Here is a 57431-nt window from a genome sequence, read left to right on the forward strand (position 1 = left end):
TGCGCATAGGCGTGTGCAGTCTCCTGCACCATGCGCTCCTCGTCCGTCAGCTGCTCCACCAGCCGGAACGGATCGGCCCAGTCGAAGATCTCGCGGGTATGCTGCATGGTCGTTCCTCCTCGTTCGCCTGCCGGCGCGACTATCCTTCGGGCATAGACCCGCAGTCTGGAAGGGTCAACTCGCCGGACGATTTCAACGTCGATCTAACGCTTGGCCCAAGGCGGAATGAACCTGACATCGTCGCCAGCCACCGCCTCGCGCAGGAAGTCGATCACCGCCCGAACCCTCGGCGACTGGCGAAGATCACGATGGCATGTGATCCAGTAGTGCCGCCTGAGATCGACCTCGTCGGGAAGCACCCGTTCGAGTTCGGGATAGCGGCTGGCGAAGAAATAGGGAAGCACACACAGTCCAAGCCCGTTTCTGGTCGCCGTCAGCTGCGCAAAGATGCTGGAACTCTGGAACTGCGGCTTGATGCGCGGATGCACGTCGCCAAGATAGTCGAGGCCGGGCGCAAAGATCATCTCCTCGATGTAGCTGATGAAGGGATGCTCCAGCAGATCGTCGCGGCAGGTAATCGGCGCGCTCCTTTGCAGATAGTCCCGCGAGCCGTAGAGCTGAAGATGGTAGTCGGTGAGCTTGTCGGAGAAATAAGGTCCGCCCTTCGGCTCATCGAGCACGACGGTGATGTCGGCCTCCTTGCGCGACAGCGACATGATCTGCTGGATCGTCACCAGCTCGAGCGACAGGTTCGGATGGCGCGCGACGAACTTCGGCAGCACGCGCGCAAAGAAGAAGTTCGAGAAACCCTCCGGTGCGCTGAGCCGCACCACACCGCGCTGCGTCATTGCGCCGTCGATCAGGTCGGCGCGCAGCCGTTCGGTCTCCTGCTCCATCTTCTCGGCGGTCTCGACGAAGCGCGCACCCATCGCCGTCATCACGTAGCCTCGCGGGTTGCGCTCGAAGAGCTTGACCTTGAGCGCGAATTCCAGCCGATCGATGCGGCGTGAGACGGTCGCGTGACTGGTGCGCAATTGCCGCGCGGCAGTCGACAGCTGGCCGGTTCGGGCCACCGCCAGAAAGAACTGCAGGTCATCCCAGGTGAATTGCGGTGAATTGTTCATGCTGCCCCCGTCGGCCGTGGCATTGGCCGCTGATATTGGTCTTTCGTCTAATGCGCCGCAGCCCGCGCCGCCCTAAGTTCCAACAAAAGCGCCCTAACGATCTGCATTCATTGGGTCGGTGGCGCGGTAAAGCAATAGTTCTGTTCAAAAATGAACAGATACTGTTTGGAATTGGTTGTAAAGCGGCCTTGCCTGATCGGTGCAATTCCATGATCGTAAGGCACGCGCCGGCGGCTTTTGAGGAGAGCGGCTGGCCAAATCTGAACAGAACGGCATTCTGGTCAATCTCTGGGAGGAGAGAAATATGCGAAAGAGTCTCATTGCGTGCCTGGCATTTCTGCTTGCAAGCAGTACCGCGGTACTCGCCGATGGTGCATCCGACGGCAAGGTAAAGATCGGGATCCTGAACGACCAGTCCGGCGTCTACGCCGACTTCGGCGGCAAGTCCTCCGTTGAAGCAGCCAAAATGGCGGTCGAGGATTTCGGCGGTAAAGTGCTCGGCGTGCCCGTCGAGATCGTTGATGCCGACCACCAGAACAAGCCCGATATCGCGTCCAACATTGCCCGCCAGTGGTACGACACCGAGCAGGTCGACGCGATCATGGAATTGACCACGTCGTCGGTCGCGCTCGCAGTTCAGGCGATTGCGAAGGAGAAGAAGAAGATCGACATCGTCACCGGCGCGGCCACGACCGATCTGACCGGCAAGGCTTGCTCGCCCTACGGTTTCCACTGGGCCTATGACACACACGCTCTTGCCGTCGGCACCGGTGGCGCGCTCGTCAAGCAGGGCGGCGACAGCTGGTTCTTCCTCACCGCCGACTACGCTTTCGGCTATTCGCTGGAACAGCAGACGAGTGACTTCGTCAAGGCAAACGGCGGCAAGGTGGTCGGCTCCGTCCGCCATCCGCTGTCGAACCAGGATTTCTCCTCGTTCCTGCTGCAAGCTCAGTCCTCGGGCGCCAAGGTCATCGGCCTTGCCAATGCCGGTCTCGATACCTCCAACGCGATCAAACAGGCCGCCGAGTTCGGCATCACCCAGGGTGGGCAGCACCTGGCCGCTCTGCTCTTCACCTTGGCTGAAGTTCACGGCCTCGGCCTGGACGCGGCGCAGGGCCTGACCCTGACGGAGGGCTACTACTGGAACCTCGATGACAAGAGCCGCGAATTCGGCAAGAAGTTTTTTGCCCGCACCGGCAAGATGCCGAACATGATCCACGCGGGCACCTATTCCGCCGTCCTCCAGTATCTCAAGGCCATCGACAAGGCGGGCACCGATGACACCGACGCCGTTGCCAAGCAACTGCACGAGTTGCCGGTTGACGATGTCTTTGGTCGCGGCGGCACTGTCGGCCCGAACGGTCGCATGATCCACGATATGTACCTGCTGCAGGTCAAGAAGCCGGCCGACAGCAAGGAGCCATGGGACTACTTCAACGTTCTCGCAACAATTCCTGGCAAGGAAGCCTATATCGATCCCGCCAAAAGCGGTTGCACCGTGACGAATTGAACCCATGGCGGTTTCCGCACATCAATCGAGCGCAACACCGCGGGTGGTTCTTTCCGCCCGCGGCCTGCGCCGCGACTTCGGCGGCTTTAGTGCCGTCAAAAATGTCGATCTCGATGTCCACGACGCGAGCGTCCATGCGCTGATCGGCCCCAATGGCGCTGGCAAGACGACCGTCTTCAACCTGCTGACGAAGTTCCTGCAGCCGACATCAGGCACCATCACACTGATGGGCACGGACATCACCAAAACGGCACCGGACAAGGTGGCGCGTATGGGACTGGTGCGATCGTTCCAGATCTCCGCGGTCTTCCCGCATCTGAGCGTGCTCGACAATGTGCGCGTGGCGCTGCAACGGCCCAACAACCTGTCGACACAGTTCTGGCGCCCGCTGTCTGCGCTCGACGCGTTGAACGACCGCGCCGAACAGTTGCTGGCGAGGGTCGGCCTCTCCAAGGAGCGCGACGCGATCGCGGCGGATCTTTCCTATGGCCGCAAACGCGTCCTTGAGATCGCGACGACGCTTGCACTTGATCCGAGGGTGCTTTTGCTCGACGAGCCGATGGCGGGCATGGGCCACGAGGATGTCGGCGTGGTATCGGCACTCATCCGCGATGTGGCGCGCGACCGCGCCGTCCTCATGGTCGAACACAATCTGTCTGTCGTCGCCAACATCTGCCAGCACGTGACAGTGCTGCAAAGAGGAGAAATTCTCGCCGAGGGCGACTATGCAACGGTCAGTTCCGATGCGCGGGTGCGCCAGGCCTATATGGGCACGGAGGAGGGCTAATGGCGGCACTGCTGGAGGCTGAGGGGCTCAATGCCTGGTACGGCGAAAGCCACATCCTGCACGGCGTCGACATGCGGGTCGGCGAGGGTGAGACGGTGACCATCCTTGGGCGCAACGGCGTCGGAAAGACGACGACGCTGCGCACCATCACCGGCATCGTACGCGCCCGCAGGGGCAAGCTGACCTTCGCCGGCGTAGACATGATGCAAGTGCCCCTACACAAAACGGCGCATCGGGGCCTCGGCTTCGTGCCGGAGGAAAGGGGCATATTCTCGACGTTGACAGTGTCCGAAAATCTGCTGCTGCCGCCCGTGGTGGCCTCGGGTGGCATGGCGGTCGACGAGATCTACGAGCTGTTCCCGAACCTCTACGAGCGGCGCAACAGTCCGGGCACGAAACTGTCGGGCGGCGAGCAGCAGATGCTTTCGATCGCGCGCATCCTGCGCACCGGCGTTCGCATGCTGTTGCTCGACGAGCCGACCGAGGGCCTGGCGCCGGTTATCGTCCAGCGCATCGGCGAGGTGCTGAAGCAATTGAAGGAGCGCGGCATGACCATCCTGCTCGTCGAACAGAATTTCCGCTTCGCTAGCAAGATCGCCGATCGCTTCTATCTTATGGACCACGGACAGATGGTGTCGGAATTCCCGGTGGGTGAGCTGCCGGAGCGAATGGATACACTGCATAAGGTTCTGGGAGTGTGATCTGATGACGATGATCTTCGGCATTCCCCTGCAGGCGTTCATGGGTCAGTTGCTGATCGGGCTGATCAACGGTTCTTTCTATGCCCTTTTGAGCCTCGGTCTTGCCATCATCTTCGGCCTGCTGCGTGTCATCAACTTCGCACACGGCGCGCAATATATGCTCGGCGCCTTTGCCGCCTATCTTCTGCTTGCTTATGGCGGCATCGGCTATTGGCCGTCGCTGATCCTGGCACCGGTCATCGTTGGACTGGCGGGTGCGGTGATCGAGCGCTTGTTCCTTCGACGGCTCTATGACCTCGATCCGCTCTATGGCTTGCTTTTCACCTTCGGCCTTGCCCTGGCTGTCGAGGGGACATTCCGTTACCTCTATGGCTCATCGGGACAGCCTTACGCGCAGCCCCCCGTTTTGGCCGGCGCAGTCAACCTCGGCTTCATGTTCCTGCCGATCTATCGCGGCTGGGTCGTCGTCGTGTCGCTGGTAGTGTGCCTTGGCACCTGGCTTTTGATCGAGAAAACGAAGCTCGGCGCTTATCTCAGAGCCGCCACCGAGAATGCGACGCTCGTTCAGGCATTCGGTGTCAACGTGCCGGTTCTGCTGACATTGACCTACGCTCTTGGGGCGGGGCTTGCCGCCTTTGCCGGGGTCTTGGCCGCACCCATCTATCAGGTGTCGCCGCTGATGGGATCCAGCATGATCATCGTCGTTTTCGCCGTCGTCGTGGTCGGTGGGATGGGCTCGATCATGGGTGCGATCATTACGGGCTATGTACTCGGCATTGCCGAAGGCCTGACCAAGGTCTTCTATCCGGAGGCGTCCAACATCGTGATCTTCGTCATCATGGCAATCGTTCTTCTCATCAGGCCCGCGGGCCTCTTCGGCCGGGATGCATGACGATGACAGAGATCACCGAAACCATCAGGACGGAAAAGAGCCGGACCGCCCTTTCGGTGCAGACGGCCTTCCTGATCATCGGGCTGCTGCTCCTCTTGTTGGCACCGTTCTTCTTCTATCCGATCTTCCTGATGAAGCTCCTGTGCTTCGCTCTGTTTGCCTGCGCCTTCAACCTCCTGCTCGGCTACACCGGGCTCCTGTCGTTCGGCCACGCGACCTTCTTCGGCGGCGCGGCCTATTTTACGGCTCATGCCGTGAAGGAGTGGGGATTTTCGCCTGAGCTCGGCATTCTCGTCGGCGTCGCGGGTGCCGCGGTCCTCGGTCTCGTCATGGGGTTCTTCGCAATCCGTCGACAAGGCATCTATTTCGCGATGATTACGCTCGCCCTGTCGCAGATGTTCTTCTTCTTCTGCCTGCAGTCGGAGTTCACCCATGGCGAGGACGGAATCCAGTCCGTCCCACGCGGCCAGCTGTTCGGTCTCCTCGATCTCAACAGCTCCACCAACATGTATTACTTCGTGCTGGCCGTCTTCGTCGTCGGTATCCTCATCATCTGGCGCTTCATCAACTCGCCGTTCGGAATGATCCTGAAATCGATCCGCGAGAACGAGCAGCGGGCAATATCGCTCGGATATTCCGTCGCCCGCTACAAGCTTGGCGCCTTCGTGATGTCGGCGGCGCTTGCAGGGCTGGCGGGCGCGGTGAAGTCGCTGGTCTTCCAGTTCGCGACCCTGACCGATGTCGCCTGGCAGATGTCGGGTGAGGTGATCCTGATGACGCTGCTCGGCGGCATCGGCACGCTGATCGGCCCGCTGTTTGGCGCAGGCCTGGTGGTCACGCTGGAAAACTACCTGGCGACATCGGAATTCCCGGTGACGATCATCACGGGTGTCGTGTTCATGATTTGCGTGCTGATCTTCCGCCGCGGCATCATCGGTGAATTCTATGCGTCGCGCCTCGGTCGGAAGCTCGGCTTCGTCTACCGCCGCTAACCTGCGGGGTGGCAATTACATGGATCGCTTCGACTACATCATCATCGGTGCCGGCAGCGCCGGCTGCGTGCTCGCCAACCGGCTGTCCGAGGATCGCAACACACGCGTTCTTTTGCTGGAGGCCGGCGGCAGCGACAATTACCACTGGATCCACATTCCTGTCGGCTATCTCTACTGCATCAACAACCCGCGCACGGACTGGTGTTTCACGACCGCGCCACAAGATGGACTGAATGGACGAGTGCTCAACTATCCGCGTGGCAAGGTGCTCGGTGGCTGCTCCTCGATCAACGGCATGATCTACATGCGCGGCCAGGCACGCGACTATGATCTCTGGCGACAGATGGGATGCGCCGGCTGGAGTTGGGACGATGTGTTGCCGTTTTTCCGCAAATCGGAAGACCACTATCGCGGCGAGAGTGAACTGCACGGTGCGGGCGGGGAGTGGCGCGTCGAGAAAGCCCGCGTCCGCTGGGCCGTGCTCGACGCCTTTCAGGCCGCCGCCAAGGAGGCTGGCATTCCGCAGAGCCCGGATTTCAATACCGGCAACAACGAGGGATCAGGCTATTTCGACGTCAACCAGCGATCCGGCATTCGCTGGAACACCGCCAAAGCCTTTCTGCGTCCGGCGATACGGCGTGGCAACCTGACCGTTTTGACAAAGGCCCAGGTATCAAAGCTGGTGATCGAGGAGGGCGCAGTCAGCGGTGTTGACTATAACTATGGTGGCAGCACCAAACGTGCCTACGCGGCAAGGGAGACGATCCTTGCGGCGGGCGCGATTGGGTCCCCGCACATTCTGGAACTGTCGGGAGTTGGCCGCGGTGAGGTGCTCAAAAATGCGGGCATAGACGTCGTCAAGGAGGTGAGGAGCATTGGCGAAAACCTGCAAGATCACCTGCAACTGCGCCTGGCTTACAAGGTGACCGGCGTTCCAACCCTCAACGAGAAGGCGACGAGGCTGATCGGCAAGGCGGCGATCGGTCTGGAGTACCTTGTCAGGCGCTCTGGCCCGATGGCCATGGCACCAAGCCAGCTCGGCGTCTTCACCCGCTCCGGCCCCGATAAGGAAACACCCGATCTGCAGTATCACGTGCAGCCGGTGTCGCTCGACAAGTTCGGCGATCCGGTCCATCCGTTCCCGGCGATCACTGCAAGCGTCTGCAATCTGAGGCCGGAGAGCCGCGGCTCGGTACACGTGACGAGCCCGGATTTTGCCGCCCAGCCGACAATCAGTCCCAATTATCTCTCGACCGAACGCGATCGCGACATAGCTATCCGTTCGATACGCCTGACACGGAGGATCGTCGCGCAGCCTTCATTCGCGCGGTTCCACCCGGAGGAATTCAAACCTGGCCCGAACTACCACACGGACGCAGAACTGGCGCAGGCCGCCGGCGACATCGGCACGACGATCTTTCATCCCGTCGGAACTTGCCGGATGGGCGCCGATCGCGAAAGCGTCGTCGATCCGCGCCTGAGGTTCAGGGGGCTGGCGAAGTTTCGGATCGCAGACGCCTCGGTGATGCCGACGATTACGTCGGGCAACACGAATTCGCCGACGATCATGATCGCCGAAAAGGCGGCGGCAATGATCCTGGAAGACAACAGATAGGAGAACGGCATGGCAACGATCGCTTTCATCGGCCTTGGCAACATGGGTGGGCCGATGGCCGCCAACCTCGTCAAGGCGGGCCATGAGGTCACCGGCTTCGACCTGGCCGCGCCTGTCCTGCAAGCCGCGGAAGAACACGGCGTGAAGGCGGCAAGCCACATCAGTCAGGCGGTTTCGGGCGCCGAGATCGTTGTGACGATGTTGCCACAGGGTAAGCATGTGCTCAGTGCATGGACGGATATCCTTCGCTCGATCCCCGTCGGTACGCTTATCATCGATAGCTCCACGATCGACGTCGACAGCGCTCGCAAGGCCCATGAGATGGCAGTCAGCGCCGGGTGCCTTTCTCTCGATGCGCCCGTTTCCGGAGGCACAGGTGGTGCGGCAGCGGGCACGCTGACCTTTATGGCCGGAGGTTCTGCCGAGGCTTTCGCAAAGGCAAAGCCGATCCTGGAAGCGATGGGCAAGAAGATCGTCCATTGCGGGGAGGCAGGCGCCGGGCAGGCGGCCAAGATCTGCAACAACATGATCCTCGGCATCTCGATGATCGGTGTCTGCGAGGCCTTCGCGCTCGGTGAAAAACTCGGCCTTTCGCATCAGGCATTGTTCGATGTCGCCTCGACCTCGTCGGGGCAATGCTGGTCGATCAGCACCTATTGCCCGGTCCCGGGCCCCGTCCCGACCTCACCGGCGAACAACGACTATAAGCCGGGTTTTGCCGCGGCGCTGATGCTGAAGGACCTGCGCCTGTCACAAGAGGCGGCGCTATCGACCGGTGCTTCCACACCGCTCGGCGCCGAAGCGTCGCAGCTCTATGCTCTTTTCGAGAAGCAGGGGAATGGCGGACGCGATTTCTCCGCAATCATCGAAATGCTGCGGGGCAAGACGGAATAGCCGCTGCCTCGGCTTGACACTCCGGTCGATATACGCGACGGCCCCACCTGCTGCAGCAAGGCAGCGATGGGTGACGGGAATTCCGACTATGCAGCCACAATCTACCGCGACGGGCCTCAAGAACCTCGTGTTGATGGGCGTCGTCCTGATGCTGCTCGGAGACTTTCTCTTCGCCCTCAACGACGCGATGGGTAAGTGGCTGGTGACGAGCTTTTCGGTCGGGCAGGTGCTGCTCATCCGCTCGCTCGGATGCTTCATCATCCTTGGGCCGCTGATCGCGAGGCAAGGCCCTGCCCAGCTTTTCAGGGTAGAGCAGAAGGGGTTGCAGTTTCTGCGCGTGCTTTTGGCCACGCTCGATGTCGGCCTGTTCTATGCCGCCGTCGCCTATCTGCCGCTCGCCGATGTCATGACTTTCTACATGGCGGGGCCGATCTATGTCGCCGCGCTCTCGCACTTCTTCCTCAACGAGCGGATCGGCTGGCGCCGTTGGCTCGCAGTCTTTGTCGGCTTCTGCGGCGTGGTGATCGCGCTACGTCCATCCTCGGCGATGCTGTCGCTACCCTCGCTTTTCGGCATTGTCGGCAGCCTTTCGTTTTCGATGGCGCTGGTGCTGAACCGATATCTCCGCAATACCAGCGACACCACGCTGGTAACCTGGCAGATGATCGCCGCCCTCATCGTCGGTGCGGTGCTTTCGATCGGCGCCTGGCAGCCCACTTCGCCGGTCGAACTCGGCGGCATGCTGGCCCTCGGTGTCGTTGCCTCCTGCGCCCACCTCCTGATCACGCGTTCGCTAAAGCTCGCCCCGGCGTCGCTGCTGGCACCGTTGCAATATAGTTTGCTGATCTGGGCGATCGCGCTCGGATATCTGTTCTTCGGCGATGTTCCGGATCTCTATGTGATCACGGGAGGCACGATCATCGTTGTCGCCGGTCTGTTCATCTTTCATCGCAAGAACCTGCTCGAAACAGTGCCGCCGGAAGCTGTTGCCCCCGACGGCCACTGATTTGCAGTTTGCGTCGGTCGCTAGGCGGCGGCCGGTTTGATGACGCCGCGGCGAATCTGGTCGGCTTCGATGGATTCGAAGAGCGCCCGGAAGTTGCCCTCGCCGAAACCTTCGTCGCCTTTGCGCTGGATGAATTCGAAGAAGATCGGGCCGATCACGGTCTTCGAGAAGATCTGCAGCAGGATCTTTGTCGTGCCGCCATCGAGTACGCCTTCGCCGTCAATCAGGATGCCGTGCTTGCGCATCCGATGTAGCGGTTCGTCATGGCCTGCAACGCGTTCGACGGACATGTCGTAGTAGGTTTCGGGCGGGCCGGGCATGAAGCGTAGGCCATTCTCGGCAAGGTTGTCGGTGGCCTCGTAGATGGCATTGGTGCCGACAGCGATGTGCTGGATGCCTTCCCCCCTGTACTTCCTCAAATACTCCTCGATCTGGCTGGTCTCGTCCTTCGATTCATTCAACGGAATGCGAATCTTGCCGCAGGGCGAGGTGATCGCACGGCTCATCAGGCCGGTGATGCGGCCGTCGATATTGAAGAAGTGGATCTGCTTGAAATTGAAGAGTTCGCGGTAGAAATCCCACCATTTGTCCATGTTGCCGCGATAGACATTATGGGTCAGGTGGTCGAGATAGAAGAAACCGACACCGTCGGGGCGCGGATCACGTTCTCCGAGCCAATCGAACTCCAGATCATAAGCCGAGCCTTTCTTCCCGTGGCGCTCGACAAAATAGAGAAGCGACCCACCGATACCGACGATCGCCGGCACATCGAGGGTCTTGTCGTTGCCCTCGTAAGGTGTCGCACCCTTGGCAACGGCATGATCGAAGGCATGCCTGGCATCGACGACGCGCCACGCCATCGACGGCGCGCAAGGGCCGTGATCGTCGACGAAGCGCATGGCGTGGCTATCCGGTTCGGCATTGACGATGTAGTTGATGTCGCCCTGGCGCCAGACGGTGATGTCCTTGCTCTTGTGCTTTGCGACCGGCCGATAGCCCATACGGGTGAACAGTTCGGCCAGTTTCTCGGGCTGCGGGTGCGCGAACTCGACGAATTCGAATCCATCCGTTCCGGCGGGATTGTCCGCGGTGATTTTTGACGGCGGTGCGTCGTGTGGATACGGGCCCATTTGCTCCTCCTGCGGCAGTAGCCATTTGATGCAAATTATGGGCTTTCTTTCGTGCAATGTACTTGCATTGTGAGTGCAATTTGCAAAATATGCGCACGAAACATGCACAAGAGCGGCGGATTATACAATGTCTGAGCAGCTGGATGGATTTGACCTCAAAATCCTCGCCGAGCTTCAGAACGACGGACGGTTGACCAATATGGAACTGTCCGAACGCATCGCCCTGTCGGCTTCCCAATGCTCGCGGCGACGAACGCGATTGGAAGCCGAAGGCTTCATTCGCGGCTATCAGGCAAACCTCGATCCGGACAAGCTCGGGCTCAACCTGCTCGTCGTCATTTCGGTCACGCTGGCGACCCACAATCGCGACAACGCCCGGCGGTTCGCGCAATTGGTGAACGGTCTTCCCGAGGTTCTCGAAGCCTATGCGCTGACTGGCGAGATGGACTATCACCTGAAGATCGCGACCCGCGGGCTCTCGGGTCTTTCACGCTTCGTCAACGAGGTGCTGCTGCCGCATGAATCCGTCCAGCATGTGAAAACCTCGATCGTGCTCGACACGTTAAAGAACTTCCAAGGCTATCCCCTCGGCGGAGCGTAGCGTAGCTCACCTGGATCTACGGTGCAGCCCGGCAGAGGTCTCGATTGCCGAAAGCGCAAGTTCGAGGTGCCGGATGGCCTCCTCGCCAAGCGTCATTCGCACCGTCTCCTGATACTTGCGGGCCAGCAGGGTAATCTTTCGATAGTGTTGCTGCCCTTGCGACGTGAGCGCGATCTGCTCGAAACGTCTGTCGGTTTCGCTCGGAATGCGTTTTAGCCAATGCCGCTCCTCGAGTGCGCGGACGGCACGACTGACCTTGGTCTTATGCATGTGCGAATGTGCACCGATTTCCGTCGCCGTCATCACGCCGACACTGCCGAGTGCGGCCAGCGTGCGCCATTCAGGCCGCGTCAGATCGAACTCCAACTTGTATTGGCGCGCAAACGAAAGACTTATCAGTTCCGACGCGCGGTTGAGTCGGTAGGGAATGAAACCGTCGAGCTCGAATTCACCCGCCATGGCCGCTCCTTGATAGTTACAAAATCGACGGTTACGTTTGTAACTATATGAGTGGAGGAGATGCAAGCATGGACACGACCGACGCACCGCGATCCCGTGCACAGGCTGGAACGAGCGAGCTGGACTACATGCCCGGCTTCGGCAACGATTTCGAGACCGAGGCGTTGCCAGGCGCTTTGCCCCAGGGCCAGAACAGCCCGCAGAAATGCAACTACGGTCTTTATGCTGAACAGCTTTCCGGCTCGCCATTTACTGCGCCTCGAGGAACAAATGAGCGCTCCTGGCTCTATCGGATCAGGCCGAGCGTGCGTCACACGCGGCGCTTCGATAATGAACGCTATCCGTTCTGGAAGTCCGCGCCCTGCCTTGATGACCACGCGTTGCCGCTTGGCCAGCTCAGGTGGGATCCTATCCCGATCCCCGCCGGGCACACCGATTTTCTTGCTGGCATCAGGACGATGACGGCAGCCGGCGACATCATGACCCAGGTCGGCATGGCCGCACATGCCTACGCTTTCAAGGACGACATGATCGACGACTATGCGTTCAATGCCGATGGCGAGCTCCTCATCGTTCCGCAGGTCGGGACAATCCAGGTCTTCACGGAGATGGGCATCATGGAGGTCGAGCCAACCGAAATCTGCCTCATCCCCCGTGGAATGATGTTCAAGGTGACCACTCTCGGACAGGGATCGGAGTGGCGGGGCTACATCTGCGAAAACTACGGTGCGAAGTTCACCATGCCGGATCGCGGTCCAATCGGTGCCAACTGCCTGGCGAATGCCCGGGATTTCAAGACGCCCGTCGCCGCCTTCGAGGACAAGGAGGCGGCGTGCCGCGTCCATGTGAAATGGTGCGGCAAGTTCTACGTGACGGAGATCGGACATTCGCCGCTGGACGTCGTTGCCTGGCATGGCAACTACACGCCGTTCAAATATGATCTGAAGACCTTCTCGCCGGTAGGAGCCATTCTCTTCGACCACCCGGACCCCTCGATCTTCACTGTGCTTACGGCGCCCAGCGGCGAAGAGGGAACCGCAAATGTCGATTTTGTGATCTTCCCGCCGCGTTGGATGGTGGCCGAGCATACGTTCCGACCACCCTGGTATCATCGCAACATCATGAGTGAGTTCATGGGCCTGATCCATGGGCAATACGATGCCAAGGAAAAGGGTTTCGTGCCGGGTGGCATGAGCCTGCACAACATGATGCTGCCGCATGGTCCTGACGCCTCTGGATACGAAAAGGCCTCAAACAGCCAACTGAAACCGGTCAAGCTCGATCACACGATGGCCTTTATGTTCGAAACCCGTTTTCCACAGCAATTAACCCGATATGCAGCGGAACTGGAGACCCTCCAGGATGACTACATCGATTGCTGGGAGGGGCTCGAGCGGCGCTTCGACGGAACCCCCGGCATCAAGCCATGAATCACGGACTGATCCCATGAAGCTTGCCACACTCAAGGATGGCTCCCGCGACGGCCGGCTGATCATCGTCACACGTGACCTGAGGCGCTATAGTGACGCGGGCGAGGTCGCCCGCACGATGCAGGCTGCACTTGATGACTGGATGACGGCCGCGCCCCAGCTGGCCCAACTGGCAGAACGGCTGGAGGAGGGCACCGCGCCATCCGAAGCCTTTGATGCGAGGCACGTGCACTCACCGTTGCCGCGCGCCTATCAATGGGCCGACGGATCGGCCTACGTCAATCATGTCGAACTGGTCAGAAAAGCACGCAATGCAGCCATGCCGTCGACATTCTGGACCGACCCGCTGATGTACCAGGGCGGCTCTGACAGTTTTCTCGGCCCTTGCGATCCGATCGTTGCCTGCGATGAAGGCCACGGCATCGACATGGAGGGCGAGGTTGCGGTGATCGTCGACGACGTCCCGATGGGGGCTGCGCCCGATCAGGCACTCAGCGCAATCCGGCTCGTCATGCTCGCCAACGACGTTTCGCTGCGCCACCTCATCCCGGATGAACTCGCCAAGGGATTCGGTTTCTTTCAATCAAAACCCGCATCGGCCTTTTCGCCAGTCGCAGTGACGCCGGATGAACTCGGCGACACCTGGAAGGACGGAAAGGTCCACCTTCCTCTTCTCGTCAGCGTCAACGGGAGACTTTTCGGTCGCGCCAATGCCGGCATTGATATGACGTTCGACTTCGCAAAACTGGTCTCGCATGCCGCCAGGACACGTGCGCTGTCGGCGGGCTCGATCATCGGCTCGGGCACCGTTTCCAACAAGAAGGACGGTGGGCCCGGTATGTCGATTTCCGAAGGTGGTGATGGATATTCCTGCATCGCCGAGATCCGGATGATCGAGACCATCCGCCTTGGTCGGCCGGCCACGCCCTTTCTGAAATTCGGTGATACCGTTCGTATCGAAATGACCGACATGAGCGGCGCATCGATCTTCGGTGCGATCGAGCAAACGGTGCAGCGTCAAACTCTGGAGCAGCAACCATGACAGAGATCGTCCTTTACGACTACTGGCGCTCCTCGGCCTGCTACCGGGTTCGGATCGCACTCGAACTCCTGGGGCTTGCCTACCGGACCGTACCGATCGATCTGCTTGCCTTTGCGCACAAGACCGAAACCTACCTCGACGTCAACCCGCAAGGGCTGGTCCCCAGCCTTAGCATCGACGGGCAAACACTGACCCAATCGCTTTCGATCATCGAATACCTTGCAGAGACCCGACCGGACGCGCGTTTGCTGCCCGATACCCCCGAAAAACGGCAGCGGGTGAGGGCGCTGTCCTACGCTGTCGCAATGGACGTTCATCCTATATGCAATCTGCATGTCGCAGCACATGTCGTGCGTCTCACAGGCGACGAGGATGCGCGAGGCCAATGGATGAAAAAGTTCATCGGGAACGGGCTTCGCGGGCTCGATCGAATGCTCGACGATCCACGGACGGGTCGCTTCTGCGTCGGAGACGAGCCGACCATGGCCGACCTCTGTCTGGTGCCGCAAGTCTACAACGCCCGCCGCTGGGGCCTCGACATTTCAGCTTTCCCGCGTATCGAAAAGATCGCCGAAGCCTGCAGTGCGCTGACGCCCTTCAAGGCCGCTCATCCCGATGTTGCCCGCCAGACCGCTTCGCTTCCTCCCGCTCCGTGAGCGCCCGTCCGGACGTTGTCCTGGGCAACGGCAACTTTCGTGCGAAGCGTAGATGGCAGCGGGTTGACGTTGTCGACGGTTGCCTGATTAAATCAAGGTGATTGACTAAGTGACTATCCGCGTCCTGCATTCGTAGCGAATGTTGGAACCAACCAACACGATCGAGAGATATTCATGTTGACACAGCGCCAGCACGCCCTGCGGCTCGAGGCCACATGGCGGCCTGCGACGGACGAAGCACCACAGGCCTACACGCTCAATCTCAAGAACCTGTCGACCAAGACGATCTCCCATTTCACCCTCTGCATCAGCGGTCCCGGCCGGGTGGATCCGGCCGTCCGGATCGAGGGCGGGACCGTCAGCCGCAGACTGTCGAACTTTACCGAGTTCCTGCCGCCGGAAAATTTCGAGCTGGGCGCGGGCAAGACCTGGTCACTGGCGATCTCCGCACTCAGCTGGCCGTTCCAGCATTGGACGGACGGTGCAACGGGTGCCTATCTTGCCTTTGCCGATGGCAGCACGCTATCGCTTTCGGTCGAACCGACCCGATCACTCGCAAACAATGCTCCCTTGAAGCGCGGCGCGCAAATCTATCCCGTTCCAGCCGATCCACCGGTGCCGGTCGCGATCGTACCTTGGCCCTCAGAGGTGTCCGTATCGGGGAAGCGGCAAGCCCCACCCGGCTTCTCGATCAACGCGAGCAACCCCTTGGCACATGCCGCGGCTGATGCCTTTGTTACCCTCGTCGAGCAGCTGTTTGCTGTCGAGGGAATTGTTCGGCCAGCCTCTGAAGGCGGCATGCCCGTCAATCTTGATGTCGTCGACGGATTTGCCGCGGAGGCCTACGACATATCTTTCGCCGGAGATTCAATACAGGTTTCGGCCAGCACTCGCGCCGGCCTCCTCTATGGCCTGATCACGCTTGGTCAGATCTGGCGAGGTGCACATCTTCATCCCCACGCCTTCCGCTTTCCTGTCGAAGGCAAGATCCGCGACGAGCCGACATGGGCTGGCGCGGCCTGCATCTCGACGTTGCTCGACAGTTCTATGCGACGTCCGAAATCAAGAAACTGCTCGCCATCCTTGCCTGGAACAAGATCAACCGTTTCCACTGGCACCTTTCGGACGACGAGGCCTGGCGCGTGGAAATCGACGCCTATCCTGCCCTGACCGAAGTCGGCGCCTGGCGCGGACACGGGCTGGCGATCCCGCCGCTCCTAGGATCGGGTGCGGCGCGGACAGGCGGATATTACACGAAGGCGGCGGTCCGAGAGATCGTTGCGCATGCAGGTGGGCTCGGCATTGAAATTGTTCCTGAAATCGATGTGCCTGGACATTGCTATGCCATGCAACAGGCGATCCCGGAGCTTCGCGATCCGCAGGAAGCCGGAAGCTACTATTCCGTCCAGGGCTTTCCGGACAATTGCATCAATCCGGCGCGCGAGCAGACTTATCAGGTACTGGAAACCATCTTCCGCGAACTGATCGAACTCTTTCCCTTCAGGACGATTCATATCGGGGCGGATGAAGTTCCGCTGGGCGCCTGGTCGGGCTCGCCCGAAGCGCTAGCGAAGCTCAAAGAGATCGGTGGAGACATCGTTGCCAATCAGCACGCCAAGCGGCTCAACGTTATCACCAATACCCATGGAGCAGATGATATCGACGGGTCGGGTGCGGCCGTTTTGCAATCCATCTTTCTCGCAAGGATCCAAAAGTTCCTTGCCGAGCAAGGCTGCATCACCGGCGGCTGGGAGGAAGCCGCGCATGGCAATGTCATCGACAAGGACAAAAGCTACCTCTGCGGCTGGCGGAGCGTCGAAGTCTCAGCAGCGCTTGCCGGGCAAGGCTACGAGATGGTTGTCTGCCCCGGACAGGTCTACTACCTCGACATGGCAAACAGCCCGGATTGGGATGAGCCCGGCGCCAGCTGGGCAGGATGGTCGGAGCCCGAGACGCTCTATAATTTCGATCCGGTCGAAGGCTGGAGCGCTGAGCAGAAAAAGAAGCTGCGTGGCATCCAGGCCTGCATCTGGTCGGAACCGATGACCGACCGCGCCGTCTTCGACCGCCTGGTATTCCCACGGGTCTCGGCGCTGGCCGAGAGTGCCTGGACAAGACCCGAGGACAAGTCCTGGGAGCGGTTCAAGGCGCTCGCGGGCCTGATGCCGATCCTCTACGGCTACTCCTGAGGCCTTTGCCTGAGCGGCTTTTGCAAAACGTCGAACTGTGGATTCGTTTCCGAGAAGATCGGCAGTGCCGCGGCACCAAGAAGGGCCGTATCCCTACCGATCGCACCGGTCATGATGCGCGGCAGAACACGTTCCTGGCCGGGATCGACCGGCCGGTGCAAGGGCTGGAGACGGCGCGCGAGTCCTTCTAGCAAACGCGTCGGCATCGAGCCGCCGAGAACGATCGTCTGGGGGTCGAAGGCGAGTTCGAGAACATCGATCGTCTGCCGCATGGCTTCGGCGCAGTTTCTGCCCATGCGTCGATCCGGTCCTGGCTAAGCCCGGCCACGATGTCGGGGGAACGGGTCCAGGCCTGTCCATGGGCTGTGATATTCAGATAATCATAGGCAGCCCCGAGAGACACATAACGATCCAGGCAACCGCGCTTGCCGCAGACGCAAGGCAGACCGTTCGAGACAGCAATCATGTGACCGATCTCGCCAGCGTTGCTGCGGCTGCCCTTGTAGAGCTGGCCGTCGAGGAACAGGCCGGCGCCGATGCCTCCGCCAAGAAAGAGATAGACGAAACTGGTCAGGCCGCGCCCCACGCCGTAAAGCCGCTCCCCGATTGTCGCTGCGGCCGCGTCGTTTTCGACAAGGACCGGCATACCGAGACGGTCCGCAAGCTTGCTCGCCACGGGAAAGTCCTGCCAGTCGGGCAACGTTACCGGACTAAGTAATGTCACACCTCGGTAGCGTAGCGACCGGGCATTGCGATGCCGGCGCCAAGCAGGCGAGCGCTATCGAGCGGGAAGGCCTGCTGGAGTTCCAGCACGATTTCGGCAAGAACAGGCATCGCCTCGGCTGGCGTTGGCCGTTCGACAGCTCTTTCCACTCGCGCCCGAACGCGTCCCGCAAGATCGGTCAGCACGCCCACCGCAAGGTCGCGCTCCAGGTCCAGGCCAATGGAGTAGGCCCCGTCCGGGTTGATCGAATAGAGCCTGACAGGCTGCCCGCGTGGGATCTTTTTGGCAGCGTCCGCCGTGAGGAGCATCGCCACTTCCAGCTCCTCGACGATATTCGACACCGTTTGCGTCGTGAGGGCCGTCAACCGCGCAATTGCCGCCCGCGACAGGGGACCGTTCGTTCGGATCGCTTCAATCACCACACGCCGATTGTGCGATTTGGCCTGCTCGAGGTTGGTTCTTGAAATTGGCTTCATATGCTCGATGCGTCAGTTCAAAAAAGGCATGTCAGTTTTCGCTTACGTTGTTCGACGTGCGATATCCAGCCTCTTGTCCGCGTGGGGATTCCGGTCGGCCTTGTTCCGGGGGCGCTAGATTTTGATATTGCCCGCATTGTTTGAGAAGTGAGCACGCGCCAGGTCCGGGTTGACAGCTCCGATCGCGCATGTCACTTATGTAACTAAATAGTTATTTATTGGGAGGAAGAACAGATGGCGACGATTTCGCTTGGCATCATCATGCATGGTATTACCGGCCGCATGGGCTATAATCAGCACCTGGTGCGATCGATCCTGGCGTTCCGGGAGCAGGGCGGGCTCCTGCTTAGAAATGGCGATCGCCTGATGCCGGACCCGATCCTCGTCGGCCGCAACGCGGACAAGATCGAGGCGGTTGCCCGCAAGCATGGACTGACCCGAACGACCACCGATCTCGATAGCGCGCTTGCCGATCCGAACAACAAGATCTTTTTCGACGCAGGCTCGACCCAGATGCGCGTCGCCTTGCTGAGGAAGGCCATCGAAGCCGGAAAGCACGTCTACTGCGAAAAACCGATCTCGGAGACTTTAGAGGAAGCGCTCTCCGTTGCTTCCCTCGCAGAGGAGCGCGGCGTCAAGAACGGCGTGGTTCAGGACAAGCTCTATCTGCCGGGCCTGCGAAAGATCGCCTTGCTGAAGGACAGCGGTTTCTTTGGCAGGATTCTTTCAGTGCGTGGGGAGTTTGGCTACTGGGTGTTCGAGGGGGACTGGGGAGTGGCCGCGCAACGGCCCTCCTGGAATTACCGCGCTGCCGATGGCGGCGGTATGATCCTCGATATGCTGCCGCATTGGCGTTATGTGCTGGACAACCTCTTCGGCGAGGTCAAGGCCGTCAGCTGCTATGCGTCAACCCACATTCCAAGCCGCGTCGACGAAAATGGCGAAGTCTACCAGGCTGACGCTGATGATGCCGCCTATTCGACCTTCGAACTCGAGGGGGGCATCGTTGCTCATATCAACTCGTCCTGGGCGGTTCGCGTCCGTCGTGATGACCTCGTGACCTTCCAGGTCGACGGCACTCATGGATCGGCGGTTTGCGGCCTAACCAAGTGCTGGACCCAGCATCGCGTCAACACCCCCAAGCCGGTGTGGAACCCGGACCAGCCACAAACGATCGATTTCTACAGGACGTGGGACGAAGTTCCCGAAACACAGGTCTTCGACAACGGCTTCAAGGCGCAGTGGGAGGACTACCTGCGTTACGTCGTCGAGGACGCGCCATGGAAGTTCACCTTGAGGGAAGGGGCCAAGGGCGTTCAACTCGCCGAGCTTGCGCAAAAGAGCTGGAAGGAGCGACGCTGGGTCAATGTGCCCCCGCTCGCTGGCTCCGTCGCTCGCAAGGTTGCCTGAGGATGGCGACGACACTCCACCTTCCTGTTTCTGGCCGCACGCTCCAGCACTACACCATCGCCAACCAACCACTGGCCGCGCCCGAGCGCCCGGCCGGCGGACATGCATTCAATCGCGTCGCTTATGCAGCAGCACACGTGGTCGTCGATCCCCTGGCCGACAACGATCCCTGGCTCGACCGCAATATAGATTGGGAGCGCACGGTGGCGTTTCGCGAACACCTGTGGGACCTCGGCCTTGGCGTTGCAGAAGCCATGGACACAGCCCAACGCGGCATGGGGCTCGACTGGGCGGGAGCCAGGGAGCTGATTGCAGAGGTCCAGTCCGCCGCGCGCAATCGTTCCGATGCATTGATTGCCTACGGCGCAGGCACGGATCATCTCATTCCCGGGCCTGACGTCGGCATCGACGACGTGATTCGGGCCTATGAAGAACAGGTGAACTATATCGAGGGGCAGGGAGGTCGTATCATTCTGATGGCGAGCCGCGCCCTGGCCGCCGCAGCGAAAAGTCCCGAAGACTATGTCCGGGTCTATGACCGGATCCTGCGACAGGTCCGCGAACCGGTGATCATCCATTGGCTCGGTGACATGTTCGACCCCGCTCTTGCGGGTTATTGGGGATCCCGTGACGATATGGCGGCCATGGAGACAGCGCTCGCCATCATCAACGACCACGCGAGCCGGGTAGATGGCGTGAAGATTTCCCTTCTTTCGGCCGAGAAGGAAATCGTCATGCGTCGCCGGCTCGATCCTGCGGTAAAGATGTATACCGGCGATGACTTCAACTATGCAGAACTCATCGCAGGCGACGAGAAGGGATATTCTCACGCGCTGCTTGGAATTTTCGATGCCATTGCCCCTGCGGCCAGCGCCGCCTTGCATAGGCTCGCAGCAGACGACCTCACAGGATTCCACGCCATTCTCGCCCCGACCGTGCCGTTGTCTCGGCACATCTTCAAGGCGCCGACGCGGTTCTACAAGACCGGCGTTGTCTTCCTTGCCTACCTCAACGGCTTCCAGAGCCATTTCCAGATGCTCGGCGGTCAGCAGAGCACTCGCTCGATGGTTCATCTTGCCGAGTTGTTCCGGCTTGCCGACCAGGCCCGGGTGCTTCGGGACCCGGATCTGGCAACTGAACGAATGAAGACAATCCTCGCAACAGCTGGAATCTGAAAAACCAAGAGCACGTCACGCAATGACGTGGGAAGGGAGAAACGCGCATGCCAGTCGACGGCCTATCGATCAACCTCGCGACCGTCCGCGAACAGTACAACATGCGGCAGGCCGTCGATGCATGCCTCAGACAGGATATCGTCGCGATCGCTCCATGGCGCGACCAGGTTCACGCGATCGGTCTTGCGGAGGCGTCGCGCATTGTCGCCGAAAACGGATTGAAAGTGACGGGACTATGCCGCGGCGGCATGTTTCCTGCTGGCAATCCAGCGGCCCGCGCCACGGCAATCGACGACAACAGGAAGGCCATCGACGAGGCAGCGGCTCTTAACGCCGACTGCCTCGTCCTTGTTGTCGGTGGTCTGCCTGTCGGATCAAGAAACATCGCTGAGGCCCGCGAGATGGTGGCCGACGGTATCGCCCAGATCCTCCCGCACGCACGCTCCGCCGGCATACCGCTCGCCATCGAACCTCTCCATCCGATGTATGCAGCCGACCGAGCCTGTGTGAATACCCTCGAGCAGGCGCTCGACATCTGCGATCTTCTCGGTGACGGGATAGGTGTCGCAATCGACGTGTACCATGTGTGGTGGGACCCCAAACTCGAACAGCAGATCTCCCGGGCGGGAGCAGCTGGCCGGATCCTCGCCCACCACATCTGCGACTGGCTGGTGCCAACAACGGACCTTTTGCTCGATCGCGGGATGATGGGGGACGGCGTGATCGACCTTAGAGGAATCCGCCGTTCGATTGAGGCCGCCGGCTACCATGGAGCGCAGGAGGTCGAGATCTTTTCGGCCGGGAACTGGTGGAAGCAGCCTGGCGAACAGGTACTTTCGACATGTGTTGAGCGTTTCAGGAGTGTCTGCTGAGTCTGCGAGAGGCGCCGTTAAATACTTGGTTAACCATGATGTTTTTTCGTTACGGCAGCAAATACGGTCGTTACTTCCGCTATGCATGACGCAACTTTTCCCGGACTTGCGCTTTCGGGCCGTGCTTGCGGGCGACAAGCGTCGGTCAAGGGACAAAAATCGGTCTCTCAGAGTCGATTCTTTCGCTGCCGTGGTCATTCCGCTCTTTCAGAATCCCGGATTGGGGGGTGATTTGTCAACCGCAGTTACGACAAATCTTCCCCGTCCGGCGGCTTTATGAGTGCGTGGTTCTGGGCCAGGAAGACGCGTCTGCTCACCGCACGACAACCATCCTCCGATCGATATCCTGCAGTTCCCCGCGGGGAACTTTCTACTGAATAAACTGATCAATCCTTGCCGAGGACAGGAGACAGCCTTCGGTTAGTCCGCGCACCGAAGTGTCGCCAACCATCATTTCCAGAGGCACGCATGAGACCCTGAGCAGTCGAGGGCATGCGAGCCATGCCAAGGTTCCCCGCGGGGAACTCTCAAATATCGCGACGGCAAGTGCCCGATGAGCAAGTGCCCGATGAACCCTGATCGCGCTGCGGCTGCCAGCACAAACCCGACGCCTCGCCATTCCCACGGTACGCGCCCTATTGGCAGTCAGCGTTGGCCGGCCCGTGTTGTCCATCACACTCTGAAAAACGACCCCATTGCTGCATGCCAACCGGGGCCTCCACCGCAGGCTCAGAGCGACCCCGTCCTATCAGACAGGCCATTTTGGTCTGGCACCCTGACCATTAGTGTCATCACCAAATCGAAGCCAACGCGCATCCAGAACCAAACGGGAGCAGGAAGCGCTTGCTGCTGAACATTTAGCCACTTAAACCGCCCTGCAGAATTCCGACATCGGTTTCTGGCGCGCTTCGAACTCAAGCTTGGATCGTTCCCCGCGGGGAACTTTCCGACGGGTCCAGGTCGACGTGGCCGCCAAAAGGACTTCGGTTGACATACATAGGCGGCCGCCCCCGAACCTCCAGAAACGGGAGCGTGGTCTGCAATCGACGGTCCTTGGAGCCGTGCGCCAGCGGTGAGGATGTTCCAGCCTAGATCACCACCGCGCCGCTAATTGTGACAGAATGCAAAAAGCTGCGCGTTCCAGGCGCGTCCAGAAACCGACGATCTCACGCACATCGGCTCTCTCTCACAATGATCCGGCAACAGGCCTGTTGCTGCGACGGCAAAACAAATTCATGGCTCGAGAAAAGCGTTAACCTGCCGGCGCGGACGTATCACCAACGTGAGTTCATCCTCGGCAAACTTCTGATGCGACGGCCCTAATCTGCCAGATGATGATGACGTACCATCGAGCGCCGCTCGTCAAATTCATACCTCCTCTCCACCAATGCGCAGGGAAAGACGTGACGCCGGTGAAAGCCCGCCGCGAATAGTGCGGGCATCGTCTCCCGCTTGTCCACACACGCCGTCAACGCAACTGAAATGACGGCGCCTCGGCACACTGGCGTTCGAGCAGCCACATCAATTCGACGTTTCCGAGATACCATGCCAGCGGCCTGGATCCTGTGTCAGCACCCAAAACAATCCTTGGCAGCGGCGCGCATGCTACCCGCCCGGAAGCGACAATCGGCAGACAGTCGCGGGCATCGTCACACGATGAACGCACCGGAGGCAGTTACCTTAAGCGCTGCAACGGGCGACCTTAACGCTTGGACAATCCGGAGAAACAACCGAGCATCTTCCGTCACGCGTTGCAGCGCGAATACGTCGGGCCCGTCTTCGATCGACCGAAACCAATCATTGTCAGCCACCAGCGCCGATGTCAGGGGCGCAACGCCCCACCGGCCAGCCACCAAAATGGTGCGCGCAATGCGACCGGACTACTCTAACGGTTGACGCGCGTCGATAGGATAATCGACGAGAGGGTCTTTTCGACCCCCTCGATCTCGCCGATCTTGTCAATGACCGTATCGAGCTCGCTGATGGATTCCGCGGCAACGATTGCGATCATGTCGAAGCTGCCGCTAACGGAATAGACGACGCGGACGTGCGCGATCGCCTGTAGCTCAAGCGTCACGCGCCCAAGTGCCTTCGCTGCCAGCGTGATGAGCACATGCGCCTTTATCTGCCCGCTTTCGAAAGACTCCGACAGGCGCACACCGTAGCCCGCAATGACGCCGTCCCGCTCCAGCCGCTCAATCTTCGCCTGGACTGTCGTGCGTGACAGGCCAAGCTTGCGGGCCAACATGGCCGTCGGTATGCGGGCATTCTCGCTGAGGATCGACAAAAGCTGCCGATCTTTGTCGCTCATCGTCATATTGACCATCTCCGGCGGCAATCCGCCAAAATACGGCGGTCATTCTTATCAATATGGCGCTTTGAATCAACCAACCTGACGTGAATAAAAAGGCCATAAAGATTTTTGGATCCAGTTAGGGGAACACATATGAAAAACATCGTCGTCATCGGTGCCGGCAAGATCGGCTCAACGATTGCCCGCCTTCTCATCCATTCCGGCGACTATCACGTTACGCTTGCCGATCGCAGCAAGCAGCAACTGGAACACATGGAGGCGAATTCCGCCCTCAGCCTGGCGGAAATCGATATCGCTGACCATGCCGCCGTGGTCAAACTGCTCTCCGGCAAATTCGCCGTCCTGAGTGCTGCTCCGTTCCACCTGACGATCGCGATCGCCGAGGCTGCCGCCGAGGCCGGCGTGCACTACCTCGACCTAACCGAAGACGTCGAATCCACCCGCCGCGTCAAGGCGATTGCTGCGAACGCGTCCACCGCCTTCATCCCGCAATGCGGCCTCGCGCCAGGCTTCATCTCGATCGTCGCCAACGATCTTGCCAGCCGCTTCGACAAACTCGATAGCGTGCGCATGCGCGTTGGGGCTTTGCCGCAATATCCGTCGAATGCGCTCAACTACAATCTGACCTGGAGCACCGACGGCGTTATCAACGAATACATCGAGCCGTGTGAAGCGATCGTCGACGGACAATTGATCGAAGTGCCGGCGCTGGAAGAGCGCGAAGAATTCTCGCTCGACGGCGTGACCTACGAGGCCTTCAACACCTCGGGTGGACTCGGCACGCTCTGCGAGACGCTGAAGGGCAAGGTTCGCACGCTGAATTATCGCACCATCCGCTATCCCGGCCACGCCGCCATCATGAAGGCGCTGCTCAGCGATCTCGGCCTGCGCCATCGCCGCGAAGTCCTCAAGGATATCCTCGAGCACGCACTGCCGTCCACCATGCAGGACGTCGTCATCGTCTTCGTCACCGTGTCCGGTTGGAAGACCGGTCGCCTTGTACAGGAAACCTATGCCAACAAGGTCTACAGCGCCGTTGTTGCCGGCCGCATGATGAGCGCCATCCAGATCACGACCGCCTGCAGCATTTGCGCCGTTCTCGACATGTTGGCGAAGGGCGATCTGCCGGCGAAGGGCTTCATCCGCCAGGAAGATGTCGGACTTGATGCGTTCCTCGACAGCCGCTTCGGCCACTACTATGCGCAGAAGGCTTACGGCGAAAAGATTGCTGGTTGATCAGCCGGCCAAAACTTAAGCAAGAGAAAACGCCCGGAGACGATCCGGGCGTTTTTGCATTTTAACTCTGGCGAAGGCCGAACTTCCGTCAACGATAGGCAGACAGTGCGCGAAGCCGGCAAAACCCGCCTCGCACGCCGTGGCTCAACCGAGCCGTTGGCAAGCAACCGCGATACGCTCCAGCGCCTCTTTGAGATCTGCCTGCGCCGAGGCGTAGGAGATCCTGAAGAAGGGAGACAGGCCGAAGGCCGAGCCCGGCACAACGGCGACATTCGCCTCTTCGAGCAGGTAGGCGCAGAACTCGCTGTCCGTCGTGATCCTGCGGCCGCTTGCCGTTGTCAGGCCGAGAATTCCACCGCAGCCGGAAAAGGTATAAAAAGCACCTTCGGGCGTGCGGCAATCAAGACCATCGATGGCGTTGAGCCCCGAAACGACCAGATCGCGACGCCGCCTGAAGCTTTCGGTTCGCTCCGCAAGAAGATCCTGCGGTCCGCTGAGTGCCGCAACGGCCGCCGCCTGACTGATCGAGGAGGGGCAGGACGTTGCCTGGCTCTGTACGACCGCCATCGCCTTGATGAGCGCCTTCGGGCCGCCGGCATAGCCGATGCGCCAGCCCGTCATGGCATAGGCTTTGGAGACGCCGTTGATCGTAAGCGTGCGTTCACGCAGACGCGGCTCCAACTGCAACGGCGTGACGAAACGAAAATCGTCATAGACGATGTGTTCGTACATGTCGTCGACCATCAGCCAGACATGCGGATGTCTGAGGAGCACATCCAGCAACGGGCGGTAGTCAGCGGCGCTATAGGCTGCGCCGGATGGGTTGGATGGCGAGTTCAATAATAGCCAGCGTGTCCGCGGCGTGATCGCCGCCTCGAGCTTCTCGGCCGTAAGCCGAAAGCCGCTTTGCGCATCGCAGGGGACGAGAACCGGCTTTCCTTGGCAGATCTGGACAATGTCGGAATAGGACGTCCAGTAGGGCGTGGGGATGATAACCTCATCACCCGCATCAATAGTCGCCATCATCGCGTTGAAGAGGATCTGCTTTGCACCGGTGGCGACCGTTATCTCGCTCACGTCGAAAGAAACATCGTTCTCGCGCTGAAACTTGGTGCGGATCGCCTCCTTCAGCGCCGGCGTGCCGTCGAGCGCGGTGTATTTGGTGTCCCCACGCTGCATGGCGTCCCAGGCTGCCTGCTTGACATGGTCGGGCGTTTCGAAATCAGGTTCGCCGGCGCCAAGGACGATGACCGGCTTGCCTTCCCGCTTCATGGCCGCGGCGCGTGCACCGATCTGTAGGATCTCGGAGACACCGATAGAAGATATCCTCGAGGCGGGCCTAAAACCCGCCTCCATTTTCACATCGATCGTCATATCAGCTCCTATTCGATTTCGAAGGAGACGCCCTGCGCAAGTGGCAGAGCCCTGGAGTAGTTCACCGTGTTGGTAGCGCGGCGCATGTAAGCCTTCCACGCGTCGGAGCCAGACTCGCGACCGCCGCCGGTTTCCTTCTCACCACCAAACGCTCCGCCGATTTCGGCACCCGAAGTCCCGATGTTGACGTTGGCGATGCCGCAATCGGATCCGTCGGCCGAGAGGAAACGCTCGGCTTCGCGAAGGTCCAGCGTGAAGATCGAGGAGGAGAGACCAGCGCCGACAGCGTTGTGGTCTTCGATCACCTTGTCGAAGTCGTTGTATTTCATCACGTAAAGGATTGGCGCGAACGTTTCTTCCAGCACTGGGCCGACCTGCGCGGGCATTTCCACCAGCGCCGGCTTGACGTAGTAAGCTTTGTCGTGGGGCATTGCGACGCGCTCACCGCCGTTGACGGCGCCGCCATGGGCCTTCGCCTCGCCAAGCGCCTTCTGCATGCCGTCGAAGGCAAGCTTGTCGATCAGCGGACCGACAAGCGCCGTCGTTTCGAGCGGGTTGCCGACCGAGACATTGGCATAGGCTTTCTTCAGGCGCGGCACGAGCTGGTCGTAGACGCTTTCGTGCACGAAGAGACGGCGAAGCGTCGTGCAACGCTGGCCTGCCGTGCCCATGGCACCAAAGGCGATGGCGCGCAGCGCCATGTCGAGATCGGCAGACGGGCAGACGATACCCGCGTTGTTACCGCCGAGCTCGAGGATCGAACGGGCAAAACGGCGCGCCAGCCGCGGACCGACTTCCCGGCCCATGCGGGTCGAGCCCGTCGCGGATACCACCGGTACCTTCGGGTTATCGACCAGAATCTCGCCGATGGCACGATCGCCGATCAGCACTTCGCTCAGACCCTCCGGCGCGTCGCCGAAACGGGCAATGGCACGCTGCAGGATCGTCTGCGAAGCGAGCGCGGTCAGCGGCGTCTTCTCCGAAGGCTTCCAGACGACGGCATTGCCGCAAACCAACGCCAGCGCGGCGTTCCAGGCCCAGACGGCAACCGGGAAGTTGAAGGCGGAGATGACACCGACGACACCGAGCGGATGCCAGGTTTCCATCATCCGATGGCCGGGGCGTTCGGTTGCGATCGTCAGGCCGTAGAGCTGGCGGGACAGACCGACGGCAAAATCGCAGATGTCGATCATTTCCTGCACTTCACCAAGACCTTCGGACGGAATTTTGCCGGCCTCGATCGACACCAGTCGGCCAAGCTCCGTCTTCACCGCGCGCAGTTCCTCGCCGAGCAGGCGAACGAGTTCGCCGCGCTTGGGCGCGGGAACCAGGCGCCAGGCCTGAAAGGCGCGGGCGGCTTTTTCGATCTTCGCGGTCGCGGCATCACGGCTGTCCGTCTTCAGGGCAGCGAGCTGTTCACCCGTGACCGGGCTGTAAGAGGCCATGTCTCCACCGGTGTAGAGCGCCTTGTCGACGCCGATCTTGTCGAGAAGTGCGACGGTTTCCTGGGTTACATTCACTGTTCTTGCTGCGATGGTCATGTGAAAAACTCTCTGATGTTCTGGAGGATTGTCGGTTTCAGCTGTCGCTTTATTCAGCCGCTTGCGCCGCGGTCAGAAGGGCGCGGCACTCAGCGATCGATTGCGCCTCGATACCGGCGTAGTGGTCGAATTCGTTAAGAACCGAGGCACCGAGATCGCGCTCGAAGCGCTGCTGGTTGGGGTTTGCGGTAAAATCCTGCGCCGCCTCGTCGCCGAGGTTGGATTGGAAGATGCCAGCCGCGCTGACGGGCAGGAAGTCCTCGTAGACGATCGGGTCGAAGCAGACGAGACCATCCGCCACGAGCTGATCAATGGTCACATCAGCCGAGGCAATCGTGCTTTGGCCCTTTGGGGTGAGCGAGTAGCGGAAGTAACCAAGGCCCTGGTCGCGAATTTCGGCCCAACTGTCAGGGAAAGGCACGAACGCATCGGCGAGCGCCTTTTCATAAGCTCTCGCGTTCGAGCCATCGGCTGCCGGGCGCACCACCTTGCGCGACTCCGTCAAAAGCTTGTCGTAAAGGCCGCGGCCCTTCGGCGTCAGGGCGATACCGCGGCTTTCGATCTCGCCGAAACGAGCCGTATGTGTTCCTTGCTGCCAGGTCCCATCCGCACCCTGGAAAGAGACGGCTTCCTCGAGCGCCTTGAACGACGTCTGCCGCAACAGAATGGCACAGCGCCGGCTTGGCGGACCCTCGACAACGGCCTTTGGCGCAATGCCATATTCCGGCATCAGGCGCTGTACTTCGTCGATATCGAGCGTGCGCGGAGTCAGGTGATTGATGTGCGGGCCCTTGAAGGAGACAACATCGGCGATCAGCCGGTGCGCATCATGCAGGCGCTTGTACATGGCGAGGTCGACATCGGCCTGATTGTGCCAACGGAAAGTCTCCAGAACCTCGGCAACGAAGCGATTGGCATCGTCCGCGTCGAGACCGCCTTGCTGTTCGGCCTTTTCCGTCAGTTCGGCAGCACCGGCGGTGAAGATCTGACGCTTCTGCAGGATCGTCTCGGCTTCGGCGCGAAGTGCCTCGTCAGCAATCAGATCGAGACGCAGGAGAGAGGTGAAGACGCGGAACGGATTGCGCTTCAAGGCCGCATCGCCCACCGGCCGGAACGCGGTGGAATGGACCGGCACCCCGGCCTCGCTAAGGTCGTAGTAGCCGACCGGAAACATGCCCATAACGGCGAAGACGCGCCGCATCATCGCAAGTTCTGCAGCCGTCCCAAGACGGATCGCGCCGTGTCGCTCTTCCGATACACGCTCCAGGGAATCGGTTTCTTCAAGCCTCTGCTTAAGCGCCGGATCGGCGTTGAGCGTTGCCGTGTTTACCCTGGCCACGATATTCATCAGCGTGCCGTAGGCCGGCACCTCGGTCCGATACATGGCAGACATAGCCGCGGAAAATGCAGAGCGGATGCTGCAGGAAGAAACGAAACTTCTGGTCGACATATTTATCTCACAGTGCCAGTTGGAAGAGTTCATTCTGGATTGCGATCATATCGCGCGTGGAGTAGATGAATAACGATAAATGAAGCTAAGATGATGCGGTTTCGGAATGACCTTGCCTCGAAAGCTTATGCCTGACTTGACTACACTGCAGTCCTTCGAGTCAGCCGCCCGCCACGGCAACTTCACCAGGGCAGCCCTCGAACTGAACCTGACGCAAAGCGCCGTCAGCCGGCAAATCAAGGACCTTGAAACGCAGCTCGGTGTCCTCCTGTTCGAACGCGTGCGGCAGCGAGCGATCCTGTCGGAAGCCGGCAAGCGGCTTTTGCCGGAGGCACGACGTCTCCTGCACCAGACGGAAGAGATGATGATCCGGGCGGCTTCCGGCGCCACGGCAACCCTTTCGATCGCCACCTTGCCGACATTCGGCAGCCGCTGGCTGACGCCTCGGCTGCCAAATTTTCTGGCGATCCATCCAGGTTCCCTCGTCGACATAGCCTCTCGCTCAGAGCCGTTCGACTTTGAGGAGGAAGGCTTTGATCTTGCCATTCACTACGGCCAGCCGATTTGGGCACGCGCAACCTGCACCTTTCTCTGCGACGAAAAGATCGTTCCGGTTGCCAGCCCGAGCCTGCTGAAATCTGATCCAGTCGCGAGCGCAGCGGAACTTGTAGACAAGCCTCTCCTGCATCTGGCGACGCGCCCGAGACTTTGGCGCCAGTGGTTCGAACACTGCGACATCGACGCCGATCCGTCTTATCGAGGCAACCGGTTCGACCAGTTTTCGATGATCATCGAAGCAGCCTCAATGGCACTGGGGTTTGCGCTTCTGCCACTATATCTGATCGAACAGGAGCTGAGCTCCGGAAAACTCAAAATCGTTGTCGACCGACCGATGTCGACCGAGAACAACTACTATGTGGTGACGCCGGATGGTAAGCGAGAACATACGCTCGGCCTGGCGTTCACGGCTTGGCTCCTCTCACAGATAAGCAACAAGGACGCCATTCAATCGTGAGCAACGAGCCGACACCATCCGATATCCCGACTGCACGCATGCTGAGCTGGGCCAGAAACTCGACGATCTATCGGCTCGAGCGGCAGATGATGACGGAAAGACAACTGTTCGATGCCATCATCCGTAAGGCGAAGCAAAAATTCACAGACATCAGCGAGGTGCAACTCAAGGCGATTGCGGACTTTGCCGTCGCGTTCGCCTACAAGCATGCGGGGCTGAACGATACTGTCTATGCTGAAATCAGGACGCGCTCCGGGGTTCGAAGTGGCAGATCGAAGCGACACATCGCTCAGAAACTGTCACAAAAGGGTGTCCATCGAGAAACCATCACCGCCGCGCTCGATGAAGCAGACGACTTGCTGGCCGCCGTGGTCTTCGCGCGCAAACGCGCCTTCGGGCCATTTCGGCGAGGCGACGGCGATCGCGACCGCGTGACCAAGGAGATGGCCGCGTTCGCACGCAACGGTTTCAGCTTCGACATAGGCAGGGCTGTTCTTGGTATGAGCCGCCAAGAGGCGGAAGACGTTGTGGTCGCGCGATCTCGATAGCTCTTTCCTACGCAGTCGAGCCCCAGCGGGCCGTGCAGGTCAGAGTAATGCTGTGGGGGCCTTCTAGTTCGGCATCATGGCGCTCGATGAGCTCGATCACCGCGTCGATAAATGCCGCGTGGTCGAGGCTCAGCGTCGTCAGGTCATTGCAATCCCATGCCGCCATCGCGATTCCGTCCTGTCCAACGATGGCAATATCATCTGGCGTGCTCTTCCCGAGTACGCGCCGTGCCGCATCGCGCGCACCAATTGCCATGACGTCGTTGCCGCAGATGATGGCATCCACCTTGGCGCGGTGAAGAAGCAAAACAGCCTCCTTGAAACCGGAATCGTAGCTGTAGTCGCCAAAGGCTTCGGCCTGTAGCGTCAGGCCGCGCTTGGCCAAGGCCTCGACAAACCACCTGCGCCTCAGCTTGTCGATCCAGCTTGACTTCGTTCCCGCGAGGTAGGCGAACCGCTTCTTCCCATCACCGACAATCTTGCCGATAATCTCGTCAGCAGCGGCCGATCCGTCTATCCGGACGCTTGAGACCATCTCATTGTCGAGCGGTTCAAAGGAGACGATAATCGGCTTCGTCGTATGGAAGATGTCGATCGCGTCCTGCATCGAGACCATGTCGGAGAAGACGACGACATGATCTACCTGATAGGTCGAGGCTAAGCGCATGAGCTGCAGCCGATCATCGTGGTCGGCACAACACAGAATGATAGGCAGAAGTTGCCTGGCCTGGAGGCGATGAACGAGTAGTTGCTGCTCTTCTGCTTCGCACGGATTGCCGATTGCGTTGACAACCAGCGCCACCAGCCTCGATCGCTGGTTGTTGAGCGAGCGCGCAATGGCATTCGGCTGGTATCCATACTCGCGAGCAACGGCCAGGATGCGGTCGCGCGTTGCACTTCCGATTCTGGAATCCGGCGAGAAGGCACGCGAGATCGTCGCAGACGACACCCCAGCAAGCTTTGCCAGTTCCTTCGAGGTGACCCGTCGCTTGCTCATTTCTACATTTCCCCGTCTATGGCGCGGAGATCCGGACGGGGAGCCCGTCTGCCGCAGCCGATTCCTTGATTGCATCCCAGAGCCTAGCGAATCGCAGGCCCATTTCAACGGAGCCGGTGTTTTCCATTGTCCCTTCGCGAATGGCGAGGAAGTTTTTCATCGGATTGCCGAGAATTTCCGCCTCTTCTCGCGGCTCGGCGTTTCGCCCGACGCTGATCTCGCGCCATCCGCCCCAGGCATCGATGCGAACGATTGCTTTCGAATAGAAGAGGGTGATGTAGGAAGCGCAGCCGGGAGGACCCTCGCCGGCAGCCGTCAGCGTCGCCAGCGCGCCGTTCTTGAGGCGGGCCGAAACCGCGGTGGCAATGTCGACCTCCTTGCCGTGATTGTTCATATAGGCCGACACGCTCTCGAAGTCCGAGTTGGCCAGCAGGCAGACAGTGTTCATCATGTGGGCGCCGGTGTCGAACATGAAACCGCCGCCGGAAATCTCCGGCTGTTGCTTCCAGTGACCGTCATAGTTGCCGGACCAGCTTTCCCAGATCATCCCCGATATTGCAATCAGGTGGCCGAACTCCCCGGCAAGCGCCCGTTTGCGCGTATCGATCACGAGGGGCGAAAGACCGCCCTGGAAAGCGGTTACGATGGTCACACCGCTCTTCTTCTGCGCCCCAATCAGCCGTTCGGCTTCCGCCACCGTCGTCACCATCGGCTTTTCAAGGAAGAGGTCGAGGCCGGCTTCCGCGACAGCCGTTGCCTGCTCACCGTGAAACGCATGCGGCGTCGAGACATAGACGACATCCAGCTCCGTTCGGCAGGAAGCCAACATCTCTCGGTAGTCGTCGAAGCTCTTCGGCGCGCCTGCTCCAGCGGCAACGCATACGTCAATCAGGCGCTTTCTGGAGGAAGGCATCGTATCGGCAAGCGCGACAAATTCGATCTCGGGCATGCGTGCCCAGCTTGCCGCATACTCGGCCGCCTTCAGGCCTGCGCCAATGACGCCAAGCCGCAATTTTTGTGACATCCAAAATCCTCCCGAATGCAGTGTGTATACGGTTACACAAATGAACGAATGAAGACAAGATTTATTAAAACTCGTCTTTTCAATGTGTTAGCGTTAGATGAAAAAACGCATTAAAATCCATCTTGCCAGTAATAAGAATGCGTGTACATTTTTGACTGTGGTGCTGGAGGGCGCCGCGAACCAAAAGGGAGGACTTCCGTTGAAGAAGACGGTCATTGGTGGCCTGTGCGCCATTCTGCTCGGCGCTGTTTCCACGCTGGCGCATGCCGAGACAATCCGAATTGCCAATCACGGTCAGGCCGGCATCGACGCCATGAAGTCGACGGTCGAGAAGATCGAAAAGAAATACGGTGTAACCGTCGAGGTCGTCGAATACCCTGCGCCTGACAAGGATTATCTGACGAAGCTGTTGACCGAGCTCGGCGCCGGCAACGCCCCGGACCTCTTTTCCATCCCGACGACGGCCGCTGTCGCTGACATGGTCGAGGCCGGTTACCTCGCGCCGGTGACCAAGGAAATCAAGGCATGGGACGGCTACGCCAATTTCTATGATGTCGCCAAGCAGCTGGCCGTCAGCCCGGATGGCGAAACCTATGTGATGCCGTTCATGCTTGGCATTCAGGAAATCTACTATCGCAAGGACGTTCTCGATAAGGCCGGCATCTCCACCGAGCAGCCGAAGACCTGGAAGGAACTGCTCGATCGCGCCGCTGAAATCAAGAAGAAGACCGGCGCATATGGTCTGCTCTTCCCGGCCGGCGTTTCCTGGGGAAGCGGCGCCTTCGACGAAGGCTTTCAGCATCTGGTCGTCGGTTCCAAGACGCCGCAGCTCGTTGATGCCAACGGTAAGCTCGATTTGAATGGTGAGGGCATCAAGGATGTTTTTGATGTCTACAAGCAGCTGATCGACAACGACCTGATGCCAACGCAGCCGTTGCTCGGACCTGAACCCTGGGTTGTGCCAAAGTATCAGATGTTCCCGGCCGGCAAACTGGCCGCAACCACTTGCGGTTCCTGGTGCTATATTTTCGACTGGGGTCGTGAAAGCAAGAACCCCATTCCTGAGGTGACCAAGGTTGTCGGCACCTGGACCGTTCCCGGCCAAACCGGCGGTCAGTATGTTCTCGCCAACCTGGCAGCCCCATGGGCCGTCAACTCCAAGTCCGCCAACGTGGAACTCGCCAAGAAGGCTCTGATGGAGATTGGTTCGGTGGAGACACAGGTTTCTTACGCGGCCCGTATCGGCAACATCCCGTCCAGCAAGGATGCGGCGAAGAACGCCGACTTCCAGAAGCTGACGGAACTCGTTCCGATCCATGCCGCGGCGGAGAACGGCACCTTCCTTAAGCAGGCTTCCGGCTTCGGCACCGTTTCCGAAGGTGTTGCCCGCGCAACGGAAGCGCTCCTGCGTAAGGAAACCGATGCTGCCGGCGCACAGAAAATCCTGGTCGACTACGTCAAGGAAACGCTCGGCGACGAGGTCATAAAGTAAGCGTCTACTTACTCATTGCGAGGGAAACGCGGGCCCGCCCGCGTTTCCAGATTTCCCTTCCGAAATGAGTTATAGAGCTTTCAATGGCCAGAAACGTCCACGAAAGGCGCGCCGAACGGCAGCTTCTTCTGATCCTGCTGCCCTCGCTTGCACTGCTTCTGGCCTTCGTGATCTATCCCGCGCTTTACTCCATCTACCTAAGCTTCACCAATGAAGCGCTGACTGGGGCGGCCGCGCTTCGTCGGTATTCGCAACTATGCGCGGCTTCTGAACGACGCGAAGTTCTGGAACTCCTTGCTCGTCACCTTCCTGTTCGTCGTCGGCTCCGCAGTCATCGGACAATTCGTGCTTGGCCTCGTCTCGGCGATGGCGCTGCGTCGTCGTATCCATTTCCGCCGCCTCTTCTCCTCGATCATCCTTCTTCCGAACGCAGCACCAGAGGTGGTTGCAGGCTTTATGTGGATTTCGATGCTGGCCGGAGGCGAGCAGGCAACGCTCAGCCGCATCGTCAGCTTCTTCGGCGTGACGCCGGCCGACTGGTTGCAGATCTTTCCGCTGTCGATGATCATCATCGTCAACACGTGGCGCGGCATCGCGACGGCGATGATCCTGTTGACTGCTGGTCTGAGCACCATCCCAAACGAGATATATGAGGCCGCCCGTATGGATGGCGCAACGCCTTCACAGATGTTCCGCCGCATCACCTTGCCGCTGATGATGCCGACGATCCTTCTCTATATGCTGATCTCCGCCGTCTCGACCATCGCCGTCTTCGGCCTCGTCTACGCACTGACCCGCGGTGGCCCCGGCGGGGCGACGGAGCTGGTCAGCATCTACATTTACAATCAATCCTTCACAGCGTTCCAACTCGGTTATGGCGCAGCTGTCGCCGTCGTAGCACTACTGATCTCGCTGGTTCTCGGCGTCGGCTATGTCAGGGCCATGAAGGTGGAAGTCTAACATGGCAGTGATCTCGCCGAGCGAAAATGCCAACAAGACCCGATCGGACCTGCTTGCCTACGCAACGCTGTCTCTGATCTCGATCTTTTGCGCCGTTCCCTTCTTCTGGGTGCTTCTCGCCTCCTTCGACGGCAACGCGCAGCTGTTCCTTCGCTGGCCCGAGCAATGGAGCTTTGCGAACTACTTGCGCGTGTTTACCAAGGAGGACGGCGCGAAGTGGCTGTTCAACTCGCTCTTCGTTGTCGGTGGAGCGACCGTGCTGGTGATGGTGCTGGCCGGCCTTGGCGGCTACGCGCTGTCGCGAACCCGAGCGTGGTGGAAGCTGCCGTTTCTCTATGCCATCCTATTGATCCGTGTCCTTCCGCCGACGGCGCTCGTTGTGCCGCTCTACAAGTTCCTTTTGACATTGAACAATGCTGAAGGTGCCATTCTGAGGCCGATCTTCGGCGAATACACTCGACCGATCATGCGCTGGACCGGTTTCATCGATGGTTATCTCGGCTTGATCCTCGTGCTTGCAACAATGCAGCTGCCATTGGCCCTTTGGATCATGAAGACGTTCTTCGACGGTCTGCCACGCGACTACGAAGAGGCGGCACTGATGGACGGCGCCACCCTGATACAGCGCATTCGCCGTGTGCTGATCCCGCTGGCGCTGCCGGGGTTGGCTGCCGCCGGACTGTTCGCCTTCATGTCTGCCTGGGGCGACTTCCTGCTGCCGCTGATTTTCCTCTCTTCGCCGGAATTGCAGACCCTGCCACTCGGCCTGTTCCGCGCATTTCTGCGCATCAACGAGATAGACTACGGGCTGCTTGCGGCACTCGCGTTTATCTACCTCCTGCCGGCAGTCGTAGCCTTCGGCTTTGCGCGTCGCTTCCTCGTGCAAACATTTGCCGGCGGCGTCAAAGGCTGACACCAGAAAGTACATTACGATGATCAATCTCAGGAACGTTCGCAAATTCTACGGCGCTTTGGAGGTCATCAAGGGCGTCGACATCACGGTGGAAGACGGCGAATTCGCGGTTTTCGTCGGCCCGTCCGGCTGCGGAAAATCGACTTTGCTGCGCATGATCGCCGGTCTTGAGGGCATTGACGACGGCGATCTCATGCTTGACGGCAAGCGGATCAACGACGTGCCGCCCGACAAGCGTGGCATCGCCATGGTCTTCCAATCCTACGCCCTTTATCCGCACATGACCGTGGCCGAGAACATCGGCTTCTCACTGAGCCTGAAGAAGGTTCCGGAGGCCGAAATCCGCCGGCAGGTCGAGGGGGTCGCCGAGATCCTGCAACTGACCGACTATCTCGATCGTCGGCCGGCCGCCCTGTCCGGCGGCCAGCGCCAGCGCGTTGCGATCGGTCGGGCCATCATCAAGAAGCCGTCACTGATCTTGTTCGATGAGCCCTTGTCCAATCTCGATTCCGCCCTGCGCGTGCAGATGCGTGCCGAATTGCAGCGCCTGCATCGCGAGCTGAAGGCAACCGTCGTTTACGTGACGCATGACCAGGTCGAGGCGATGACCATGGCCGATCGTATCGTCGTCCTCAACAAAGGTGTCGTTGCCCAGCAGGGTGCTCCAATGACGCTCTACCATCAGCCTGACAATGAATTCGTTGCGACTTTCATCGGCTCCCCGAAGATGAACACTATCCCGATCGCGATCACCAGATCGACCGCCGGTCAGGCCCATGTCCGGAGCCCGTTTGGTCTCTCGCTCGACCTGACGGACGCGAGTGGGATAGTGCCACAGGGTGAGGCTACTCTTGGCATCCGGCCTGAGCACCTGAAGATCGCAGCGGTAGGGCAGGGGGACTTTTCGGCCGAGGTCATGATCGTCGAGCGGCTGGGCGTCGAGACATACATGACTGTCGGTTCGCAGGAACAGCCGATTGTTGTCCGCTCCGAAGGTGACATCACAGTGCGACCGGGCGATCGCGTGTCCCTGGCGGTCGACACCTCCGCCTGCCACCTGTTCGATTCCGCCGGCCGCGTCATTCGCCCGGCAAAAGCTTCATAACATCGAGGATACCATGACAATCAAGGTCACCATCTGGAACGAAGGCCGCCACGAGCAACTCCACAAGGAGGTTCAGGAAATCTATCCCGACCGTATCGACGGCGCGATTGCGACCGGGATCGCCAATGCCGACTTCGAGATACGCAGGGGAACGCTCGATGACCCGCATGAGGGATTGCCGGACATTCTTCTCAACGACACCGATGTCCTTCTGTGGTGGGGGCACATGGCGCATGAAGAGGTAAGCGACGCGCTGATCGACCGGATCCAGCAACGTGTCCTCAAGGGAATGGGTCTGCTCGTTCTTCATTCCGGCCATCACTCGAAGCTGTTTCGCCGTTTGATGGGAACCAACGCAAACCTCTCCTGGCGCGAAACGCCACAAGGGGATCTCGAGCGGGTATGGGTCGTTGATCCATCCCATCCGATCGCCGAGGGGCTGCCCCCTTATTTCGAAGTCAATGCTTCCGAAATGTACGGCGAACCCTTCGACATTCCTCCACCCGACGAACTGGTTTTTATCTCGTGGTACTCTGGGGGTGAGGTGTTCCGCAGCGGATGCACATTCCGACGTGGCCGCGGTCGCATCTTCTTCTTCAGTCCTGGGCACGAGACTTATCCGATCTACCACGACAAGACCGTGCACAAGGTGATTTCGAACGGGATTCGCTGGGCGACGCAGTCCCATACCGATGGCCGGATCCTCGAGAACTGGCACAGGGCCGTACCGCTTCACAAGCGCCCAGCCTAAAAGCTCTATGCACGTTAAAGACCGGCCCTGCTTGGGTCGGTCCAAGATCCTCGGCACACGCAGGCGGCCCCATCTCCCTGGCCGCTTCGACAGCAATTCAACGTTGCGACCTATTCGCATCGTGTCCGTTCCGTTGGCGAGGCATCGATCTTCGTCCCAGCACATCCAGCTGTTCAGCCTTATTCGAGACACGAGGTCGACCTCACCCGGCCCGGCGCGATCCGGCCCCTCGTGCACGAACCAGTGCCATCAACATTGGACCGATCGAGAACTCGCCGCGCTCTGCCCTTCGCGTCAGATCACGCAGATATGCGCCAGCTGAATTGATGTGTCCGCCTCGTTCGAGAATGCACGCCATAACGGTCGCTGCGTTCTCCGGTCCCATCGTGTTGCACGCGTCCTCGTACGCTGACGCACTGACACCGAGGGTGCCCCGAACCACAACCGCTGCCGCCATCATGTCTCGCCAATTGGTAATCGAGCCCCCGGGGCCATAGCCTGCCATATCCGGGCAGGCCTGCAGAACCATTCCGAGCGGGAACGACTTTAACGAATTGTCGTTGCCGGCGCGCTCCTGCGGATTGACCCCACTGCGCCCATCTGATCTCTGTCTCGTCCTTTCAGCGGGGGGCTCAATCGGGGACGCCGGATTTGCCTCCTGCTTTCTTTCAAAAGCGGGTTCAAGATCAAAAATAGAGTCGGGGTTTGAATTCTGTATGTGCCGTTCATTTCGGGCGGGATTGCCGCTCGGTTTTTTTGCTTTCAACAATGTTTCCAGCCTGTTGGCAATATCGTCACGCAAGATCTGCATTGCCTCCAGCGCTGCGGCTATTTCATCGGCTGCCGGCGTTCTCGGCACGGCGTCGACAATTTCACGGAAATAGGTGAAGGCCGTTTCCCAGTCGCCCGGAAGCTCCTCGTCGATCGCGGTCTCGATCAGTTTGGAAACATCCCGGCGGCAGAGGGTGAACTGTTCGCGCAGTCTTTGCAAATGCAGCCGTTCCGCCGCGACCTCAGCTGCCAGCGCCTCGATTTCCTCAGCCCGGACGATCAAGGGAGCGAGGGAGAAACCGAACGCATCTCCGACCGAGCCCTCCTTGTTTCTGCGCGCGTACCGCTTCCCGTTCGGACTATCCTTGCGGATGATCAGGCCGGCCTCGACAAGCACGGCGAGATGGCGACGGATGGTCTGCTCCGCCATGCCGTGCGAACGCAGCGAAAGCTGGCTGTTTGACGGAAAGACGACAAGACCGCTTTCCTCGGAAAGGAGATTTGCCGGGTAGAAGCTGAGCAGGGCGTTGAGGACCGCCAGCGCCCGGTCGGTTACGCCGAGCAGTGGCTTTGCCTCGCAAAGCGCCCTGTAAATCTTCCATTTGTCGACCGATTGATCGGGCTTGAGCTCGCTCGCCGCCTTCTGGCTGGAGAGCATGCCAAGCGTCATCGGCCGCCGCCCGAAAGGCGTCGTCACATGTCCTGTTTCCATCACCTTCACCTTGACGAAGGCAAAAGAAATCCACTCACCAAAAAGGTGCCCATACTTGACAGGGATTCACGGAAATGCGATTCTCTAGCTGCTAACCTATGAGAAGGGCTTCCGCGACGGCAACGTTCGGGAGCTTTTTTCTTTTGCGATGATCATCCTTTGCTGTTGCGTTGTGTCGACTGAACGAACTCGCTGTGAAGCGACTCCATGCGATCGTTGAGAAAATCGATAAAACTGGGCGCAACCGCTTTGTTGAAGCTGATCTTCGACCCAGACTTGGCATGACTGACAGTCGCAATCAGAAAACCGTTTGCGCGAATTTCGGTGGCGGCTTTCAGTGAGGACGCCGGGCCAGCTTCGGACTTCAGAGCCGCGAGAGCGACGGCAAACCGATCCTTGGGGCCGCCATGTCTGTCCTGGCCGAGCGCCTGGCGGATACGGTCTGCCCCGCCCGGGCTGGCGGCGAATGCATCGGCGAAATCAATCCAGCGACGACGGCCAATCTCGGGCGAGGGACCAATTTGCACCAAAACGTCTCGCGGGATTGCCGTTGCGATCCGCAGCATCTCGGAGAGATGCGACTTTCCGGTCGCAAGTGATGCGCAGATGACATCGCGCCGGTAGCCTGCCTGCTCCTGCGAGAGCGCAAATGCACATTTCTCGATAAAGGACAGATCGTTGCGGCTGGCGTTCTCCTCGCCCTGAAAGATGATTGCTTCTTCATCGCTGAGGTCACGCACGATTGCTCGGAACTTCAACCCAAGCATCTTGACTGCGGCGAGGCGACGTCGCCCGAACACGATCTGATAGGGCGCACCATCACCCTTGAAAGGACGGATGAGACCGGGGACGATCTGGCCGCGCTCCCTTATCGACGCAGCTATTTCCTCGATTGCGGCCTCGTCGTAGGCGCCGTCAAAGCGGTCCGGGATCGAGGATGGCGCGACGTCAATCGGGTCGACGTCCACGACATGGTCTGCATCTTTCAGGAGTCTGTCGAGAGCCTCGCCTTTTTCCTGGATCTGCCGAACCCCCGCCGCGACCTTGAGGAGGTGCGGGGACGAGGTGGGCTTCACGCTCGGCGCGGCGCTCGGCTGCTCAAGCTGACCGAGCACGTTGGCGAACATTCCGCGGGAATCCTTGCGGCTCATTCGCGCCCCCATGCCGCCCAGAGCAGCTTCTCGATCTCGGCATTGGCAGCGTTGATGGACTCCATGGCTCGGTCATAGGTTTTGGGTGCCGAGAAACGCGAACGCTGCACCTCGTAAAGGCTTTGCTTCCAGGTCAGGGCATCGGCAACCGCGGTCGATTTGGTTACCATGTTCAACAGCAGGTCCTCACCGAAGACCTGCCGCATCAATGCGGTCATGTTGGCTTGTGGATGATCGTTGGCCTCGAACTTCGTGACGAGAAACTTTGCAAAATCCCATTGTGCAGAGGTCCCCATCTCGCTCAGGATCTGCATGTAGGACGAAGCAAGTTCCAGGAACTTTCCCGTTGAATCGACGTCCAGCATGTGCGCGGGGACCGGAATGATCACGCCGGTGGCAGCCGTCAGGGACGATAGTGTGAGGAAGTTCAGGGAAGGGGCCGAATCCATCAGGATGACGTCATAATCATCGGCAACCTGCTCAAGCGCCTGGGATACGCGCAGCAGGAAGCTGGTGCCCCCGTTCTTGCGCATCTCGAGTGCAACCGCGGTCTCGAACTCGGTCAGATCAAGACCGGCACAGATCACATCGAAGCCAGCAATATGGGTGGAGTGGATGAGGGACTTTGTCGGTTTCGGGTCCGTGAAGCGGATGGCCGCATAAAGCGTCTCATCTTCGCGCGGATCGAAATCGGGAAGCATCCCATGCAGGCTGGTCAGTGACGCCTGGGGATCGAGATCGACTGCCAAGACGCGATAGCCCTTCAGAGCGAGGTAGTGGCCAAGGTGAATTGTCGTGGACGTCTTGCTCGATCCGCCCTTGAAGTTGGTGACCGCGAGGATCTGGCACTCTTCACCGGCCACGCGTCTCGGGTTCATCCACTTTTTGCGGCCCTTTTCGGCGAGCATCAGGCGCAGTTCGAGGATTTGCTCGAGCGTGTACATGCGCCGGCCATTGGTGGTGGTCTCGGGCGCTGGCCCTTTTTCCTTGAGAACGATCTGCCTGATATAGGCTTCCGACACGTCGAGAAGCCCTGCGACCTCTGACGAAGAGAATTTTCGCATCTCGCGGCGCGCGTCAGGTGGGTACTGCGCCATCGAAAGATTTTGCAGGGCAAGCTCCAATTTGGTGGAAAAGCTCTGCATAAAGTCGAGGCTGCTCAGATGCCGATTCACGTTTCTTCCCTCAGTTCGCTTCAATGATCCAGATGCTGACATCGTTCGCGAATGATTGTTTTGCCACTTGTTTCGCCAGATGGCGATAATTCGATAAATTTCCGTAGTTTGAGAACTAGCTCGATTCGAGAGATTCGGCAAATGCTTGGCGCCGGCCGCGTCTCTCCGGAAACGGCCAAAAAGCGCCCGCGGGATGGCGCTCGGTCAGTCCAATCTGGCCGCCTTTGCAGGACCAAGGTCTGATCTGCCATGGACCTATGGTCTGAACTGGACCGTCATACCATCGTAATGTTTGACGCGCAGGCCGATCGGAATAATGTTCACGGTCCAGACGAAACTGGACGGCCCGACGATGCGGGCCCCGGCTTCGATTACCAAAGCACGGTGCCACCTGTCACGATTGAGGAGATCGGCCAGTCATGAAAACAGCAATCCGCGTTGCAGTGGTCGATGACCATCCGCTGTTCAGGGAAGGAGTGGCGCGGAGCCTGTCAGAAATCGAGGGGTTCAAGATCGTCGCGGAAGGAAGCTCGAAGGACGATGCCATCAAAGTTGCAGAGGATCAGCAGCCCGACGTATTGCTCCTCGATATTTCGATGCCCGGTGGCGGCTTGAATGCAATCTCCGCGATTCTGGACCGTCTACCGACGCAGAAGATCGTCATGCTGACCGTGTCGGAGTCCAGTGACGACGTGACGGCAGCACTTGATCGTGGTGCGAAGGGCTATGTCCTGAAAGGCGTCGGGGCAAGAACCCTTGCAGAAATCATTCGCAATGTCGCAGATGGTGAAAGCTATGTGGCGCCGGCCCTTTCGGCACGGTTGCTGTCCAACCGTGCCGCGCCCGAACCGAGCAAGCAAAGCGCGATCTCAATGCTCACAAACCGTGAGCAGGAGGTGCTTCACCTTGTTGCGTCGGGAATGAGCAACAAACTTGTTGCCCGCAAGCTCGAGTTGCATGAAAAGACAATCAAGCATCATATGACCCAGATCATGGCCAAGCTCGGCGTTGGAAATCGAACCGAGGCTGCCATGACCTTGCGCGATGTCATTGACGAGCAGAACGACCACTAGTCCATTGCACATTTCAAACCGGGACAGACGTCGAATATTTGACCCGTTTCAACGCGAAATGCGACGATGACGTTGCCACCGCATGGTGTGTCAGTATGCCTTTCATGAGCAAGCGCTCGTAGTCCTTTACGTCAGCGACAGCGACACGCAAGAGATAGTCCCAGTCTCCTGACATCGAGTAGCATTCGAGGACTTCCTGGTGACTTTCGGCAAAACGCTCGAAGTCGCTCCTCGCGGCCGGATCATGCGACTTCATGCGAACCTGGCAGAACACGGTCAGGCCGCGGCCGACCGCCTCGGGGCTGACAAGCCTGACGGTTGGTCCAAGCATTCCGGATGCCTCGAGCGCCTTGATCCGACGCCAGCAGGAGGCAGCGGAGGCACCCACGCGCTCCGCGAGCGCCGCGTGGCTGAGGGAGCCATCCACCTGCAGCAGTTGAAGGATCTTGCGGTCCACATTGTCGAGTTCAGACGATTTCATCAGCTTCTCTCGGTGTCGATGCACATTTCTGGCGCAGTGGTATTCTGGCTGAATCCCGCCGCATCCGGACATGCTCATGCACGATGCACGCAGTGAACAGCGCAATGCTGTGACGAGAAAGACACCGAGAAAAGTCCCGACGAAAAAGAACGTTCCCAAGGAACCGCGCCGAGCTGTCCCGAGCCGCGGCGCCGATGTCGTCGATCAGGTCGGCGCACCGAAAAGCGTGAAGTACCCCCAGGCGGCGACAAGCAGGGCAAGCACGCCGGCTGCTATGGCAAGCTTCCGCAAACGCGGCCTTGGTGGCCTTGGCGGCTTTGGACGTCGGAATTGGATAACATTGTCGTTCATTTGCAGGCTTCTCCGTCGAGGCCTACCTGTTTCGGGCGAACCGTGGCGGATGTCAAAAAGAAAAAGGCGCTCAACCCGATCGGGGAGCGCCTTTTCTTTCCCGGACAGCAAACGCGACCAGCCTCAGCGGGCAGGTCTGCAGGCCGTCGATACGGGCGGTGAGCGGTAAATGGCACCCCTTCTTCGAAATATCAAGAGGCCGCGGAAAATACAGTTTCAGTTCATATCGCGGGCCGGATTGATTATTCCGATTGTCAGACATTTTCACTATGCTTTCCCGGGCACGCGCAAGTCGACGTGCCGGGAGCGATGAGGAAGGACCAGGTGGAACGACGGGCGAGCAAATCATCAATTCACCGGGCGCGTGCGGGCTGAACAAAATGATACGGCCCGGAAAACGGCTCCACGCTTGCGCCCGGGCGCCGTTTCCGGTCGTCTGATGGACGGTTCCCGCAATCCGGTCGACCAGAGCAGCAATCTGCGATCGGGTCGTCTCGTCACGGGGTGCGCCCAAGAAGACGTGACCGGGTCAGGAACCGCCTCTCCCGTCCATTGTCGAGTGAGAACATTCCGCCACGACCGGGAACGACGTCTATGATCAGCTGCGTGTGCTTCCACGCCTCGAACTGGGTGGCGCTGATATAGACAGGGACCCCGGCAATCTCCCCCAGCTTGATGTCGTGGTCGCCGACGACGAAATCACCCGACGGGTAGCACATTGGCGACGAGCCATCGCAACAACCGCCCGACTGATGAAACAGAATATCCGGATGATCCCGCCGGATCTCCTTAATCAATGCTATCGCGTTGTCCGTCGCGATGACACGGGGCTCATCCTTCATGCTCAATTCCATCCTTCTCCTCCTTCTTCCGGCCCGCTCCTTCAGTGGAGCGGGCCATTCGCCGCAGGAGTGACCTCAAAAGAAACCGAGCGCCTTTGGGCTGTAGCTCACCAGCATGTTTTTCGTTTGCTGGTAATGATCGAGCATCATCTTGTGGGTTTCGCGACCGATGCCTGACTGCTTGTAGCCACCGAAGGCGGCGTGGGCAGGATAGGCGTGATAGCAATTCGTCCATACCCGTCCGGCCTCGATATTGCGGCCAAACCGGTAGCAACGATTGGCGTCACGGCTCCAGACGCCGGCACCGAGCCCGTAGAGTGTATCGTTGGCAATCTCCAGTGCCTCGGCCTCATCCTTGAACGTGGTAACAGCAACGACCGGCCCGAAGATTTCCTCCTGAAAGATGCGCATCTTGTTATGCCCCCTGAAGATGGTGGGCTTCACGTAGTAGCCGTTGGCGAGCTCACCGCCGAGTTCATTGCGCGATCCACCTGCGAGGACCTCGGCGCCCTCCTGCTTGCCAATATCCAGGTAGGCAAGGATTTTCTCGAGTTGCTCGTTCGAGGCTTGGGCTCCGATCATCGTCGCTTGGTCCAGGGGATTTCCCTGTCTGATGGCTTCGACGCGCCTGACGGCTTTCTCCATGAAACGGTCGTAGATCGATTCCTGAACCAGAGCGCGACTGGGGCACGTGCAGACCTCCCCCTGGTTCAGCGCGAACATAGCAAAGCCTTCGAGTGCCTTATCCAGGAAATCGTCCTCTTCACTCATCACATCGGCAAAGAAGATGTTCGGCGATTTGCCGCCAAGTTCAAGCGTCACCGGGATAAGGTTCTGGCTCGCATATTGCATGACCAGTCGGCCCGTCGTCGTTTCGCCGGTAAAGGCGATCTTTGCGATGCGAGGACTGGAGGCCAGCGGCTTTCCAGCCTCCAGGCCGAACCCGTTGACAATGTTGAGCACGCCCGGAGGCAACAGGTCACCGACGAGCTCTGCCCAGACGAGCAGGGATGCAGGCGTCTGTTCGGCTGGCTTGATGACCACGCAATTGCCGGCAGCAAGAGCGGGAGCGAGTTTCCACGCCGCCATCAGGATCGGAAAATTCCAGGGTATGATCTGGCCAACAACGCCGAGCGGCTCGTGAAAATGGTAGGCAACCGTATCGTGGTCGATCTCGCCGATAGAGCCTTCCTGCGCGCGGATGCAGGAGGCAAAGTATCTGAAGTGGTCGATAGCCAGCGGAATGTCAGCCGCCATTGTCTCGCGGATCGGTTTGCCATTGTCCCACGTCTCGGCTCGCGCCAGAAGCTCGAGTTTGTCTTCCATTCGCTGAGCGATCTTCATCAGGATATTGGATCGCTCGGTCGCCGATGTCCGTGCCCAACCCGGCCTGGCGGCATGTGCGGCGTCGAGTGCGGCATTGACGTCGAGTTCGCTCGAACGCGCCACCTCGCAAAGCTTGCCTCCGGTGACAGGGGTGACGTTGTCGAAATAGCGTCCTTCGATAGGCTCGCGCCACTCGCCCCCTATGAAGTTGCCGTAACTCGTCCTGAATGGCGACTCGACGATCTTCTGATGCAGCATGTCATCCTCCCTTCAAAGGTCCAGGTTCTGGAGTGAACCGGTGAGAGGAAGCCTGCGCGAGTTTTGCGGCGTGTGAAAGCGCCGCCAAGGGATACCGCAGTGCACTGTGTAGCACTCCTGCGACAGCGCGGCGCTGGCGCCATCAATGCAGGTTAAGTCTTTTCATTTTCCGGTGCAGCGTCGACCGGCTCATGCCGAGTGCAACGGCTGCCTGGGAGACGTTTCCGCTTGTACGGGACAGGGCACGCAACAATGCCGCGCGCTCGGCGTCGACGAGGTCCTGGTTTGGTGCCGGGTTCTGTTCCTGCAGTGCATCGGCCGCGGGCAGTCCCGCGGAAAGACGCCTGTCGTCCAGCTTAAGGGCCAGTCGCGCAGCCCGCGTCGCGCCAAGGACGAGATCATGGCGGTCGACGGCAAGGAGCGCCGCGGTCGGATTGCCAGCCGTCGGAACGACAAGGAAGCGGGCACCTGGAAAAGCGCTCCGGAACAGATTGACTTCGATACGCAACGCCGCGTCGCGAACCATCTGTGCGAGAATACCCAGTGTAACCTCGTTTACGTCGTCGCGGCATGACGAGATGTCCAGCGCAGCAGCCAATTGTCCGCGGTGATCGCGAATCGGTGCAGTCGTGCAACTCAGGCTGATGTTGGAGCTGAAGAAATGCTGATCCCGCAAAATGGTGACGGGCCTGTCATCCGCGATCGCAGTCCCGATCCCGTTCGTACCGATGCTGGCTTCGGTCCAGATGGACCCGGGCCACAGTCCAAGTTCATGGAAGTGCCTGTCATCCCCCGCGATGCCGCGGCGTTCCAGCGCAACCCCTTTATGGTCACTCAAGATCAGGCAGCAACCGCTCTTGCCAACTGTCGCGAACAGCCGATCGAGTTCGACCGAAGCATCTCCAATCAGGCTTTGCGAAGCATCACGGGCCTCTTGGAGCTCATGCTCACTAACACGGATCGGCGGTCGCATTTGTTCGGGCGAGAGCCTGTGCATGGCGATACATCGCCGCCATGACGCAACGACAGACGAGTTCGCGGCGGCAGAATCCCTTTGAGCTGAGGTATAGACGTGCTCTGCATGAGCGGCGAGTTCGTGCATTGGCTCCTCCAACCAATTCTTATTGCAGCTTGGCTCAAAGCCGCCGCTTTGGCAATTCTCGGCCGCCCGGTTGTGTTTTGGACTGCCGTGATTGCAGTGGGTCATGTGTCGCAATATTGCGCCACATGACCTGTGTCGGCTTGGCTGGCGTAGCTGGGGGCGGGGCTAAAGCTGCTGCCCCCTCCGAAACCGTAAGGAGTTGACGCGGTGACGCCGTTCACGCCCTTGAGATTCGCCAGCTCTTGTCCTCGAACGTGAACAACCCCGCCGCTGCCTTGTCGGGCATGGTATCCTCGAGGAGGCTGACCTGCCCGTACTTGCGCCAATTGGCGTGAAGCTCGAGCTCGAATGGACCAGCAGCGGGCCCGAGCATTGCGCGCGAGCGCCGGTATTCCATTCCGCGTCGCGGACGCCCGTGCGCTCGAGGCGTTGATGCAATGTAAGCGGCTTGAGGTCTTCCTGCGATCTGAAAATGGATCAGTTCTTAAGGGCACCGGTCGCCATTCCATCGGTGATGGGCTTGAAGGAGAGAAGGTAGGGATGGCCGAATGCTTGGCAGGTCGCTTCAAGGCACACGTATGGGGCCTGGCGAACAGATTACGGGGCTTTCCTTTGGTATCAACGCAGACCGCGATCTCGCGAGGAAAAAAGTGCCAATGCCCCATATACAAAGGGTGCATCCGTGGCGACGGTCTGGAACTTATCCAATGATTTCATTGTTTGATCTCGCGCAAAACGAGTGTCACGGCGAAGTCACGACACACAGCGCGCGGCCTATGGTCTAAGGTTTCCGGGGTAGAGTGAACAGGAAGGCACCAGTAGCGTAAACCACGCTGACGGTGACAGTGGGTGTATGCCGATTGTTTATAGACGCATGACCAGGCAAGAGGCGCTGGAAAGCGCGGATATAATTGTGGAAGCCTACGCCAAGCATCCCTGGCATGAAGAGTGGACGATCGACAACGCAGTTTCGCGGATCGACGAACTGACGACGACACCCAAATGCCTGGCCGTGGCGGCATTCGATGGAACACAGCCGATCGGTTTTGCCTTCGGACTTCCTCACACCTCCGTCATGGGACGGGGTATCCATATTGCCGAGATCGCAATAAGGCCGAAGCACCAGCGCGCAGGCATCGGTTCGCGCCTATTGAACCATCTGGAAGCAGAAGCCCGTATTCTTGGGTTCGTTTTTGTCTGGCTCGTCTCCCGCAGCACCGGCGGGGTTGCGGAGTACTACAAGAGCAATGACTACGAGCACTCCGAAAAGCTCTGTGTCTATTCCAAGAAATTGAAATAGGCCGGCGCAACATGCGCCGGCCTCTCCCCCAACGTCCCCTCATCGTTATCAGTTCAGGCAGATCGAGCCCTTGGTGGCTATCGCATCCGCCAATCCATCATGCGAACCGTCGCCGATCTCGCGCAGAACCTCATTCAATGCCATGCCAAGGCAATGCATTGCCCCGGAAAGATCGATATCCTCCGCAGCGCCCTTGGCGAAGGCGATCATCCGGGCCAGCGCGACGAGTTCGTCCAACTCGTCGGAGGACCGCTCATCGCTCCGCAAACCGATCGTCCGGCATTCTGATGTCGCACTCATCTCTGCTCTCCCTCGAACAGGATGGAGATTAGTCGCGGCACGCGCAAAAGGCCCGTGAAAAACCCGTGACACACGTTCTTGTTGCATTGTGCCGTAGCGAGTGACTATTCACCGTTCCATAACGGCAGCGTGTTGTTGAAAATCCATTGCGGTGCGTGTGGCGATGCCTCGAGATCCGCATCCTTGACCGCCCTTACAAGCGCGCCCGCATCAGCTGCTTTCTGATCGACCTCCCGTGAAATGAGGACAGGCAACAAGGCCCTTCTTTCCGCATTGGTCATGTTTGCATTCTCAAGAACCGTCTTCCATGTCCTTTTCTTGAAGAACGTCACTGACGCAGCGCGCTCGATTTCCAGACGGTGGGCCGGATCAAGTTCGCCGCAAACCTCGATGGCATCGAGTGTCGCCCTGACATTGACCATCGGGACGGTGAGTGGCCGGTAGCCGAGCTCGGATGGCCCGTGCAGCAGTGCTACGTCGGCGTCGTCAACGATTGCGCCGGACACATATTCTTCATAGATCCGGCCGATCCCAACCATGCCGAAGGTCCTGCACTCGGCTGCCCGAAGCGCTCCCATGCTTGCCGCTCCGAAGACATGAACCCGGTGCGAGAGGGCATAGAGGATTTCCTTGTGCAGCACCGGGGCGGTGTATTCGAACCCTCCATCGACAATACCGATGACCTGTGCCCCGCTGCGGACGGCCGCAAGCACGTCGCCCTGAACCGCCGGCGGGCGGAAAAGGATGTCGGTCGCCATGGGGTGTGCATTCGCAGGCAGGCTCGGCCCGACGAACACGACCCTCATGAGCAAATTGCCTTTGCAAGCGCACGCGGACCGTAAAGGTGTGCACGCGCCCCCTCGGGGTTCTCGAGCGCTGGCATGAAGACCTTGACCACATGGAAGGGAAGGGACGGCGGCGCGAGCGACAAGGCAATCGCCGGACCGACGTCATGAGAACGCAAGATATCGAGCACCACGCGGAGGTGGTCCGTGACGTTGCCCGGGCAAAAAGGGGCGAGGCTGTCGCGGCCAAGCGGAACGGCATCCAGGAGGCGCAAGGTCTCGGCGGGAGCCGGCGTGCGAAACAGCTCGGCCGGAATGTCGTCCCGGGCGCCGCTGATGTAGGTCATTCTGGACTGGACAGCCTCGGTAACGGCCCTGATCGCCGCCCTTGCCATAAAAAGGTGGGCGCCGCTGCCACCGGTGACTTCGACAAAGCGCGCGCCTTGACGGTGCGGTTCACGCGCACCCATGACTGCCGTGACGCAGGGAACCCCGATGTCGGTCGTCATATCGAACAGCCTGATATCAAGTCCCGCTGTTTCGATGGTCGCAAGCAGTCCGTCCAGAACGGGGTCTCCGATGCAGGCGGCATCGAGACAACTTGCAAGCCGATCCTCCTCGCTTCCAACCTGCCAAAGACAATAGGCGTCCCGTTCGATCCGCTCGAGTAGGCCATGCAGGATGGCTTCCTCAGGCGTATTGCCGGACGCGAGCCCGTCGGATGACATCCAGAAGCGATTGTGTCGCGTTCTGTCTAGCACCGCCGCATCGACCGGGACGTAGACCCCCCTGTCGGCCAACAGATCAGCGCCAAGCCCCCAGTCGACCTCCTCGTCTGGTTGGATTTCCTGCTGATGGCGACCAATCAGGGAGGGAAGGGAATCGAACGCCAGACCCTCGGCCTTCAATTTCCTCGCCGATGCACGGCGCACTGAAACAGACGGGGCGTTCGCCACAACCCGCTCCAGCGCCTCCATGATGGCCGACACCCTGGCGTCCTCGTCGGTCAGCCCCTTGCCCTGGCTGATGGCAATCGACCGACCGTTTGGAATGTAGGCGCACCACACGGGAAGGCCGATGAAGTCTAGTCCGGTGTGCCGCGCCACACGTGTGATGCCAAAGCCCGCCAGGAGCGGAACGGTGCGCAACAGCGTCTCGCTGGCCGCAACGGTACGGTCGGTGTAACGCGCACGATCAGACAGGACCAGAACTCAAGGCTCCACGTGACCGGAGAAGGCTGCCTTCGCCGAAGAAACCGCCACAGCGAAATCCACCTTCTTGACGACCTTGACGCCGCCCTTCCTCATTGCTGCTATTTTGCCCAGGTCGCCAGGGGCAGAATCCAGTGCTTTCACCGTCCCCGCTTCCAGATCCGCAATATAGAGCGTGTCGTCTCCTTCGACGCCGAACACAACTGCCTTTGTCATGACATTCCCTCTCCAGTTGATAAGCCCGTTAAAATCCCGCCTTCAAGAGACCCTCACGGTAGAGATCCTTCTGCCATTGCTCCTTGAACGGCACGACGGATAGCCACTTTTCGACGTCGAACACCGGATTGAGAGCCGCAGCACGCTGTCGGTAGACATGTGCCCGCCTGCGATCGCCCATCATTGCCAAGCTTGCAGCCGCGATGCGATGGGCCGGTGTCTTGTCCTTCATCGCTTCGACGTAGGCAACCGCATCCTCGTACTGCTCGAGAAAGTAGCTCGCCCCGGCGGCACACCAGAGGTAGCTGTCCGGCGCCAGCGGATTAAGCGCGATCGCCTTCTTGATCTTTTCCAGTGCGTCCCCCGGTCGGGAGGCATGGACCAGCGTATCGGCATGGCTGTAGATCACATCGGCGAAGTGGGGGCTCAAATTCTCTGCGTGGCTGAGCGCAGCGACGCTCTCATCGACGTCCCCGAGATAGAGCTTTGTCACGCCGAGCTCGCGAAACCCCCCGGCAGAAATCTCATCATACTCGATGGACTTGACTGCGTTCTGCTCGGCGAGGTTCAGAAGCTCCGAATTGCCCTGAGCAGTCACCAGCCACTCGCTGGTATAGCTTCGGGCCAGGCCCGTGAATGCCGGGGCGAAACCGTGGTTGTATTTCAACGCCTCCTTGAAGGCTGACCGGGCCCTTCGGATGTGGGGCAACGTCAATTTCCCAATGAGGCTCGCACCAACGAGGTAGGCATGATAGGCCTGCGGATTGGCTTCCAGGCTCAACCGGCCTTGCTCGTTCCTGGCAAGTTCATCAGCAACAGAGGATGCCAGGTGTTGTGCGATCAGACGCCGCTGGGTCGGCAACGTTGCCGCGTCCATCGGAAATCGCATCGCCCAGATAATTTCGTCGGTCGGGAAAAAGACGAGCTGGGCATAAAGTCCTTCACCTGAGTGTCGCGTGTCGAGGAGATAGGAGATCGAGTGGCGCGCGATGATGGCCGCCTTGTCGGAATCGCGACGGATCTGCTCTGCGGTGTGGGGAGCGACGATGGAAAGGTTGCGCAGTGCACATAACTCGATCGTCACATCCTCGACAAGCGCAGCGGCAAGCTGAAGCCCGCCAATGCCTCCCTGCGATGTCGGGGGAAGTAGCACCAACCGCGGCAGCCGGCCAAGCCCACGCTGGTCCGGCGGATCGCCGTAAGCCGTTGGGGAGCTGGCCTCAGCCATCGCTCGAAATGATGGCATTGCCGGCTGCTGACGGCTCGCTGCAATTCCGGGAAGTGATTGCAGGATTGCACGAACCGGCTCATCGGTCGGATTCTGTTCGAGGATCTGGACGGCTGCTCCAGATATAGTGCGCGAATCCTCAGTGCTGGTAGCAGAGCCGGCTGCCTCCAAGAGCACCTGGCGCATCTTGGTCAGATGGATTTCCTGTTGCCTTGCGATCCAGTTGTCGATGGCCTTGTTGACCGATCTCACGCTGCCGGCGAAATCACGCTGAAGTAGTTCGCTGACCGCCTTGAGTTTCTCCATCGGTGGCCGAAGCTCGTCGAATACCTGCAGGTCGGCGCTCAGCACTCCGGTTCGCAACCGGACAGCCGATTGCGTGATTTCGAGTGGTGCCCTATCGCTTTCATCGATCTGGCGTATGCGTGAAATCAGCTTCCTGAGGTTGAGACCCGCCTGATCCGGCTCCGCGTCAGACCAGAGAAAGGCGGCAATCTCCTGACGCGTCAGCGTATGATCGGTGCAGGTAAAAAGATAGGCTATCGTCAGCAATGCCTTTGCGGGATATGCCAAGGCATTGCCCGTACCATCGGTCATGCGCAATTCGCCGAAGGTCCGGAGATACAGCACGGACTATCCTCTCAGATTGTCCACTCGGTCCCAACTTTCGGGCTCGTCAGCGGCGGCCTGTGATGAGCCGAGGCTTCTTGCGAGTGCGAGCAGGGTGCGGCGGATATTCGGATCGTCGATCGCGATGAAGGCCCGCGTGAGGGCAAGGCCTTCCTTCGATGCGATGAAGCTTGCCACCTCGTCTGCATGCGGGCTGAGGTGCTGTCCCATGCCACGGTCATTGCCTTCCTCGAAAAAAAAGCCGATCGGAACTCCGAGGACTTCCGAGATCCGCTGCAGACGACTGGCGCCGATACGATTGACGCCCTTTTCGTATTTTTGGAGCTGCTGGAACGTGATGCCGAGTGATTCCGAAAGACTGACCTGGCTGAGGCCAAGAAGCTTTCGCCGCTGCCTGACCCGATCACCAACATAGGCGTCAATGGCGTTTGGAGTTTTGGCCTTCATGACAATCCCCGTTGCTCGTGTCAGACTAGCATTATATGAATTTTGCCGAAAAATACAACCGAGAGTAAATTTATTCAAGAACCGAAATGCTATTGCCACAATTTCTTGTAAAAGGCGTGAATGTCGCGTCCCTACTCTGCTTCAAAACGTGGGAACGACCAACAGAACGCGGCCAACCGACACCGATCGGTGGTGATATACAGTTCGCGACTCTATCTATGCTGGTGTCACGTCGATTTCACAAGCGCTTCCTTTTTTTCTGATTATGGTCATGGCTAGGGTAAGTTGAGGTCCGGGCGCCTTGCTCAACTCATTTCAGCGTAAAGCGCACATCGCGTGCGCCCGATTGGCGGGAGAAAGAGCATGCAACTACGAGCCATAGAGGTCAATCATGCGGACAGGCTTTCTGCCTGCCGGGAAAAACTGGAAGAGGCCGTCTACCAGATCATCAAGGGTGACAAGGTTTTGGATTTCACGCCGACCGAAATCGCCATGGCGATCGCCGACATTGCGGACGACTATATACTTGCAGCCTCGAGGAAGCGCGCCGCAACACACTGAGCGCGCCGCGCCTTGAACCGTTTCATAAACGGCTCAGTTGCGACCCATGCGTGACAGGGCAATTCGCAGAGACTCGTCCGATACCGATATTAGCCCTCCATAGGGGTGGGCCATGTCGTTGACGATGAAGATCGCTCCGCCCACGGATATCGCACAGACCACGACGATCGATATGACCGTTCCGTTGAAGGGCGATAGCAGGCCAAACGTGAAAAAGATCACGATCAGCCAGAACGTCAGCACGACGAGAAATGCGCCCGGCAGACCGTCCTCGCCTGTTTCAAGGACCAGCCAATGGGACTCTGCTATGGCGCCACTGATATCAAGCGCCCGGTTCTTGAGAAGGCGCTTGACCTCATCGTCAGGCGTCAATGCTCTCAATGCCCTCTGAACCGGTTCGATACCAGGGTCGTCCTCGGGTGAACTGGCGATCGCGGTCCGCTTTCCCCCTTCGAAACTGCGCTCAATGCGAGCCGAAACGAGGGCCGAGAGCTGCTTTCGAACCTCGACAAGCCCTGGACCATACTGCGCCAGGACGCGATCCAGGAGGACCAGCCTTGCAGCCGATTCCCTGAGTTCGGTTTCGGCGTCATCAAATGTCGTCTTCGCAGACGCGACCAGAAAGCCGAGCGCGAGGGCCGCGAGAGTTCCAACGATCGCAGTCGCAAGCTTGATGGCCTCCTTGGACTCCGTCGAAAGGTGATGGTTGGGAAGGCGACGGCTGATCAGCGCACCGACGAGTGCGCCCGACGCCAGAAGCAGGGCGATGATGCATCCGGTAGAGAGTGCTGTCATTGTGAAAGAATCCCGCCTCGCGCCTTCCTATCGAAGCGAAGCGGCGGGATCTCGTCAAGCGGTGTGCTGGCTAAGATCCTAAGGACTGCCCTCAAAAGACGAAAGACCCCGGAAAGTCAGCGCTTTCCGGGGCACGGGTCCTCTAATGCGAGTTGCCGTATTCCTGCGACTTACGGCTGCGTGGTGCCGCTCGTCGACGGATTTGCCGGTGCCGGTGCTGCAGGTTCACTGGATGGTGCAGCCGGGGCAGGCGCTACCGGCGGCTTCACCGGCTCGGTCTGGGTCGTTGAGGCCGTCGGATTCGGGTCAGTGCCAGGGCGATCAAACCATTCGGTGATCGCAAAGGCTGCGACGAGAATCACCGCGGCAGCCACAACCCATCCGAGCCATGAGGGGCCTTTTCGACGCACGGGCACGGTGCGCAGATCCGGATTGGGATCGGGGTTTCGAACGGGATCATTGGGGTCATACGTCATCGTTTTCTCCTCTCTGCAGGAAGAGAAATGGTTTGTGCGCAAGTTTGTTCCCGATAGTGGATCTCCCATCCCGGCCGAGCCTGGCCGGGATGGTCCGCCCGCTATCCCCAATGTTTGGTCCCAGGGATGCGCGCGAGCAGGTGGTGATATCTGTCAGTCCGGCCTTGCGTCCAAGGCATACAATATGCCGCGAAGCTCGGCGAGGCCGCGCATCCGTCCAATTGCCGGATAGCCAGGCGTGACATTTTTGTTCAGATCGTCGAGCATCCTGTGTCCGTGGTCTGAGCGGAAGACAATCGACTGGCTCGGACTGCGGCGCCGGTCTTCTGCAACAAGCTCCCTGAGGACCGCAACCATATCGACGTCGCCCTCCAGGTGCGCACTCTCGTGAAATGTCCTTCCGTCGCCTTCCCGCTTCGTCGCACGCAAATGCGCAAAGTGAATCCTCGATGCGAAGCGCCGGGCGATCGCCGGCAGGTCGTTGTCTGCACGCACACCAAGACTGCCAGTACAGTAGCACATGCCGTTGGCGGCTGATGGAACTGCGTCGAAGAGTGCCGCATAGTCCTGTTCCGTCGACGCGATGCGCGGCAGGCCGAAGAGTGAGCGGGGTGGGTCATCGGGATGCAGCGTCAGCTTCACTCCCCGGGCTTCGGCGACCGGTGTTACCGCCTGCAGGAATTCGATGAGGTGTTGGCGCAACCGATCCGCATCAATCCCGGCATAGGCGGCGAGCTTGTCGCGGAACGCAGGGATGGTCAGCGGCTCTGTCGTGGAGCCAGGCAGCGCGGAGGTGATGATCCGCGTGATCTCCGCAACCTCGACTTCGTCCATGGATTTGAACACCTCAGCGGCGCGTGCCTTGTCGTCTTTAGAGTATTGCTTTTCGGCGCCTGCGCGCTTCAGCACGAAAAGATCGAAGGCAGCAAATTTCTCATGATCGAACCGCATGGCTGTCGCACCGGTTTCGATGACGTGATCAAGGTCCGTGCGCGTCCAGTCAACGACGGGCATGAAGTTGTAACAGACGATCGGGATGCCACAGGCTGCAACCGCTTCCAGGCTTGCGATCCACGCCTCGATCTCTGACTTGGCGCGGCCGCCGTTGCGCTTGACGGCGTCGGGAATGGGAATGCTTTCGACGACCGACCATGTCAGCGTCGATCGCCCGGGTGGGGTCGTCTCGATCATGCTCTGGCGCTCACGCACGCCAGCTTCGGTCCAGGCTTCGCCGATCGGGACCTGATGCAGCGATGATACGATGTTGGTTGCCCCGGTTTGACGAACCTCGTCGAGTGTCACCGGCGCCTCAGGCCCGAACCACCTCCATCCCTGGCGCATGTCTTCCTCCTCCTTTTCTTGTTCAGGTAGCAGCGCTGCTGATCATCTCAGCAGAAATAATCCGGATATCGGACGCGAAGCTCGGCGACATCGGGTATGACAGCGCTCAGGTGGTGCAACATGGCGGCTCGAGCCGCTGCGGCGTCGTGAGCGGCGATCGCGTCGCGAATGAGGCCATGTTCGTAGACGACGTTGTCCATGCGGCCGAGCACCGGCAATGTCAGGCGGCGTGCTCTGTCAATCTGGACCTTCACCGTCTTGAGGATCCCCCAGATGCCTGGATAGCCCGCAATGCCGGCGATTGCCTCATGAAAGGCCTCGTCCTCCTCGTGAAATGCCGATGTGTCGTTGAGGGCAGCAAGTGACCTCTGCCTCGAAATGACGGTGTCGAGCCGCGCGATATCTGCCGGTGTCGCCACTTCGGCTGCGCGTTCCACCGTTGTTCCTTCAAGCGATTTGCGCACCACCACGGCCTCGGGAATTGCAGCGACCGG

Annotated in this window: 53 protein-coding genes and 3 pseudogenes (1 of these 56 running past the window's edge); 27 read left to right on the forward strand and 29 right to left on the reverse strand. The window is 59.6% G+C overall.

Annotated elements, in window-relative coordinates; genetic code table 11:
* Positions 1-203: 203 nt before the first annotated feature.
* Complete coding sequence (locus FHT76_RS34955) at positions 204-1124, reverse strand: LysR family transcriptional regulator (RefSeq protein WP_183758059.1); 921 nt, start codon at positions 1122-1124, stop codon at positions 204-206.
* A 304-nt stretch (positions 1125-1428) separates the two neighbouring features.
* Between FHT76_RS34955 and FHT76_RS34960 the strand changes: the two genes are divergently transcribed.
* From FHT76_RS34960 to FHT76_RS34995, 8 genes are all read left to right on the forward strand, one after another.
* Entirely contained in the window at positions 1429-2634 is a 1206-nt protein-coding gene (locus FHT76_RS34960) for an ABC transporter substrate-binding protein (RefSeq protein WP_183758061.1), read from the forward strand.
* A gap of 4 nt (positions 2635-2638) precedes the next feature.
* Positions 2639-3421, forward strand: coding sequence for an ABC transporter ATP-binding protein (locus FHT76_RS34965; RefSeq protein ID WP_183758063.1), 783 nt, complete (start codon positions 2639-2641; stop codon positions 3419-3421).
* Positions 3421-4122, forward strand: a complete 702-nt coding sequence (locus tag FHT76_RS34970; protein WP_183758065.1) for an ABC transporter ATP-binding protein — start codon at positions 3421-3423, stop codon at positions 4120-4122. Before FHT76_RS34965 ends, FHT76_RS34970 begins: the two co-directional genes overlap by 1 nt.
* Positions 4123-4126: 4 nt before the next feature.
* Positions 4127-5014, forward strand: coding sequence for a branched-chain amino acid ABC transporter permease (locus FHT76_RS34975; RefSeq protein WP_016557637.1), 888 nt, complete (start codon positions 4127-4129; stop codon positions 5012-5014).
* Between the two features lie 2 nt (positions 5015-5016).
* Positions 5017-6006 carry a branched-chain amino acid ABC transporter permease gene (locus FHT76_RS34980; protein ID WP_183758067.1) on the forward strand — a complete coding sequence of 330 codons (990 nt, stop codon included), beginning with the start codon at positions 5017-5019 and terminating at the stop codon, positions 6004-6006.
* Positions 6007-6025: 19 nt separating this feature from the next.
* Positions 6026-7621 carry a GMC family oxidoreductase gene (locus FHT76_RS34985; protein ID WP_183758069.1) on the forward strand — a complete coding sequence of 532 codons (1596 nt, stop codon included), beginning with the start codon at positions 6026-6028 and terminating at the stop codon, positions 7619-7621.
* 9 nt (positions 7622-7630) lie between these two features.
* Complete coding sequence (gene mmsB / locus FHT76_RS34990) at positions 7631-8515, forward strand: 3-hydroxyisobutyrate dehydrogenase (RefSeq protein ID WP_183758071.1); 885 nt, start codon at positions 7631-7633, stop codon at positions 8513-8515.
* An 88-nt stretch (positions 8516-8603) separates the two neighbouring features.
* Positions 8604-9521 (forward strand): DMT family transporter, encoded by a 918-nt coding sequence (locus tag FHT76_RS34995; protein WP_183758073.1) that lies wholly within the window; start codon positions 8604-8606, stop codon positions 9519-9521.
* 20 nt (positions 9522-9541) lie between these two features.
* Here FHT76_RS34995 and hppD read toward each other — a convergent pair whose 3' ends face one another.
* Positions 9542-10651, reverse strand: coding sequence for a 4-hydroxyphenylpyruvate dioxygenase (gene hppD / locus FHT76_RS35000; RefSeq protein WP_183758075.1), 1110 nt, complete (start codon positions 10649-10651; stop codon positions 9542-9544).
* Positions 10652-10778: 127 nt separating this feature from the next.
* Here hppD and FHT76_RS35005 point away from each other — a divergent pair, with 127 nt between their 5' ends.
* Positions 10779-11252, forward strand: a complete 474-nt coding sequence (locus FHT76_RS35005; RefSeq protein WP_183758077.1) for an Lrp/AsnC family transcriptional regulator — start codon at positions 10779-10781, stop codon at positions 11250-11252.
* Positions 11253-11258: 6 nt separating this feature from the next.
* On the opposite strand, the gene FHT76_RS35010 is transcribed toward FHT76_RS35005, so the two are convergent.
* Entirely contained in the window at positions 11259-11711 is a 453-nt protein-coding gene (locus tag FHT76_RS35010; protein WP_183758079.1) for a MarR family winged helix-turn-helix transcriptional regulator, read from the reverse strand.
* A gap of 68 nt (positions 11712-11779) precedes the next feature.
* Here FHT76_RS35010 and hmgA point away from each other — a divergent pair, with 68 nt between their 5' ends.
* The 4 genes and pseudogenes from hmgA to FHT76_RS35030 all read left to right on the forward strand — a co-directional run bounded on the left by hmgA (position 11780) and on the right by FHT76_RS35030 (position 17028).
* Positions 11780-13141, forward strand: coding sequence for a homogentisate 1,2-dioxygenase (hmgA, locus tag FHT76_RS35015; RefSeq protein WP_183758081.1), 1362 nt, complete (start codon positions 11780-11782; stop codon positions 13139-13141).
* A gap of 16 nt (positions 13142-13157) precedes the next feature.
* A complete protein-coding gene (locus tag FHT76_RS35020) occupies positions 13158-14183 on the forward strand; it encodes a fumarylacetoacetate hydrolase family protein (RefSeq protein ID WP_183758083.1) in 1026 nt (341 codons plus the stop codon).
* The gene (gene maiA, locus FHT76_RS35025; protein ID WP_183758084.1) at positions 14180-14839 is read left to right on the forward strand and encodes a maleylacetoacetate isomerase; all 660 of its coding nucleotides are present in this window, start codon (positions 14180-14182) and stop codon (positions 14837-14839) included. The genes FHT76_RS35020 and maiA overlap by 4 nt, the downstream gene beginning before the upstream one ends.
* A gap of 174 nt (positions 14840-15013) precedes the next feature.
* Positions 15014-17028: pseudogene (locus FHT76_RS35030) on the forward strand (beta-N-acetylhexosaminidase).
* Here the strand turns inward: FHT76_RS35030 and FHT76_RS35035 are convergent.
* Positions 17019-18228 (reverse strand): annotated as a pseudogene (locus FHT76_RS35035) (ROK family protein). The pseudogenes FHT76_RS35030 and FHT76_RS35035 overlap by 10 nt on opposite strands.
* Before the next feature lie 234 nt (positions 18229-18462).
* Between FHT76_RS35035 and FHT76_RS35040 the strand changes: the two are divergent.
* From FHT76_RS35040 to FHT76_RS35050, 3 genes are read left to right on the forward strand one after another with little or no spacing between them, the layout of a single operon-like run.
* Entirely contained in the window at positions 18463-19638 is a 1176-nt protein-coding gene (locus FHT76_RS35040) for a Gfo/Idh/MocA family protein (protein ID WP_183758088.1), read from the forward strand.
* Positions 19639-19640: 2 nt separating this feature from the next.
* A complete protein-coding gene (locus FHT76_RS35045) occupies positions 19641-20813 on the forward strand; it encodes a dihydrodipicolinate synthase family protein (RefSeq protein ID WP_183758090.1) in 1173 nt (390 codons plus the stop codon).
* A 47-nt stretch (positions 20814-20860) separates the two neighbouring features.
* Positions 20861-21685 (forward strand): sugar phosphate isomerase/epimerase, encoded by an 825-nt coding sequence (locus tag FHT76_RS35050; protein WP_183758092.1) that lies wholly within the window; start codon positions 20861-20863, stop codon positions 21683-21685.
* A gap of 1885 nt (positions 21686-23570) precedes the next feature.
* Here FHT76_RS35050 and FHT76_RS35055 read toward each other — a convergent pair.
* Entirely contained in the window at positions 23571-24002 is a 432-nt protein-coding gene (locus tag FHT76_RS35055) for an Lrp/AsnC family transcriptional regulator (RefSeq protein ID WP_183758094.1), read from the reverse strand.
* 129 nt (positions 24003-24131) lie between these two features.
* On the opposite strand from FHT76_RS35055, the gene FHT76_RS35060 reads away from it, so the two are divergent.
* Positions 24132-25235, forward strand: coding sequence for a saccharopine dehydrogenase family protein (locus tag FHT76_RS35060; RefSeq protein ID WP_183758096.1), 1104 nt, complete (start codon positions 24132-24134; stop codon positions 25233-25235).
* A 144-nt stretch (positions 25236-25379) separates the two neighbouring features.
* Here FHT76_RS35060 and FHT76_RS35065 read toward each other — a convergent pair whose 3' ends face one another.
* Genes FHT76_RS35065 through FHT76_RS35075 form a run of 3 tightly spaced genes read right to left on the reverse strand, consistent with a single transcriptional unit; the run spans position 25380 to position 29600 of the window.
* Positions 25380-26609, reverse strand: a complete 1230-nt coding sequence (locus tag FHT76_RS35065; protein WP_183758097.1) for a pyridoxal phosphate-dependent aminotransferase — start codon at positions 26607-26609, stop codon at positions 25380-25382.
* An 8-nt stretch (positions 26610-26617) separates the two neighbouring features.
* Positions 26618-28150: an aldehyde dehydrogenase family protein gene (locus FHT76_RS35070; protein WP_183758099.1), complete on the reverse strand. Its 1533-nt coding sequence runs from the start codon at positions 28148-28150 to the stop codon at positions 26618-26620.
* Positions 28151-28199: 49 nt separating this feature from the next.
* Positions 28200-29600, reverse strand: a complete 1401-nt coding sequence (locus FHT76_RS35075; protein ID WP_259186334.1) for a VOC family protein — start codon at positions 29598-29600, stop codon at positions 28200-28202.
* Positions 29601-29706: 106 nt separating this feature from the next.
* On the opposite strand from FHT76_RS35075, the gene FHT76_RS35080 reads away from it, so the two are divergent.
* Both FHT76_RS35080 and recX read left to right on the forward strand, forming a co-directional pair.
* Positions 29707-30615, forward strand: coding sequence for a LysR family transcriptional regulator (locus FHT76_RS35080; RefSeq protein ID WP_183758103.1), 909 nt, complete (start codon positions 29707-29709; stop codon positions 30613-30615).
* Positions 30612-31163, forward strand: coding sequence for a recombination regulator RecX (recX, locus tag FHT76_RS35085; protein WP_259186335.1), 552 nt, complete (start codon positions 30612-30614; stop codon positions 31161-31163). Before FHT76_RS35080 ends, recX begins: the two co-directional genes overlap by 4 nt.
* 7 nt (positions 31164-31170) lie before the next feature.
* Here recX and FHT76_RS35090 read toward each other — a convergent pair whose 3' ends face one another.
* Positions 31171-32160, reverse strand: a complete 990-nt coding sequence (locus FHT76_RS35090) for a LacI family DNA-binding transcriptional regulator (RefSeq protein WP_183758105.1) — start codon at positions 32158-32160, stop codon at positions 31171-31173.
* Between the two features lie 16 nt (positions 32161-32176).
* Positions 32177-33184, reverse strand: coding sequence for a Gfo/Idh/MocA family protein (locus tag FHT76_RS35095; protein WP_183758107.1), 1008 nt, complete (start codon positions 33182-33184; stop codon positions 32177-32179).
* Positions 33185-33383: 199 nt separating this feature from the next.
* Here FHT76_RS35095 and FHT76_RS35100 point away from each other — a divergent pair, with 199 nt between their 5' ends.
* The 5 genes and pseudogenes from FHT76_RS35100 to FHT76_RS35120 all read left to right on the forward strand — a co-directional run bounded on the left by FHT76_RS35100 (position 33384) and on the right by FHT76_RS35120 (position 38405).
* The gene (locus FHT76_RS35100; RefSeq protein ID WP_183758109.1) at positions 33384-34676 is read left to right on the forward strand and encodes an ABC transporter substrate-binding protein; all 1293 of its coding nucleotides are present in this window, start codon (positions 33384-33386) and stop codon (positions 34674-34676) included.
* Positions 34677-34759: 83 nt separating this feature from the next.
* Positions 34760-35636: pseudogene (locus tag FHT76_RS35105) on the forward strand (carbohydrate ABC transporter permease).
* Between the two features lies 1 nt (position 35637).
* On the forward strand, positions 35638-36549 hold the full coding sequence (locus FHT76_RS35110; RefSeq protein WP_183758113.1) for a carbohydrate ABC transporter permease: 912 nt from the start codon (positions 35638-35640) through the stop codon (positions 36547-36549).
* A gap of 19 nt (positions 36550-36568) precedes the next feature.
* The gene (locus FHT76_RS35115; protein ID WP_183758115.1) at positions 36569-37654 is read left to right on the forward strand and encodes an ABC transporter ATP-binding protein; all 1086 of its coding nucleotides are present in this window, start codon (positions 36569-36571) and stop codon (positions 37652-37654) included.
* 13 nt (positions 37655-37667) lie between these two features.
* Entirely contained in the window at positions 37668-38405 is a 738-nt protein-coding gene (locus tag FHT76_RS35120; protein WP_183758117.1) for a ThuA domain-containing protein, read from the forward strand.
* A gap of 202 nt (positions 38406-38607) precedes the next feature.
* Here the strand turns inward: FHT76_RS35120 and repC are convergent, their stop codons facing one another.
* From repC to repA, 3 genes are all read right to left on the reverse strand, one after another.
* On the reverse strand, positions 38608-39888 hold the full coding sequence (gene repC / locus FHT76_RS35125) for a plasmid replication protein RepC (protein ID WP_183758119.1): 1281 nt from the start codon (positions 39886-39888) through the stop codon (positions 38608-38610).
* Positions 39889-40040: 152 nt separating this feature from the next.
* A complete protein-coding gene (gene repB / locus FHT76_RS35130) occupies positions 40041-41039 on the reverse strand; it encodes a plasmid partitioning protein RepB (protein WP_183758121.1) in 999 nt (332 codons plus the stop codon).
* Positions 41036-42214 carry a plasmid partitioning protein RepA gene (gene repA / locus FHT76_RS35135; RefSeq protein ID WP_183758123.1) on the reverse strand — a complete coding sequence of 393 codons (1179 nt, stop codon included), beginning with the start codon at positions 42212-42214 and terminating at the stop codon, positions 41036-41038. The genes repB and repA overlap by 4 nt, the downstream gene beginning before the upstream one ends.
* 419 nt (positions 42215-42633) lie before the next feature.
* Here repA and FHT76_RS35140 point away from each other — a divergent pair, with 419 nt between their 5' ends.
* The gene (locus FHT76_RS35140; RefSeq protein WP_183758125.1) at positions 42634-43287 is read left to right on the forward strand and encodes a response regulator transcription factor; all 654 of its coding nucleotides are present in this window, start codon (positions 42634-42636) and stop codon (positions 43285-43287) included.
* Between the two features lie 13 nt (positions 43288-43300).
* On the opposite strand, the gene FHT76_RS35145 is transcribed toward FHT76_RS35140, so the two are convergent.
* The 6 genes from FHT76_RS35145 to FHT76_RS35170 form a co-directional block, all read right to left on the reverse strand.
* Complete coding sequence (locus tag FHT76_RS35145; RefSeq protein ID WP_183758127.1) at positions 43301-43768, reverse strand: Lrp/AsnC family transcriptional regulator; 468 nt, start codon at positions 43766-43768, stop codon at positions 43301-43303.
* A 204-nt stretch (positions 43769-43972) separates the two neighbouring features.
* Positions 43973-44119, reverse strand: a complete 147-nt coding sequence (locus FHT76_RS35150) for a hypothetical protein (protein ID WP_183758128.1) — start codon at positions 44117-44119, stop codon at positions 43973-43975.
* Positions 44120-44616: 497 nt separating this feature from the next.
* Complete coding sequence (locus FHT76_RS35155) at positions 44617-44961, reverse strand: DUF779 domain-containing protein (RefSeq protein WP_405049327.1); 345 nt, start codon at positions 44959-44961, stop codon at positions 44617-44619.
* Positions 44962-45036: 75 nt separating this feature from the next.
* On the reverse strand, positions 45037-46545 hold the full coding sequence (gene adh, locus FHT76_RS35160) for an aldehyde dehydrogenase (RefSeq protein WP_183758132.1): 1509 nt from the start codon (positions 46543-46545) through the stop codon (positions 45037-45039).
* A 142-nt stretch (positions 46546-46687) separates the two neighbouring features.
* Entirely contained in the window at positions 46688-47647 is a 960-nt protein-coding gene (locus FHT76_RS35165) for a helix-turn-helix domain-containing protein (protein ID WP_183758134.1), read from the reverse strand.
* Between the two features lie 217 nt (positions 47648-47864).
* On the reverse strand, positions 47865-48044 hold the full coding sequence (locus tag FHT76_RS35170) for a hypothetical protein (RefSeq protein ID WP_183758136.1): 180 nt from the start codon (positions 48042-48044) through the stop codon (positions 47865-47867).
* 516 nt (positions 48045-48560) lie between these two features.
* Here FHT76_RS35170 and FHT76_RS35175 point away from each other — a divergent pair.
* Positions 48561-48947, forward strand: a complete 387-nt coding sequence (locus FHT76_RS35175) for a GNAT family N-acetyltransferase (protein ID WP_259131284.1) — start codon at positions 48561-48563, stop codon at positions 48945-48947.
* Positions 48948-48995: 48 nt separating this feature from the next.
* On the opposite strand, the gene FHT76_RS35180 is transcribed toward FHT76_RS35175, so the two are convergent.
* The 6 genes from FHT76_RS35180 to FHT76_RS35205 form a co-directional block, all read right to left on the reverse strand.
* A complete protein-coding gene (locus tag FHT76_RS35180; protein ID WP_183758140.1) occupies positions 48996-49247 on the reverse strand; it encodes a hypothetical protein in 252 nt (83 codons plus the stop codon).
* A gap of 104 nt (positions 49248-49351) precedes the next feature.
* Complete coding sequence (locus tag FHT76_RS35185; protein ID WP_183758142.1) at positions 49352-50053, reverse strand: TfuA-like protein; 702 nt, start codon at positions 50051-50053, stop codon at positions 49352-49354.
* Positions 50050-51234 carry a YcaO-like family protein gene (locus FHT76_RS35190; protein ID WP_183758211.1) on the reverse strand — a complete coding sequence of 395 codons (1185 nt, stop codon included), beginning with the start codon at positions 51232-51234 and terminating at the stop codon, positions 50050-50052. Before FHT76_RS35190 ends, FHT76_RS35185 begins: the two co-directional genes overlap by 4 nt.
* A 9-nt stretch (positions 51235-51243) precedes the next feature.
* Entirely contained in the window at positions 51244-51459 is a 216-nt protein-coding gene (locus FHT76_RS35195) for a hypothetical protein (RefSeq protein ID WP_183758144.1), read from the reverse strand.
* Between the two features lie 28 nt (positions 51460-51487).
* Entirely contained in the window at positions 51488-53317 is a 1830-nt protein-coding gene (locus FHT76_RS35200; RefSeq protein ID WP_259186339.1) for a peptide antibiotic resistance protein, read from the reverse strand.
* Between the two features lie 3 nt (positions 53318-53320).
* On the reverse strand, positions 53321-53764 hold the full coding sequence (locus tag FHT76_RS35205; protein WP_183864751.1) for a helix-turn-helix domain-containing protein: 444 nt from the start codon (positions 53762-53764) through the stop codon (positions 53321-53323).
* A 363-nt stretch (positions 53765-54127) separates the two neighbouring features.
* Here FHT76_RS35205 and FHT76_RS35210 point away from each other — a divergent pair, with 363 nt between their 5' ends.
* A complete protein-coding gene (locus FHT76_RS35210) occupies positions 54128-54325 on the forward strand; it encodes a hypothetical protein (protein WP_183758150.1) in 198 nt (65 codons plus the stop codon).
* A 33-nt stretch (positions 54326-54358) separates the two neighbouring features.
* Here the strand turns inward: FHT76_RS35210 and FHT76_RS35215 are convergent, their stop codons facing one another.
* The 4 genes from FHT76_RS35215 to FHT76_RS35230 form a co-directional block, all read right to left on the reverse strand.
* The gene (locus FHT76_RS35215) at positions 54359-55120 is read right to left on the reverse strand and encodes a DUF4239 domain-containing protein (RefSeq protein WP_183758152.1); all 762 of its coding nucleotides are present in this window, start codon (positions 55118-55120) and stop codon (positions 54359-54361) included.
* Positions 55121-55290: 170 nt separating this feature from the next.
* Positions 55291-55596: a hypothetical protein gene (locus FHT76_RS35220; protein WP_183758154.1), complete on the reverse strand. Its 306-nt coding sequence runs from the start codon at positions 55594-55596 to the stop codon at positions 55291-55293.
* 153 nt (positions 55597-55749) lie between these two features.
* Positions 55750-56937: a mannonate dehydratase gene (uxuA, locus tag FHT76_RS35225; RefSeq protein WP_183758155.1), complete on the reverse strand. Its 1188-nt coding sequence runs from the start codon at positions 56935-56937 to the stop codon at positions 55750-55752.
* A 47-nt stretch (positions 56938-56984) separates the two neighbouring features.
* Positions 56985-57431 carry the 3' portion of a GntR family transcriptional regulator gene (locus tag FHT76_RS35230; protein WP_183758157.1) on the reverse strand. It continues 276 nt past the right edge of the window, so the window shows 447 of its 723 coding nt (coding positions 277-723); its start codon lies beyond the right edge, outside the window; the stop codon is at positions 56985-56987.

It is taken from the genome of Rhizobium sp. BK176, from assembly GCF_024808055.1.

Coding starts and splice junctions, on each gene's coding strand:
- mmsB (WP_183758071.1), top strand. CDS start 7,631: ATGGCAACGATCGCTTTCATCGGCCTTGGCAACATGGGTGGGCCGATG.
- uxuA (WP_183758155.1), bottom strand. CDS start 56,937: ATGCGCCAGGGATGGAGGTGGTTCGGGCCTGAGGCGCCGGTGACACTC.
- FHT76_RS34980 (WP_183758067.1), top strand. CDS start 5,017: ATGACAGAGATCACCGAAACCATCAGGACGGAAAAGAGCCGGACCGCC.
- FHT76_RS35165 (WP_183758134.1), bottom strand. CDS start 47,647: ATGCACGAACTCGCCGCTCATGCAGAGCACGTCTATACCTCAGCTCAA.
- hppD (WP_183758075.1), bottom strand. CDS start 10,651: ATGGGCCCGTATCCACACGACGCACCGCCGTCAAAAATCACCGCGGAC.
- FHT76_RS35145 (WP_183758127.1), bottom strand. CDS start 43,768: ATGAAATCGTCTGAACTCGACAATGTGGACCGCAAGATCCTTCAACTG.
- FHT76_RS35150 (WP_183758128.1), bottom strand. CDS start 44,119: ATGAACGACAATGTTATCCAATTCCGACGTCCAAAGCCGCCAAGGCCA.
- FHT76_RS35110 (WP_183758113.1), top strand. CDS start 35,638: ATGGCAGTGATCTCGCCGAGCGAAAATGCCAACAAGACCCGATCGGAC.
- FHT76_RS35185 (WP_183758142.1), bottom strand. CDS start 50,053: ATGAGGGTCGTGTTCGTCGGGCCGAGCCTGCCTGCGAATGCACACCCC.
- FHT76_RS35095 (WP_183758107.1), bottom strand. CDS start 33,184: ATGTCACAAAAATTGCGGCTTGGCGTCATTGGCGCAGGCCTGAAGGCG.
- FHT76_RS34965 (WP_183758063.1), top strand. CDS start 2,639: ATGGCGGTTTCCGCACATCAATCGAGCGCAACACCGCGGGTGGTTCTT.
- FHT76_RS35180 (WP_183758140.1), bottom strand. CDS start 49,247: ATGAGTGCGACATCAGAATGCCGGACGATCGGTTTGCGGAGCGATGAG.
- FHT76_RS35050 (WP_183758092.1), top strand. CDS start 20,861: ATGCCAGTCGACGGCCTATCGATCAACCTCGCGACCGTCCGCGAACAG.
- FHT76_RS35020 (WP_183758083.1), top strand. CDS start 13,158: ATGAAGCTTGCCACACTCAAGGATGGCTCCCGCGACGGCCGGCTGATC.
- hmgA (WP_183758081.1), top strand. CDS start 11,780: ATGGACACGACCGACGCACCGCGATCCCGTGCACAGGCTGGAACGAGC.
- FHT76_RS35070 (WP_183758099.1), bottom strand. CDS start 28,150: ATGACCATCGCAGCAAGAACAGTGAATGTAACCCAGGAAACCGTCGCA.
- FHT76_RS35210 (WP_183758150.1), top strand. CDS start 54,128: ATGCAACTACGAGCCATAGAGGTCAATCATGCGGACAGGCTTTCTGCC.
- FHT76_RS35140 (WP_183758125.1), top strand. CDS start 42,634: ATGAAAACAGCAATCCGCGTTGCAGTGGTCGATGACCATCCGCTGTTC.
- FHT76_RS35090 (WP_183758105.1), bottom strand. CDS start 32,160: ATGAGCAAGCGACGGGTCACCTCGAAGGAACTGGCAAAGCTTGCTGGG.
- FHT76_RS35205 (WP_183864751.1), bottom strand. CDS start 53,764: ATGAAGGCCAAAACTCCAAACGCCATTGACGCCTATGTTGGTGATCGG.
- FHT76_RS35055 (WP_183758094.1), bottom strand. CDS start 24,002: ATGACGATGAGCGACAAAGATCGGCAGCTTTTGTCGATCCTCAGCGAG.
- FHT76_RS34985 (WP_183758069.1), top strand. CDS start 6,026: ATGGATCGCTTCGACTACATCATCATCGGTGCCGGCAGCGCCGGCTGC.
- FHT76_RS34955 (WP_183758059.1), bottom strand. CDS start 1,124: ATGAACAATTCACCGCAATTCACCTGGGATGACCTGCAGTTCTTTCTG.
- FHT76_RS35120 (WP_183758117.1), top strand. CDS start 37,668: ATGACAATCAAGGTCACCATCTGGAACGAAGGCCGCCACGAGCAACTC.
- repC (WP_183758119.1), bottom strand. CDS start 39,888: ATGGAAACAGGACATGTGACGACGCCTTTCGGGCGGCGGCCGATGACG.
- FHT76_RS34995 (WP_183758073.1), top strand. CDS start 8,604: ATGCAGCCACAATCTACCGCGACGGGCCTCAAGAACCTCGTGTTGATG.
- FHT76_RS35005 (WP_183758077.1), top strand. CDS start 10,779: ATGTCTGAGCAGCTGGATGGATTTGACCTCAAAATCCTCGCCGAGCTT.
- FHT76_RS35075 (WP_259186334.1), bottom strand. CDS start 29,600: ATGTCGACCAGAAGTTTCGTTTCTTCCTGCAGCATCCGCTCTGCATTT.
- FHT76_RS34975 (WP_016557637.1), top strand. CDS start 4,127: ATGACGATGATCTTCGGCATTCCCCTGCAGGCGTTCATGGGTCAGTTG.
- FHT76_RS35220 (WP_183758154.1), bottom strand. CDS start 55,596: ATGACGTATGACCCCAATGATCCCGTTCGAAACCCCGATCCCAATCCG.
- adh (WP_183758132.1), bottom strand. CDS start 46,545: ATGCTGCATCAGAAGATCGTCGAGTCGCCATTCAGGACGAGTTACGGC.
- FHT76_RS35045 (WP_183758090.1), top strand. CDS start 19,641: ATGGCGACGACACTCCACCTTCCTGTTTCTGGCCGCACGCTCCAGCAC.
- FHT76_RS35215 (WP_183758152.1), bottom strand. CDS start 55,120: ATGACAGCACTCTCTACCGGATGCATCATCGCCCTGCTTCTGGCGTCG.
- FHT76_RS35170 (WP_183758136.1), bottom strand. CDS start 48,044: ATGGAATACCGGCGCTCGCGCGCAATGCTCGGGCCCGCTGCTGGTCCA.
- FHT76_RS35060 (WP_183758096.1), top strand. CDS start 24,132: ATGAAAAACATCGTCGTCATCGGTGCCGGCAAGATCGGCTCAACGATT.
- FHT76_RS34960 (WP_183758061.1), top strand. CDS start 1,429: ATGCGAAAGAGTCTCATTGCGTGCCTGGCATTTCTGCTTGCAAGCAGT.
- FHT76_RS35155 (WP_405049327.1), bottom strand. CDS start 44,961: ATGAAGGATGAGCCCCGTGTCATCGCGACGGACAACGCGATAGCATTG.
- FHT76_RS35195 (WP_183758144.1), bottom strand. CDS start 51,459: ATGACAAAGGCAGTTGTGTTCGGCGTCGAAGGAGACGACACGCTCTAT.
- FHT76_RS35115 (WP_183758115.1), top strand. CDS start 36,569: ATGATCAATCTCAGGAACGTTCGCAAATTCTACGGCGCTTTGGAGGTC.
- FHT76_RS35040 (WP_183758088.1), top strand. CDS start 18,463: ATGGCGACGATTTCGCTTGGCATCATCATGCATGGTATTACCGGCCGC.
- FHT76_RS35080 (WP_183758103.1), top strand. CDS start 29,707: ATGACCTTGCCTCGAAAGCTTATGCCTGACTTGACTACACTGCAGTCC.
- repB (WP_183758121.1), bottom strand. CDS start 41,039: ATGAGCCGCAAGGATTCCCGCGGAATGTTCGCCAACGTGCTCGGTCAG.
- FHT76_RS34970 (WP_183758065.1), top strand. CDS start 3,421: ATGGCGGCACTGCTGGAGGCTGAGGGGCTCAATGCCTGGTACGGCGAA.
- FHT76_RS35010 (WP_183758079.1), bottom strand. CDS start 11,711: ATGGCGGGTGAATTCGAGCTCGACGGTTTCATTCCCTACCGACTCAAC.
- FHT76_RS35065 (WP_183758097.1), bottom strand. CDS start 26,609: ATGACGATCGATGTGAAAATGGAGGCGGGTTTTAGGCCCGCCTCGAGG.
- maiA (WP_183758084.1), top strand. CDS start 14,180: ATGACAGAGATCGTCCTTTACGACTACTGGCGCTCCTCGGCCTGCTAC.